The following is a 57,333-nucleotide window of genomic DNA, read 5'->3' as shown; positions in this document are numbered from 1 at the left end:
GCTCGCGACGGGGTCTCGTCGCCCAGCTCGACGCCACCCTGCGCGAGCTCGGCACCGACTACCTGGACATGTGGCAGGTCGCCACGTGGGATCCGTTCACGCCGGTCGACGAGGTCGCCGCCACACTCGATTTCGCGGTGGCGAGCGGCCGGGTCCGGTATGTCGGGGCGCGGGGTTACCTCGGGTGGCAGCTGGCCACCGCGGCAGGCGCGTCCCGCGGCACCACGCTCGTCGCCACCCAGGTGGAGTACTCGCTGCTCGCCCGGGGAGTCGAGGAAGAACTCGTTCCGGCCGCGGTGCATCACGGGATCGGTGTGTTCGCTGCCGTGCCGCTCGCCCGCGGGGTCCTGACCGGCAAATACCGCAACGGCATCCCCGTCGATTCACGCGGTGCCGACGACGCGCACGCGCAGGACGTCCAGAGTTACCTGACCGACTCCTCCGTCCGGGTGGTCGACGCGGTCGTGACCGCGGCCGACGGGCTCGGCACCTCCCCGCTGGCCGTCGCGCTCGCGTGGGCGCGCGACCGTCCGGGTGTCGCGAGCGCGGTCGTCGGGGCCAGAGACATTGCACAGCTGACCGGTGTGCTCGTTGCCGAGGAACTGGAGTTGCCCGCCGCGATCGCGGCGGCGCTCGACGACGTCAGCGCCTAGCGTGTACAGGAGCCGGCAGACGTGCACCTGCAGTTCACGTGCAGGGCAGGCTAACCTGGTGCTCACCGGCCGACGCCCGTAGATCTGCAGGAGAGTCCATGACCACGCTGAACGAGGCCGACGCGGCCGATCGCCGAACCGTCGGCTTCGCCGAGCGCATCAAGGCCGGGACGGACGCCGCTCACCGGGAGACCGAGCAGTCCCGGTTCGTCGGGGCCCTCCTCGCCGGTGAACTCACCTCGGACGGCTACGCCGAACTGCTCGCGCAGACCTACCTCGTCTACCGCGAACTCGAGGACGCCGGGCGCACCCACACCGGCAACCCCGTCGCGTCGCCGTTTCTGCACGACGAACTGCTGCGGGTTCCGTCGCTGGAAGCGGATCTCGAATTCCTGCGCGGGCCGTCGTGGCGCGAGACGGTGTCCGCGCTGCCCGCCACCACCCGCTACGTGGAGCGGCTCCGCGAGGTGGCGTACGAGTGGCCCGCCGGTTTCGTTGCGCACCACTACATCCGGTACATGGGAGACCTGTCGGGTGGGCAGATCATCCGGCGCATGCTCGAACGCGCCTACGGGTACACCACCGACGGCCTGCAGTTCTACATCTTCGGCGAGATCCCGAAACCGAAGGTGTTCAAGGACACCTACCGCGCGAAACTCGACGCCGCGCCCCTGACTCCGGAGGACCAGCAACGGGTGATCGACGAGGTCAACCTTGCCTACCGTCTCAACGGCGACCTGTTCGCCGCCCTCGAAGCGGACATCGACCGGTACCTCGCACGATGAGATCGGTGTTCCGGACCCGCACGGACAGGTCGCTGTTCGCCGTCCTCGTCCTGCTTCTCGTGTCCGCGGTGGGGGTGTCGGCCTGCGCTTCCGGCGCCGGTGACAGCGCCGGCGGCACCGGCGGTGCGCGCACGGCGGTCCTCGACGACCTGAATCCCGAACCTCTCGCGTCCCCCGCCACGCCGGTGCTGCCCGTCACGGTCCGCAGTTTCGACGGGGTGGACGTGACGATCACGGACGCGAGCCGGATCGTGACCGCGGACCGCTACGGAACGCTCACCGAGACGGTCTTCGCGCTCGGACTCGGCGACAACGTGGTGGGCCGGGACATCGCCTCCGAGTTCCCGGCCGCACAGGACGTGCCGGTGGTGACCCCGGGCGGGCAGTCCCTCAACGCCGAGGCCATCCTCGACCTGGCTCCGACGGTGATCCTCACCGACACCAGCATCGGACCGCAGGCCGTGCAGGATCAGCTGCGGGCCGCCGGTGTTCCGGTCGTCTTCTTCGATCCGACGCGGACCCTCGAGGGTGTGCCCGGCCAGATCACGGCGGTGGCGAATGCGCTCGGTGTGCCCGAGCAGGGCCGCGAACTCGCGGCCCGCACCGAGAGTGAGATCGCGGCCGCCCGGAGTCGCGCCCCGCAGGGCGACGAGCCGCTGAAGATCGCGTTCCTCTATCTGCGCGGCACCGCGATCACCATGATCGGCGGTCCGGGGTCGGGCGCCGACTCGCTGATCGACGCGCTCGGCGCCGTCGACGCGGGCACCGCATCGGGCATCACGCAGCAGTTCGCGCCGATCACCAGCGAGGCCCTGATCGCCGCCGCCCCCGACGTCCTCCTGATGATGACGGGCGGGCTCGAATCGATCGGCGGCATCGAGGGACTCGAGAAGATCCCCGGCGTGGCGCAGACTCCGGCGGGCAAGAACCGGCGCGTCGTGGACATGCAGGACGGGGTGCTGCTCAGCTTCGGCCCCAACACGGGCCGTGTTCTCGGCGCGTTGGCCGACGCCGTCTACCCGACCACCAATCCATGACCGTCGAAGACCTCCGCGCTCCGGGTAAGCCTTCCTCACGTACTCGAACCGGTGCCGTCCTCGGCGGCCTGCTGATCGCCCTCGTTGTCGCCGCCGTTTTCTCGGCCTGCATCGGACAGGTGCCGACCGGACCCGGAGAGGTTCTCGGCAGCATCCTGCACCGCATCGGCCTGGATCTCGGACCGATGCCCGCGCACCCCAGCGGTGAGGTGACGCTGTGGGAGGTCCGGTTCCCGCGGGTGGTCCTCGCCATCCTGGTCGGGGCGGCGCTCGGATGCGCGGGTGCGCTGCTGCAGGGTGTGTTCGCCAACCCGCTCGCCGAACCGGGTGTCATCGGGGTGTCGGCCGGCGCCGCGGTCGGCGCCAGCGCCGCCATCGTGGTCGGCGGCGCGTTCGCGGCCGGGTGGACGGTGGCCGCGGCCGCCTTCGTCGCCGGACTGATCACCACCGTCGCCGTCTACGTCCTCGCCCGGCACGAGGGCCGCACCGAGGTGGTCACCCTCGTCCTCACCGGTGTGGCGGTCAACGCGTTCGCCGGCGGCCTCATCGCCTTCTTCACGTTCGTCGCGTCCCCTGCGGCGCGCGATCAGATCGTCTTCTGGCAACTCGGCAGCCTCAACGGGGCCACCTGGAACGCGGTCGCGGTGGTGGCGCCGATGACTGTCGCCGGGATCGCCGCCACGATGATGATCGCCGGGAAACTCGACCTGCTGTCCCTCGGCGAGAGCGCGGCCCGGCACCTCGGCCTCGACGTCGAGCGGCTGCGTCAGATCGCCGTGCTGATCGTCGCCCTGCTCGTCTCGTCCAGCGTCGCCTTCACCGGCATCATCCTGTTCGTCGGACTGGTGGTCCCGCACCTGATGCGCATCGCCGTCGGGCCCGGCCACCGGGCCCTGATTCCGGCGAGCGCGCTGTGCGGCTCGCTCGTGCTGCTCCTCGCCGACCTGGGCGCCCGATCGCTCGTGGCGAACGCGGACCTCCCGCTCGGCATGCTGACAGCCCTCGTCGGCGGGCCGTTCTTCTTCTGGTTGCTGCGCCGCACCCGGGCCAGCCAGGGCGGGTGGGCATGAGTCCGGCATCCCGCCCTCTCCGCACCCGCATCGGCGAAGCCATCGAGCAGAGCCTGTTCCGACGGACCGACCCGATGCCCCCGCCGCGCTCCTCGGGGGCCGTGACGCTGCGGGCGGACGGCATCGCGGTCACCCGCGGGGGCAGGCCCGTGCTCGAGGACGTCTCCGTGGACGTGCGGATCGGGGAGGTCCTCGTTCTCGTCGGCCCCAACGGGGCGGGCAAGTCGACGCTCCTCGCGGCGCTGTCGGGCGATCAGGACGTGCATTCGGGAACCGTGCACCTCGACGACCGGACCCTCGGCGACTGGACGACGCTCGAGATGGCTCAGCGCCGGGCGGTCCTCCCCCAGCAGAACACGGTCGGATTCTCGTTCACCGCCCGTCAGGTGATCACGATGGGCCGCTCACCGTGGGCACGCACACCCCGCTCCGACGACGACGCCGCCGCGATCGCCGAGGCCATGCGGATCTGCGACGTCGTGGCGTTCGCCGACCGGCCGTTCACGGCGTTGTCGGGTGGCGAACGTGCGCGGGTGGCACTGGCGCGGGTGCTGGCGCAGCGCACCGAGACGATCCTGCTCGACGAGCCCACTGCCGCCCTCGACCTCGGCCACCAGGAAACCGTGATGCGTCTCGCCCGGTCCCGTGCGGAGCAGGGCACCGCGGTGGTGGTCGTCCTCCACGACCTCGCGCTCGCCGCCGCGTACGCGGACCGGATCGTGGTCCTCGAGCAGGGACGTGTCGCCGCCGACGGGCCTCCCGCCGACGTCCTGTCCGAGGACCTGCTGACCCGGGTGTACGGGCACCCCGTCGAGGTCATCGAGCACCCGGTGACCGGTGCGACCCTCGTCCTCCCCCGCCGCGATCAGCGCTAGACCGCGGGATTCACAGCCCGTCGATGACCGCCCCGAGACGGCTGAGCACCGCACGCACGGTGATCCCGTCCTCCGGCCCTGCCACGTGCGAATCGGGATCGGACACGGCATCTCTCACGACGGCGACGATGCTGCGTTCATCGGTCAGGTCGATCTCCCGGACCGAGCGCCGCGCCGACGCCACGATGTCGTCCGGAGCCGGAACCTCTGTTTCGACGTCGGCGCGGTAGACCTCGACGTGCATCGTGCTCTTGCGCACCCGGAATGCGTAGGAGTTACCTTCTGCGGTCCGGCCGAAGCCGTGTGCGTGCGGTCCTACCGAGATGTCTTCGACGGTGAACGTCGGTGTTTCGGGTATTTCCACGGTCTTCTCCTCGATGACCTGGGCCGGCGATCGGGAAACCGCCGGGCGCGGGGTCGATGTTTCTCACGGTATCGCCTCGGCACCCGCTCGGCACCGACCGCGTTCGTGGGCGTTTCGCGGATCAGGGATGCTTGTGGGCAGTTGTGCAGGTGTAGGTCGATGAGAGAACCCCGAGGAGCAGCACATGGGTAGACCGGGAGCGCGCGTCGTCGCCTCGTGTATCGGAGTGGCATTTCTACTGGTCACGGGTTGTTCGTCGAACTCCGACGAGGATCAGGCGATCACGATCGCGCCCGCGAGTGCCGCACAGTCCCCGGCCCAGAACACCACGCCCGCCGGTGTCGTCCACCCGGTCGGCCTGCCGATCGAATCCACCACATTCGACACCGAGACCCGCACGACCGTCGTCCTGGGCGGCGAAGGCAACCAGATCCTGCTGTTCCCGGCCGGCGATTTCACGGCGCCTCCACGGGTGATTCCGCTGGACGACACCGTCGCCCAGGTCTCCCTCGCCCCCGGTGGTGTGGCGTTACTCGCCATGAACACGCAGGTAGGACGCCTGGACCTGCGCACGGGCGAGCTGACGTTCGTCCCGGCCGACGGCGACGTCCGGTCGGTCGCCCAACTGCCCGACGGGCGGCTGGCGATGGGCCTGGGAAATGGCGAGATTCACATCGTGAACACCGAGACGAACGAGTCACAGGTGATCGGCGGCCTCACATCCGTCGACGGGCTTGCCGTCGTCGGCGACTCGCTCACCGCGCTCGACCGTGGTCAGACGTCCGTCACCGCCATCGACGTCCCCGCTGCCGCGCTCGGTGTCGCGCTGCGCGCCGGGGAAGGCGCGACGCAGCTCACGACCGATCACTACGGACGGATCCTCGTCACCGACACCACCGGCGACGAACTGCTCGCCTACACCACCGACACACTGATGCTCCGCCAGCGGTTCCCCGCCGGGCTCGCGCCGTACGCCGTCGCTTACGACGACACCGCCGACCGGGCGTGGGTCACGCTGACCGAGACCAACGAAGTGGTGGGATTCGACCTGTCGAGCGGTGTCGGCGTGGAAACGGCACGGTATCCCACCGTCCGGCAGCCGAACTCTGTCACTGTGGATACCGTGAACGGTGACCTCCTGATCGGTTCCGCGACGGGAGACGGCCTGCAGCAGATCCCGACGAGGAGTTCGTAGATGGCATCGCATTCACGTCGACTCCCCTCCGGGTGGGAGATCGAATCCGAGGACTTCGAGTACGTGCCGCTCCGGCTGCCACCCGATGTCACCCGTATCAGCGCTTCGATGAGGTTGGCCATCCAGGCGGAGTTCGGTGGCTGGGAGCTGTCCCGAGTCCGCCTGTACTCCGACGGAAGCCGCCGTGTGCTGCTCAAACGAAGGAAGACCGCTCATCATGTCCCCGACCCCGCAATCTAGGGAGACCTCCTTGTACCACCTGCTCTTACGGGTGATGTTCCGCGTTCCTCCGGAGCGGATTCATCACCTGGCCTTCGCTGCGATGCGCCTGGTCACGCGGTTCTCACCGCTGCGTCAGCTCGTCGGCAAGGTTCTCGTCGTGGACGATCCGGTACTGCGGAACACCGTGTTCGGACTCGACTTCCCGGCACCGCTCGGACTGGCCGCCGGGTTCGACAAGGATGCGACCGGCGTCGACGCGTGGGGTCCCCTCGGCTTCGGGTTCGCCGAGGTGGGCACCGTCACCGCCCAGGCCCAGCCCGGCAACCCGGCTCCCCGCCTGTTCCGGCTGCCCGCGGACCGCGCCCTGATCAACCGGATGGGTTTCAACAACCACGGCGCAGGCAATGCCGCCAACCACCTCCGTCAGCGCCGGGCCGGTGTCCCGATCGGCGCGAACATCGGCAAGACCAAGATCGTCGACGCCGCGGACGCTCCGGCCGATTACACGGCGAGCGCGCAACTTCTGGGCCCGCTGGCCGATTTCATGGTGGTCAACGTCAGCTCACCGAACACCCCGGGACTGCGGGACCTGCAGGCCGTCGAATCTCTCCGGCCTCTCCTGCGTGCCGTTCTCGACTGCGTGACCGTCCCGGTTCTGGTGAAGATCGCCCCCGACCTGTCCGACGACGACGTCGACGCGGTCGCGGATCTCGCGCTCGAACTCGGCCTGGCCGGCATCGTCGCGACCAACACCACCATCCGCCGAGACGGGCTGAACACCCCGGACGACGAGGTGTCCGCGATCGGCGCGGGCGGGTTGTCGGGACCTCCGGTCGCCGAACGATCCCTCGAGGTCCTCCGCCGCCTGCACGCGCGGGTAGGTAATCGCCAGGTGTTGATCTCCGTCGGCGGCATCGAGACGGTCGACCAGGCGTGGGAACGGATCCTGGCCGGGGCGTCTCTCGTGCAGGGTTACACCGGCTTCATCTACGGCGGGCCGTTCTGGGCTCGCCGCATCCACAAGGGGCTGGCCCGGAAGGTGCGCGAGGCCGGCTACTCCTCCGTCGCCGATGCGGTCGGCGCCGGCGCCGTGCGCTGACACGGACCGTACACAGACCGGTGGCCGGCGAATCCCGAGGATTCGCCGGCCACCCGTGTCTTCCTTCAGCTACCGAGCTACTGCTCGTACGTCCCCTGGATCTTCGCGCGAGCGATCGCATGCGAGAACAGGTTGAAACCCAGGAACGCCGGCGTCGAGTCGGCCGTGACCCCGTCGAGAGTCTCCACGTCGAGCGCGTGGACCACGAAGATGTAGCGGTGCGGTCCGTGCCCTTCCGGCGGGGCCGCGCCGAGGAAACGACGCAATCCGGCGTCGTTCTTCAGCGTGATCGCACCGCTCGGGAGCCCGGTTCCGTCGTCGTCGCCTGCGCCGCTCACCAGCGTGGTCGTGTCGGCCGGAATGTTGGCGACCGCCCAGTGCCAGAATCCGGACGCCGTCGGCGCGTCGGGGTCGTACACCGTCACCGCGAAGCTCTTGGTCTCGGCGGGGAACCCCGACCACGACAGCTGCGGTGAGTTGTCGTAGCCGCCGGCGCCGAAGATTCCGCTGACCTGTTCCTTGTTCAGCGGCTGTCCGTCGGTGACGTCGGTGGAGGTCAGCTCGAAACTCGGCAGGTCGGGAAGTGCCTCGTACGGGTCGTGTGACATGCGGTTCCTCTCTTGTCGCGTATCGGTTCTCGGATCAGCTGTGGAGCAGAAAATGTTCCAGCACGCGTGTACCGAACAGTAGTGCGTCGACCGGCACCCGTTCGTCGACACCGTGGAACAGCGCGCTGAAATCCAGGTCGGCGGGCAGCTGCAGCGGAGCGAACCCGAAGCACCGGATGCCGAGCTTCGCGAACGCCTTGGCGTCGGTGCCACCCGACAGCATGTAGGGCACGGTCCGGGCACCGGGATCGTGCGCGAGGATCGCGTCGTTCATGGCGTCCACGAGGTGCCCGTCGAACGTGGTCTCGTAGGAGTCGAGCTTCGTGATCCATTCGCGCTGGACGTCCGGCCCGATGAGCTCGTCGACCGCCGCCTCGAACTCCGCCTGCCTGCCGGGCAGGATCCGGCAGTCGACGACGGCCTCGGCGGTCTGCGGGATGACGTTGGCCTTGTAGCCGGCCGAGAGCATGGTCGGGTTCGCGGTGTCGCGGAGGGTGGCGCCGATGATGTTGGCGATGGTGCCGAGTTTCGCGAGGGTGCCGTCGAGGTCGGGCGACTTCGGGTCGAAGTCGAGTCCGGTCTCCTCACCCGCCGCTTCGAGGAATTCGGCCACCGAATCGGAGATGACCAACGGGAACGTGTGCGCGCCCAGCCGGGCGACCGCCTGCGCCAGGATGGTGACGGCGTTGTCGGTGTGCAGGAACGAGCCGTGCCCGGCGCGGCCCTTGGCCGTCAGCCGCATCCATCCGAGACCCTTCTCGGCGGTCTCGACGAGATAGAGCCTGCGGTCGGTGCCGTCCGGTCGCGGAACGGTCAGGGAGAAACCGCCGACCTCACCGACCGCCTCCGTGACACCCTCGAACAGATCGGGCCGATTCTCGACGAGCCACTGACAGCCGTACTTGCCACCGGCCTCCTCGTCGGCGACGAAGGCGAACACGAGGTCGCGGGGAGGAACGATCCCCTCGGCCTTGAACTGGCGGGCGACCGCCAGGATCATCCCGACCATGTCCTTCATGTCGACGGCGCCGCGACCCCACACGTAACCGTCCTCGACGGCTCCGGAGAACGGGTGCACGCGCCAGTCGGCGGGCTCGGCGGGAACGACGTCGAGGTGGCCGTGCAGCATGAGGGCGCCGCGGTCGGGGTTCGAGCCCTTCAGCCGGGCGAACACGTTGCCGCGGCCCGGTGCACCCGACTCCACGTACTCGGTCTCGTAGCCCACTTCCTGCAGCTGGGCCGCTACCCACTCCGCACACTCGCGTTCGCCCTTCGTCGTGGCGAGCTCTCCGGTGTTGGACGTGTCGAAGCGGATCAGTGAACTGACGAGATCCACGACTTCGGCTTCGGCGCGACCCTGGCCTGGGGTTTCCTGTGTAGTTGGCACTCCACTTTCCTACCACCGGAACAGCGGAAACGCTCAGGTGAGAGGGGCGATTTGGGCCGTGGCGGTTCATCGGTTAATCTTTTGCAGCACCCAGGAAATGGGGGCAAGCAAGTCCGAGTGGCGGAATGGCAGACGCGCTAGCTTGAGGTGCTAGTGTCCTATTAACGGACGTGGGGGTTCAAGTCCCCCCTCGGACACTCTGAGTTGAGACAGACGAAAAGGCCCCGGTTCATCGAACCGGGGCCTTCTTCGTGAGAGGGCGAAGTTCGATGGGTGAAACAACGACGACGATCGATCCGGCGGATCTCGAGATCTGCCTGAAGGTTCTCGATCAGGCGGCGGAACTCGACGATGCGGATCCCGACTCCGTCACGGTCCAGCGCGCCGTCGGTCACCTCTTCAAGAAGTTGAAGAAACGCAGGCGGCTCGCGGCCCGCGACGCCGTCTCCGAGGCCGACCGTCAGGTCGTCGCCGCCACCGCGACAGGTTCCCCCGATCGGATCGACGACGAGACCGCGGGCATCCCGCTCACGTCGAACGCCGAGGGCGCATCCGCGGGCACCCTCATCCGGCCCCGCCCGTGCTACATCTGCAAGCAGCGCTACACCCGGGTCGACGCCTTCTACCACCAGCTGTGCCCCGACTGCGCGGCCAGGAGCCGCGCCAAGCGGGACGCGCGCGCCGACCTCACCGGCCGCCGGGCGCTGCTGACCGGCGGTCGCGCCAAGATCGGCATGTACATCGCCCTGCGTTTGCTCCGCGACGGAGCCCACACGACGATCACGACACGTTTCCCCAACGACGCCATCCGCCGGTTCAAGGCGATGGAGGACAGCAGCGAGTGGATCCACCGGCTGCGCGTCGTCGGTATCGATCTGCGCGACCCGGCGCAAGTCGTCGCGCTGGCCGACTCCGTTGCCGCGCAGGGCCCGCTGGACATCCTGATCAACAACGCCGCGCAGACGGTGCGGCGCTCCCCCGGCGCCTACAGCGCGCTGGCGGATGCCGAGTCCGGGGCCCTTCCCTCCGGCGACCTGCCCGACGTCCTGACGTTCGGCAAGACGAGCGACGCCCACCCGGCGGCACTCGCCGGTTCGCTGTCCGACGTGTCCGCGATGGCAGGTGCCGCATTGTCCCCCGACGCGGTGAGCTCGCTCGCACTGGTCGCGAAGTCGGCATCCCCCGATCGCATCGACCAGGGTCTCGCGATCGACGCCGGCGGACTCCTGCCCGACCTCGCGCACACGAACAGCTGGGTCCAGACGGTCGAGGAAGTCGACCCGATCGAGCTGCTCGAGGTGCAGTTGTGCAACTCGGTCGCCCCGTTCATCCTCGTGTCCCGACTGCGGCCCGCGATGGCGGCGGCAGGCGCCCGCCGCAAGTACGTGGTGAACGTCTCCGCGATGGAGGGCCAGTTCAGCCGCGCCTACAAGGGTCCGGGGCATCCGCACACCAACATGGCGAAGGCCGCGCTGAACATGCTCACCCGCACCAGCGCCAAGGAGATGCTCGAGGACGGCATCCTCATGACCGCGGTGGACACCGGGTGGATCACCGACGAGCGGCCGCATTACACCAAGATGCGGCTGGCCGACGAGGGCTTCCACGCCCCTCTCGACCTGGTCGACGGCGCTGCCCGTGTCTACGACCCCATCGTCCAGGGCGAGCAGGGCGTCGATCTGCACGGCTGCTTCCTGAAGGACTACGAGCCCTCACCCTGGTGATCGAGCACCGCTCGGATCCACCTACGAGAGCATCGACACAGCCGGAGCACACTCCGACACGGGGATAATAGGGGTCGTACCGATACCTGCAAATGGAGGCGCTTCATGGCGATAGCCGTTGTCCACCGAGACAGCCCGGAAGGCCGGGCGGCCATCGTCCACGCCGCCCGCGAGGCTGTGCAACGACGGGAACAGCTGCTCGTCCTCCACGTCCTCGACGACGACCCCGGGCAGGACGCCGAGTCCGACCGGTCCGCCCTGCGCGCCGAGATTCAGGCCACGCTCGAGAGTGGCGGGGTCGGCGAGTCGTCGTGGGAGCTGCGCACCAACGAGCACGACGGTGATCAGGTGAGCGCACTGCGCGCACTGGTCGACAGTAGCGGTGCGGATCTGCTCGTCGTGGGGACCCGGCGCATGTCCCCGATCGGCAAGTTCCTCCTGGAACGATGGCTGCAGCGCCTCCTCCTCGAGGTCGACATTCCGATCCTGGTGGTCAAGGAAGACGTGCGCGGCACCGCCTGAGCCCGTTACCCGGCGGACCCGGCCGGGCGACGCCTACGATGGCGTATGGGGGAAATTCGGATGTCAGGGGTGCATCGATGGGGAGCGTCTTCTACGAGGTCGTCGCCGACGCCACTGCCGTCGCACACCTGATCTTCATCCTCTACGTCGTCTGCGGCGGGTTTCTCGCCTGGCGCTGGCCGCGCACCATCGCCCTCCACCTCGCTGCGGTCGCCTGGGGGTTCACCGGCCTCCTCGTCGGCATCGACTGCCCGCTGACCCACCTGGAGAGCTGGGCCCGGGTCCGCGCCGGGCAGGACCCACTCCCCTCGTCCGGGTTCATCTCCCACTACCTCACCGGGGTCGTCTACCCGGAATCCGCCGCGGGAGCGATCCAAACTCTCGTCGCGCTCGGCGTCGTCACCTCGTGGGTCGGCTACGTCGTCCTGCGGCTCCGCACCCGGATACCCCTCACACCCACCCACCCCGGCGGTACCGGCGTCTGATCTCGCGCTTCCCTACCGACGAGTAGGGTCGTGTCATGACAGACAGCGCACGTGAATTGGATCTCGTCGTCTACGGGGCCACCGGCTTCGTCGGCACACTTCTCGCCGACTATCTCGCACAGCACGCCCCGGACGGCGTGCGGATCGCGCTCGCGGGGCGGACAGCCGCAAAACTCGAAGCGGTGCGGTCCTCGCTCGGTCCGCGCGCGGCGCAATGGCCCCTCATCGTCGCGAACTCCGACGACGCCGCGTCGCTCGCAGCCCTGGCGGGACGCACCCGGGTGGTCGCGACGACGGTCGGGCCGTACGCCAAGTACGGACACGCCCTCGCGTCGGCGTGCGCCGAGGCGGGCACCGACTACGTCGACCTCACCGGAGAGGTGCTGTTCGCCCGCGAGAGCATCGACGCCAACCACGATCGGGCCCGCGAGACCGGCGCCCGGATCGTCCACTCCTGCGGGTTCGACTCCATTCCGTCCGACCTCGGGGTGCACGTCCTGCACGAGAAGGTCCGGGAGGACGGCGCCGGCGAACTCACCGACACCACCCTGGTGGTCACGTCCGTGCGCGGCGGCGTCAGCGGCGGCACGATCGATTCGCTGCGCACACAGGTGGACGTGTCGAAGAAGAATCCGGCGTCGCGGCATCTCGCGGCGTCGCCGTACTCGCTGAGCCCCGACCGATCGAAGGAACCGGACCTCGGCAAGCAGTCCGACATGAGCGTGGTCAACGGCGAGGACATCGCACCCGGCCTGAAGGGGTGGAAGGCCCCCTTCTTCATGGGTCCCTACAACACCCGGGTCGTGCGGCGCAGCAACGCGCTCCGTGACTGGGCCTACGGTCGGGAGTTCAAGTACCGCGAGGTCATGAACGTCGGAAGCTCCCCGATCACACCGGTGATCGCGGGTGCGGTGGCGGCCGGCCTCGGCGGGTTGATCGTCGGAATGGCCCTCCCGCCCACCCGGTACGTCCTCGACCGCGTTCTGCCCTCACCGGGCGACGGCCCCAGCGAAGAGGCGCAGCGCAAGGGCCACTTCACCATCGACGTGTACACGACCACCACCACGGGCGCGCGCTACACGTCGCGAGTGAAGGCGAAGGGCGATCCCGGATACAGCGCCACCGCGGTGATGCTCGGCGAATCCGCGCTGAGCCTCGTCCTCGGCAGCGATGCACTGCCGGATTCGGCCGGCGTCCTCACCCCCGCGACGGCACTCGGCGACGTCCTGGTGACACGGCTGCGCGACGCGGGCTTCGAGATCTCTGCGCGAAAACTGTGAGCGGTTGGGCGCGTGTGAAGATGACACGCGCCCACCCCTCCCGCTAGTGTCGAACCTTGTGCGCGGACGGCCGCGCACGCGATGAGAGATGTGGGAGTTCGAGTGAACGGCACGAGCGCGCAGGCAGGCCCCGCGGCCTCGCTCGCCCTCATGCCCTTCTGGCCCTCCCGCCGAGGCCACGCCTTCGACCAGGGATGTTGCTGACCAGCCTGCTCGCTGGTCTTTGCTGCCCTGACGGTTCGCTCTCTCGGTCGGAGTCTCGATGTTCAAGCTCTTGATTTTCACGCTGGTCGGCGTGGGTGCCCAGCTGGTCGACGGCGCTCTCGGCATGGCCTTCGGCGTGACTGCGACCACCCTGCTCGTGTTCAGCGGCGTCGGACCGGCACACGCCAGCGCAGCAGTGCATTTCGCCGAGGTCGGTACGACGCTCGCCTCCGGTGCGTCGCACTGGCGGTTCCGCAATATCGACTGGGCCCTCGTCCTGCGCCTGGGCGTCCCCGGCGCCATCGGCGCGTTCCTCGGTGCGACGGTGCTGTCCCAGTTGTCGACGGTCGCCGCCGTCCCCGTGACGTCGACGATCCTGCTGGCGATCGGTGTCTACGTCCTGCTCCGCTTCTCGATCCGCCCTCCCGCCGTCAACGACGCCCGGACGTCGCCGCACACGGCGAAGTTCCTGTCACCGCTCGGACTGTTCGGTGGATTCATCGACGCGAGCGGCGGCGGCGGCTGGGGGCCGATCACCACCAGCACGCTGCTCTCGCGCGGCAAGACCGCACCGCGCACCGTCATCGGTTCGGTCAGCGCGTCGGAGTTCCTGGTGTCCGCCGCGGCCAGCATCGGGTTCATCTTCGGTCTCGGCAGCGACTTCTTCGACAACATCCCCATCATCGCTGGGCTGGCTCTCGGCGGCATCATCGCCGCACCGCTCGCCGCCTGGCTCGTCAGCCGGGTGCCCGCGACCCTCCTGGGAACCGGTGTCGGCGGCATCATCATCATCACCAACGCGCAGAAGCTGTTCAAGACGTTCGACGTCACCGGCGTCGCCGCCACCCTCGGGTACCTCGCTCTCGTTGCGGTGTGGGCCGGACTGCTGGTCGTCGCCTGGCGTCGCTCGCGTCTCAGCGCGGCAGAGGCCGCAGGCGATCTGCACCGGATCGACGCCGAGAACGACACGCCCGTCGAGTCGGAAGCCCCGTCCCTCGAGCCGTCCACCGGCGAGAAGGCCTGACCTCACCTCCCAATCTCACCTCGGGGCGAACCTCCGCAGGACATCCGACCACACCGCATCCTTACCAGCGGGTAACATTGGGTGCGGTTCATGGCACCCGTCCGGTGCTCCAAGTGCGGAACAGTGAGGCATTTCATGACTGAGCGTGTTGAGGTCGGCGGTCTGCAGGTCGCGAAGGTGCTCTACGACTTCGTGAACGAGGAGGCGCTGCCGGGGACCGGGGTGGACGTCGACGGGTTCTGGTCGGGTGCGGCGAAGGTGATCGACGATCTGGCGCCGAAGAACAAGGCGCTGCTGTCCACCCGCGACGACCTGCAGGCCCGGATCGACGCCTGGCACCAGGGCCGGGCCGGCACCGTGATCGACCCGGCCGAGTACAAGGCGTTCCTGACCGGGATCGGGTATCTGGTGCCCGAACCGGCCCCGTTCGAGGTGTCCACCGCGAACGTGGACACCGAGATCACCGCGACCGCCGGCCCGCAGCTGGTGGTCCCGGTCCTCAACGCCCGCTTCGCGCTGAACGCCTCCAACGCGAGGTGGGGGTCGTTGTACGACGCCCTGTACGGCACCAACGCCATCCCCGACGACGGCGGCGCCGAGGCCGGTAGCTCCTACAACAAGGTCCGCGGCGACCGGGTCATCGCCTGGGCCCGCACCTTCCTCGACACCGCCGCCCCCCTCCAGTCCGGTTCGCACGCCGACGCCGCCCGCTACACCGTCGACGGCACCGCCCTGACCGTGCAGCTCGCCGACGGCACGATCACCGGCCTGGCCGAGCCGGGCAAGTTCGTCGGCTACCTCGGCGACCCGGGCGCCCCGACCAGTGTGCTGCTGCGCAATCACGGGTTGCACGCGGAAATCCAGATCGACCCCGCCTCCCCGATCGGCCGGACCGACGCGGCCGGCGTCAAGGATGTGGTGCTCGAGTCCGCGGTCACCACCATCATGGACTTCGAGGACTCCGTCGCCGCCGTCGACGCCGACGACAAGGTGATCGGCTACCGCAACTGGCTGGGCCTGAACCGCGGGGACCTGACCGAGGAGATGACCAAGGGCGGCACGGCGTTCACCCGCCGACTGAACCCGGACCGCACCTACACCGCCCCGGACGGGTCCGAGCTCACCCTGCACGGGCGGTCGCTGCTGTTCGTCCGCAACGTCGGCCATCTGATGACCACCCCGGCGATCCTGCACGGCGACGGCACCGAAATCCCCGAGGGCATCCTCGACGCCCTGATCACCTCCCTGTGCGCGGTCCACGGGCTGTCCCGGTCCGAGCAGACCGGGCCGTTGGACAACTCCCGCACCGGGTCGATCTACATCGTCAAACCCAAGCAGCACGGCCCCGACGAGGTCGCGTTCACCACCGAACTGTTCGGCCGCGTCGAGCAGGTCCTCGGGCTGCCCGCCAACACCCTCAAGGTCGGCATCATGGACGAGGAACGCCGCACCACCGTCAACCTCGCCGCCTGCATCAACGAAGCCAGCGAGCGGGTGGTGTTCATCAACACCGGGTTCCTCGACCGCACCGGCGACGAGATCCACACCTCGATGGAGGCCGGGCCGATGATCCGCAAGGCCGAGATGAAGAAGCAGACCTGGATCACCGCCTACGAGGACTGGAACGTCGATGTCGGACTCGCCGCCGGGTTGCAGGGGCGGGCGCAGATCGGCAAGGGCATGTGGGCGATGACCGAGCTGATGGCCGAGATGCTCGAGCAGAAGATCGGGCACCCCAAGGCCGGCGCGAACACCGCGTGGGTGCCGTCCCCGACCGGGGCCACCCTGCACGCCACCCACTACCACCAGGTCGACGTCGTCGCCGTCCAGGACCGGCTGAAGGGCACCCGGCGGGCCACCCTCGACGAGATCCTCACCATCCCCCTCGCCCCGCACACCGACTGGTCCGAGGCGGAGAAGCAGGAAGAACTCGACAACAACTGCCAGTCCATCCTCGGCTACGTGGTCCGGTGGATCGACGCCGGCGTCGGCTGCTCCAAGGTCCCCGACATCCACGACGTCGCCCTGATGGAGGACCGCGCCACCCTCCGCATCTCGTCGCAGTTGCTGGCGAACTGGATCCGGCACGGTGTGGTCACCGCCGACCAGGTGGTGCAGTCACTGCAGCGGATGGCCCCGGTGGTGGACCGGCAGAACCAGGGCGATCCCACCTACCGGCCGCTGGCCCCGGACTTCGACACCAACATCGCGTTCCAGGCCGCGAAGGAACTCATCCTCGACGGCACCCGCCAGCCGTCGGGCTACACCGAACCGATCCTGCACCGCCGCCGCCGCGAATACAAAGCAGCCAACGCCTGACCCGGTCGCCCCCACGTGAGTGGCGAAGCGTGCTCGCGCACGCTTCGCCACTCACGTGTCAGGCCGGGGTGATCCTGCGCATCACTACACTGCGAGGGTCAACGTCGAACTCGTCGGACAGGGGCTGGAAAGCACGTGGGGCAGCATCGCGGCGAATCGCGCGCCAGGGGTATCAGTAGGGGGCCTTTGATCGTGCTCGGTCTCGTCGTCGTGCTCGTGCTGGGCGTGGTGGGCTGGTTCCAGTTGCGTGACCGGATCAACGATCAGGGAGTAGCTGCCGCGGGCGCCTGCGTCGAAGGCGAATCCGGACTCGCGGTCGCGGCGGATCCCGATATCGCACCCCAGCTGCAGACTCTTGCCGACCATTTCATGGAGACGGCGCCGGTGATACGCGACCAGTGTGTGTCGGTGACGGTCACTGCCGTCGCGTCCGACACCGTGCGCGACGCCTTGTCCGCGGGGCCGGACGGCCCGTGGGACGCAGCCGCACTCGGTCCTCGGCCCGCTCTGTGGATTCCGTCGAGCTCGCATTCCGTCAAGCAGGTGTCGGCAACCGGCGTCATCAGCGGCGAAGCGCGTCCCGTGGCGACCAGCCCGGTGGTGCTCGCGGTCCGGACGGCGTTCGCGAATGCGCCGGGCACGCCGGCGATCGACTGGAAGGACTTGCCGTCGCTGCAGACCGGCCGCGATTCCCTCGCGGCTCTCGGTCTGCCGGGCTGGGGCAGTCTGGGCATGGCGCTCCCCGTCGGCCCCGGCGCCGAGAGTACGGAGATGGCAGTCGAGGCGGTCGCGGCCGCGGTGACGGGAAGCAGCACGGGTCCGGTGACGGAGGAGCAGGCTCGTTCCGCTCCGGTCACGTCGGCACTCACCGGTCTGGCGCTCGGCTACGAGGCGGCGTCGTCGGGGCCGAAGCCCGCGACGACGCGGGAGGCACTCACCGCGCTGGCCGAGCAGGGCGATCCTGCGACCTCCGACATCCACGCGGTCGCGGCTACCGAACAGCAGGTCTACCAGGCCCTGCGCGACGCACCCGGAGCCGACATCACCACATCGATGCCGAAAGGCCCGACACCCGTGGCGGATCATCCGGCGGCTGTCCTGGCCGGCCCATCCGTCGACGAGACGCAGAGCCGCGCCGCCGCGCAGTTCGCCGAGTTCGTCCGTCGACCCGAACAGGCGCAGGTCCTGGCCGACGCCGGATTCCGGGTCGAGGGACTTGCCCGCCCCGACGACACCACGCTGGCCTTTCCCGGTTTCCAATCCACCCTGGTTCCCGCGGATGCGCCGGCTGCGGCCGAGCTGATGCACGTGATCCGGAATCCGATCACGCCCCGCACCTCCACCGTCCTGCTCGATGTTTCCAGCTCGATGGGTGAGCGCGAGGGAACGGCGACGCGCCTGGCGAACACGACGGCAGCGCTCGCAGCCCACGTCGACCGTGCTCCGGACTCGTCGAACCTCGGACTGTGGGAGTACAGCACGACGCTCGACGGGTCACGGCCGTACACGACCGTGGTCGCGACCGGTCCGCTCTCGGCGGGCGGTTTCACCGAGGGCACCCGCAGGCAGGCCCTCGACGCCCGGCTCGCCAAGGCAACACCCGCCACCGGAACCTCGACGTACACCTCGCTCGAAGCTGCCTACAAGAGTGCGGTCGACGGATACACGCCGGGCCTCACCAATTCGGTGCTGCTCGTCACCGACGGCGCCAACGACGACTCCGTCGCGCGCGCGGATCTGCTGGCGGCCATCGCCGCGGCTTCGAGCACGTCGAAGCCGGTGCGCATCGACGTGGTGACGATCGGCGAGAATTCCGACCTCAACACGTTGCAGGCGTTGGCCGATCGCACCGGCGGGTCGCTGGAGAAGGTCGCGTCCTCGGACGGAGCGGCCTTGCCGACCGCGATCAGCAAGCTGCTGTCGTGACGAGGCTCCTGGTCTTCGCGGTCTTCCTCGCACTCGTCAGCTGGTGGCTCCACCGGCGACTCGTCCGAGCCACCGGGCTGGGCCGTCCCTGGTCGGTGGTCGTCGACGTGACCCTCGTGGTCCTGTGGGTTCTCGCGGTCGTCGGCGTCGGCAGCGGCGAAGCCTTCGACCCGGGATGGGCGCGTCCCCCGGGGTGGGTGGGCTGGGTGTGGCTCGGCGCGATGTTCTATCTGGTGCTGGGACTTCTCCTGGTCGCACTGGTGTCACTGCTGACGCGGCTGTTCGCCCGCCTGCGCGGTACCGGGAACGACGAACAGGTCGATCTGTCGCGGCGGCGCGGCCTGCGCATCGCCACCGCCGTCGTCGTGGTGGGTGCCGTCGGCGCCGCCGGTTACGGGGTGTCGGAGGCCGCGCGGCCGCGGATCGTGCGGGTTCGGGTGCCGCTGAAACGTCTCCCCGCCGAGTTCGACGGTGTGCGTGTGGCGCTCGTGTCCGACCTCCACGTCGGCCCGGCGCGAGGAGTGGATTTCACCCGGCGTGTCGTCGACCTGGTGAACGCGGAGCAGCCGGATCTCGTCGCGATCGCGGGCGATCTGGTCGACGGGACCGTCGCGAAGGTATCGCCCGATCTGCAACCACTCGGCGACCTCGAGGCCCCGCTCGGGGTGTTCGGTGTCAGCGGCAATCACGAGTTCTACGCCGACGACGGTGGCCGATGGCTGGACGTGTGGGACCGACTGGGCATCCGGACGCTACGCAACGAGCGCGCGACGATCACCCGAGGCGGCGTCGCCATCGACATCGCGGGCATCCACGACTACTCCTCGCCGGCCCCGTACGAACCCGATCTTCCTGCCGCGCTCGCCGGACGCGATCCGTCGACGTTCGTCGTGCTGCTCGCGCACGAACCGCGGCAGGCACTGGAAGCGTCAGACCTCGGTGTCGACCTGCAACTGTCGGGGCACACGCACGGCGGGCAGATGTGGCCGCTGCGGTATCTGGTGCCGCTGCAGCAGCCGTCGGCGATGGGGCTGGACCGCATCGGGAACGCCGCCCTGTACACCACTCGCGGTGTGGGCACGTGGGGTCCGCCCGTGCGCGTGGCCGCCCCGCCGGAGATCACGGTCCTCGAGCTGGTGCGCGAGGACTGAGCGAGCGATGCCCGCCCCGCGTGAGCGGGACGGGCATCGTCGGTGTCAGGCGCCTTCGAACGCGGAGATCGGCGGGCAGGAGCACACGAGGTTGCGGTCGCCGTGCGCGCCGTCGATGCGCCGGACCGCCGGCCACACCTTCGGCCGTGCCTTGCCGCGGGGGAACACCGCCGTCTCACGGGTGTAGGGGTGGTTCCATTCCGCTACCAGGCAACCGGCCGTGTGCGGGGCACCGCGCAACGGGTTGTCGTCCACCGGCCACTCCCCCGCACCCACGCGGTCGATCTCGGCGCGGATCGCGATCATCGCCTCGCAGAAGGCGTCGATCTCTTCGAGGTTCTCGCTCTCGGTGGGCTCCACCATCAGGGTGCCCGCCACCGGGAAGCTCATCGTCGGTGCGTGGAAACCGTAGTCGGCGAGGCGCTTTGCTACGTCGTCCACGGTCACACCGGTGTCCTTGGTGATCGGCCGGAGGTCGAGGATGCACTCGTGGGCCACCATTCCGCCCTCGCCGGTGTAGAGGACGGGGAAGTACTCGTCCAGGCGGCGCGCGATGTAATTGGCCGAGGCGATGGCGGTCAGGCTTGCGCGACGCAGCCCGACGGCACCCATCATCCGGATGTACGCCCAGGTGATCGGCAGGATCGACGCACTGCCGTAAGGGGCCGCCGAGATCGGTCCGGCGGTGCCGAGTTCGGGTGCGAGCGGATGTCCGGGCAGGAACGGCGTGAGGTGGGACCGCACACCGATCGGACCGACACCGGGGCCACCGCCGCCGTGCGGGATGCAGAACGTCTTGTGCAGGTTGAGGTGGCTCACGTCGCCGCCGAACCGGCCGGGGCGGGCCAGGCCGACCAGGGCGTTGAGGTTGGCGCCGTCGACGTACACCTGTCCGCCGGCGTCGTGGACGGCGGCGCAGATGTCGGCGATCTCGTGCTCGTACACACCGTGTGTGGACGGGTAGGTGATCATGATCGCCGCGAGGCGCTCGGCATGGTCGGCGATCTTCGCCCGCAGGTCGTCCAGGTCCACGTCACCGTTCGGGCGGCACGCGACGACCTCGACGCGCATCCCGGCCATGACCGCGGATGCGGCGTTGGTGCCGTGGGCGCTCGACGGGATGAGGCAGGTGTCGCGGTGGTCGTCTCCGCGGCTGAGGTGGTAGTTGCGGATCGCGAGCAGCCCTGCGTACTCGCCCTGGCTACCGGCATTCGGCTGCAGGCTGACCGCGTCGTAGCCGGTGACGGCGACGAGCCAGTTCTCGAGGTCCTTGATGATGCGGAGGATTCCCGGGGTGTCCCCGGTCGGCGCGAACGGGTGCAGTCCGGCGAACGCGGGCCAGGTGATCGCTTCCATCTCGGCGGTGGCATTGAGCTTCATCGTGCAGGAACCGAGCGGGATCATGCTGCGGTCGAGTGCGATGTCCTTGTCGGACAACGCCCGCAGGTAGCGCAGCATCGCCGTCTCGGTGCGGTACCGGGTGAACGCCTCGTGCTGCAGGTAGTCGGATCCGCGGAGCTGCGAGTCGGGGACGGACGTGCCCGCTTCCTCGGTCACGGCGCCTTCGCCGCCGAACGCCGCGAGCACGTGGGCGACGTCGTCGTCGGTGGTGGCTTCGTCGCACGCGATGGCGACGTGATCGGCGTCGACGAGCCGCAGGTTGATGCCGGCGTCCTTCGCCTTCGCCACCACGTCCGCTGCCCGGCCGTCGACTCGCACGAGAATCGTGTCGAAGAAGTGCTCGTGGACGACGACCGCCCCGGTCTTGCGGAGCGCGGCAGCCAGGGAGTGCGCCGTGTTCGCGACGCGCAGGGCGATCGCCTTCAGGCCCTCGGCGCCATGGTAGCTGGCGTACATGGCCGCCAGAATCGCCAGCAGCACCTGTGCGGTGCAGATGTTCGACGTCGCCTTCTCGCGGCGAATGTGCTGCTCCCGGGTCTGCAGCGCCAGCCGGTACGCCTTGTCACCGTCGGCGTCGACGGAGACGCCCACCAGACGGCCGGGGAGTTGACGTGCGTGCTTGGTGTGCACGGCGAGGTAGCCGGCGTGCGGGCCACCGAAGCCCATGGGGACACCGAACCGCTGGGTGGTGCCGAAGCAGGCGTCGGCCCCGATCTCGCCGGGCGGGGTGAGGAGGGTGAGCGCCAGCAGATCCGCCCCGACCGCGACCAGTGCGCCGCGCTCGTGGGCGGCGGCGATCACGTCGGTGTAGTCGACGATGCGGCCGGACCCGCCGGGCATCTGCGCGAGGACGCCGAAGAAGTCACCGTCCGGCAGGCCGGCGGACAGGTCGGCCACCACGATCTCGATTCCGAGCGGCTCGGCCCGGGTCTCGACGACGGCCAGCGTCTGCGGGAACAGGTCGGCGTCGACGACGAACCGCGGGGACTTGGTCTTGCTCGCCCGGCGCAGCAGTGTCATCGCCTCGGCGGCGGCGGTGGCCTCGTCGAGCATCGACGAGTTGGCGACCTCCATGCCGGTCAGGTCGGCGACCATCGTCTGGAAGTTGAGGAGGGCTTCGAGTCGGCCCTGGCTGATCTCGGGCTGGTACGGGGTGTAGGCCGTGTACCAGGCCGGGTTCTCGATGATGTTCCGGATCAGGACCGGCGGGGTGAGGGTGTCGTAGTAGCCGAGACCGATCATGGACGTCGCCACGGTGTTCTGCGCGGCGAGTGCGGACAGTTCGGCGAGGGCTTCGTGCTCGGACACCGGTGCGGGCAGTGAGTCGAGGCCGTCGGCGATGCCGGCCGTGACCCCGTCCAGGATGACGGCGGGGACGGCCTTCGACGCGAGGTCGTCGAGCGAATCGGCTCCGACCAGCTCGAGGATGTGCGCGAGTTCCGCAGCGTTCGGGCCGACATGACGATCGGCGAATGTACGGCTTCCAGCGTCGATCACGACAACTCCCAAGCAGTTCGGAGGATCAGGACACGCCCCGCGTAGCGGAACGTCCCTCCCCCTCTGTCGCCTGCTCGAGTCGAGCGCCTGAGAGATTCGGTACCGTCGTTCACGTGTGAAGACGGCCCTTTCCCCGTGGGCGGGTGGGTGCTCCCACCGCTTTCCAGAGACGTCGGAGCCCGCACGGTCCTGTCTGCCTGAGAGATTGACGGGGAGGTGTTGCTCCTTCGGCGCCCGAACTCCCGCACACACGATGTTTCTGTGTTTGCAGTGCCCGGAACTCTCCCGCACGGCGTCGACGCACCGCCAGTCTATGTCACGGCTGCAGATGGCGGCGCAGGCAGCGCCGCGCTCCGATGGATGCGGGCTAGCCCGTCTTGCGGCTCGCGCGGTTCTTGCGCCGCGACGCCAGTTCGTCTTCGGGGCTCTGCTCGCTCGCGCCGCCGTCGGCGCGCTCGGCCGGGAAATCGGCGATGGTGCCGGTCAGTTCGCGCATTGCACCGCTCACCGCGATGCCGAAGACGCCCTGCCCGCCCTGGAGCAGATCGACGACCTCTTCGGGCGACGTGCACTCGTAGACCGTGGTCCCGTCCGAGAAAAGTGTGATCTTGGCCAAGTCCCGCACTCCGCGCTTACGGAGGTGGTCGACGGCCACGCGGATGTTCTGCAAGGATATTCCGGTGTCGAGCAGACGCTTGACGATCTTGAGGACGAGGATGTCTTTGAACGAGTACAGCCGTTGGCTGCCCGAACCTGCTGCGCCACGAATGGACGGCACGACGAGGGATGTGCGAGCCCAGTAATCGAGCTGGCGGTAGGTGATTCCCGCGATCTGGCAGGCGATGGGGACGCGGTATCCGACGAGGTCGTCGGGCACGGAATCGTCCGGGAAGAGGCCCGGTTGGATCTCCTCGGAGCTGAATTCGGACTCGGCAACGTTGTCGCCGGGCGCAAGATTCAGCGCATTCTCCTGCGGCCGATCTCCCACTGACTACTCCCTCTCGCATGTTGCACTGAACCCGACGATCAGTGCGCCTGTGACGCGCGTCGCCAGTGTCCGCGGCACAGCCGCAGCACATCGAGCGGCGCAAGCGCCACCAGTGACATCGAGCAAGTCCGTACCCTGAACCTACTCAGCGTACGCCCGATACAATCTGCAGGGCAGAAAATCACTGCACCGAACGCTATGACTCCGAAGAGACGGGGTCAACGCAACGCGCCGCAAGAACCTCAACCGTTACTCCGCGCCCGAGGCTCTTCCGCAGGTGCAATTTAGCCGTCAGTGGCCTTGAAATCGTCCGGCGACACGGACTCGAGGAATTCTTTGAACTTCTCGACCTCGTCCTCACGCTCGTCGGGCATGACCAGACCGGCCTCCGTGAGTACCGCTTCCTCGGCGAAGATCGGCACCCCGATCCGCAGTGCGATGGCGATGGAGTCGGACGGGCGGGCCGAGACGCGGGTGTTCTGGTCGAACACGAGGTCGGCGTAGAACGTGCCCTCGCGCAGGTCCACGATGCGAACTTCCTTCAGGGTGCGACCGAAGGCTTCGATCAGGTTCTTGATCAGGTCGTGGGTCAACGGACGCGCCGGCTCGACACCCTGCTGTTCGAGTGCGATCGCGGTGGCCTCGGTCTGGCCGATCCAGATGGGCAAGTACCGCTCGCCATCGGTTTCACGCAACAGCAGAACAGGTTGATTTTGGGGCTGGTCGACACGAACTCCGATCACGTGCATTTCGCTCATCGCGTCTGCCTCCACCCTGCAATGGTCCGTCCGCGGCACACAATGCCGTACCAGGATTCTATTCGATTCGTGTCTGCTCTTCGACCGTACAGCCGTTCGAGCGCAGCGTCGTTGGGAAGTTGAAACGGTCGGCGAGCTCACCTCACCGATCGAGCGCACCCCGGACTGCCGACTTCACCAGGCAGGTGTGCAACGTCAGAGACAGGGCGGCCAGTTCGCGCACCATCTCCTCCGCGCGATCACGCGCGCCGGCGTCACGGCCCTTGGCGACGGGTCCGGCGATCTGCGCGACCAACCCGGCTTCGCGGTCGGCTGCCAGTTTGAACGCCCTCAGGTGCCGCACCTCGAGTCCGAATTCGGACATCGCCCTCGCGGTGCGCGCCAGTGTCACCGCGTCCTCGTCGAAGAACCCCGCCGGCCCGGGAACGACCAGACCTCCGCGGGTCAGTTCGCCGAGGAACTTCTCGTCGATTCCCGCCCGGGAGATCAGGTCGTCGCGACTGATCCGCACCTCGCGGTCGGTGAGGAACTCCTCCGGGGACACCTCGCCCGGGGCCACGGTGAGCGCACGCGGCCGGCGCGGCGAAGAATCGCCTGCGCCGACCGTGGCCACACCTCTGTCGATGGCCTCGAGCTGCTCCTTGATGACCTTCAGCGGCAGATACTGATCGCGCTGCGCAGTGAGAACGTAGCGCAGTCGTTCACAGTCGGCGATCGAGAATCGCCGATACCCCGAGGGTGTGCGCTGGGGGCTGATGAGACCCTCGGCTTCGAGGAATCGGATCTTCGAGATCGTCACATCAGGAAAATCGGGGCGCAGTCGATCCAGCACGGAGCCGATCGACATCCCTGATTGCGCCTGCTGCTGCCGCACCGCGGTCATTGGCTACCCGCACCAGCTGACGTCTCACCGATCTGCGAGCCACCGGCAGTGGTCCGGGGTCCGGTCAGGAAGACCAGTCGGAACTTGCCGATCTGGACCTCGTCACCGTTCGCCAGCACAGCCGAGTCGACCGGCTCGCGGTTGACGTAGGTGCCGTTGAGGCTGCCGACGTCGACCACCTGGAACTCGTCGTCCTCCTGGCGGAACTCCGCATGACGACGGCTGACGGTCACGTCGTCGAGGAAGATGTCGCTGTCGGGGTGTCGTCCCGCGGACGTCGTCGGCTGGTCGAGCAGGAAGCGCGACCCTGCGTTCGGTCCACGCTTGACGACGAGCAGAGCAGAGCCCGCGGGCAGTCCCTCCACACCCGACACCGGGGCTTCCGGAGCCTGGGTTGCCGAGGAGCTGTCGAGCTCATTGAGAAAGTCCGCGCGGAAGACCGACGTGGTTTCCGCCGGCGTCTCCCCATAGACCGCGTCGTTGCCGTTCTCGCTCACCGTTTCTCCTCCTAGTTCGATCATCCAGCAAGATTCGCTGGACTACGCAATGCCACTCGGTACTACATAATTCGGTTCCCGTGCACATTAACTTCTGTGCAAACTCCCACGATCACATTCAAACTACGGACCTGCGCCCCGACACGGCACATGCGTTCAACATCGACCGTACCCTGCGCACGCCGGTGCGTGTAGTGAGACAGGCCGCCAGCACATTACGAACCGGTATTCCGAGAGCGGATTTCTCCGGCAACCCCGTTTTCCGGGCTGTCGGCATCTTCCGAAACTATCCGATTACCGCTTCGCGTGTTGTCGGGAAATTATCCTGCCGTGATGTCTGCATAGCCGGCGGCGTCCAGCATTTCGGCCAGTGCCGCGTCGAGGGCTGCCTCGTCGTCGACGCCGAGGTCCACCAGCCACCCCTGCCCGTAGGGCGCGGAGTTCACGAGTTCCGGGTTGCCGTCCAGATCAGCGTTGGCGGCAACGACTTTCGCCGTCAGCGGGGCGAAGATGTCGGAGACGCTCTTGGTGGATTCCACCTCGCCGAACGATTCGCCCGCCGTCACGGCCTCGTCGACCGCCGGAAGCTGGACGAACACGACGTCGCCGAGCTGGGACTGCGCGAAATCGGTGATGCCGACGCGTACCGTCGTGGGCCCCGTCCGCTCGACCCACTCGTGTTCGGCGGTGTACCGACGATCGGCGGGGATTTCGAGCTCACTCACAGTGGCTTCCTTTCGATGGCAATCCGCGGGCGGATGCGAAGATCAATTTCCGGGCTGAGCGTATTGGCGAGGTTTCGCCTCTCGCAAGGCGGAGATCGTGACCTGCTGCGATTGTTCGATCGTCAGCTGTCCGCCGCTGCGCGCGACCGTGTCGACCACCCCGCCGGGAATGTTCAGGGCCGCCGCCAGAGTCGGCGGATCGCCGATGGCGACCACCCCGTAGGGGGCGTTCACCTTCCGGCCGTCCACCGACACACCGCCGGCCGAACCGGATACCCAGGAGTCGACGCCGATCCGGACGGGCGGACCGTCCGCCCCCTGGATCTGGACGGCTTCGGCACCCGCGGCACGCAATTCCTGCACGAGGTCGAGCAGAACCTCGGAGCCGACCCCCTTGTTGGGGTCGGTGATGCGCATCGTCACCCCGGGGCCGGTGGCGGGTGCGCTGCCGACCTGGATCGACAGCGCCGTCAAGCGGGCCTGCGCCTCGTCGAGCGCCGCCCCGGAGCTGCCGCTCTGTTGCAACGTTGCCAAGGTCTGTTCCAGCGATGCGATCTCCTGCCGCAGGGCCGCCTCCCGTTGGTTCAGCGTGTCCAGGACGACCAGCAGATCCGCCGGGCTCGCCGAGTCGAGAGTGTCGCCGGACCCGGTGTTCTTCACCTGCGTCACGATCGCGATTCCCAGCCCACCGAGCAGAAGCGCGGCGAGCAGCGCGAAGACGACGTGCGATCGCTGCGACGTCGCCGGTTCGTTCCCGTGCAGTTCGTGTCTGCCCTCGTGCCCGCTCACGTCGCGATCACGCCCCGAACAGACGTCGCCGGAGCGCGGCCGCGTTGCCGAAGATGCGGATACCCAGTACGACGACGATCGCGGTGGACAGCTGGGTTCCGACACCGAGTTGGTCACCGAGCCACACGATCAGGGCCGCCACCAGGACGTTGAACACGAACGAGACGACGAACACCTTCGAGTCGAAGATCTCGTCGAGGTACGCGCGCAGTCCGCCGAACACCGCGTCGAGCGCGGCGACGACGGCGATGGGCAGGTAGGGCTGCACGGCGTCGGGCACTTGCGGGCTGAACACCACGCCCAGCACGATGCCCACGATCAGGGCGAGCACCCCGTAGATCGCGGATCCGCCCTTCACTGCTGCCTTCATTCGTGTGACGCCTCCATTCGACTCCGCCGTTGTCATCGTGTTCCCACTTCCCGGGCTGCCCGCACTTCCCGCGCCGGGGCGGCAGGCAAGTGGAGATCGTCGGACTCCGCCACCGCGAAGCCGATGCCGTACAACTGCGCCACGCTGGACATCCTGAGATAGGCGTCGCTCACCACGAATCCGGTCTGCATCGGCCCCTGCGGGCCGATCGCCGAGACCACGTACGGCGAGAACACCGGCTGATTGTCCACGAGCATCGCGCCACCCGCCTGGCGGATCGTCACCGACGGGCCGATCCGCACGTCGCCGACCGCGATGGCCTCGGCGCCGCTCGCCCACAGCGAATTGACCACCGACTGGAGGTCGCGGTCGAGCACCACAGCCTTCCCCCCGACACTGCGCTGGGACGAGTCGGACAGGTTGGGCTTGGCCGCGGGGTCCGTCAACGTCACGGTCAGGCCGGGACCGTGCACAGCCTCGATTCCGGCATCTCCCTCGAGTCCGCGAAGCTGGTCGAGCAGTGCCGCACCCCGGGCGTCGCCGGCCAGCGCGGTGGCGCGCGCGTCGTCGGTCTGTGTCGACAGCGTGTCCCGGGTGGCGGCGAGGGCGCCCGCCCGATCCTCGGCGTCTTGCACCTTGCTCAGGAGTTCGGACCGCACCTGCTCGGTGCCGGGGATGCGTTCGGTGGCCTGCCGGTAGGCGACCGACAGCACAAGCCCCACGAGCAGCGCGCCGATCGCGATCCACACCTGCTGACCGACCCGCGTCTGTCGTGAATGTCCCTGCTCGCGATCCTCGGCCGCACCCTCGTACCCGGGGTCCAGATGATCGTTCATCAGAGACCGCAGCAGGGACGGGACCGGATTCCTGCGAATGCCGGAATCTGTCGGTTTCATCAATGGACCTCGCGTTCCTCGCCGCCCGGTCGTCGCACGGGAACGGTGCGCGCGACGGTCAGCGCGTTCACGGTGTAGAGCAGCCCGGTCCACACGTACAGCACCGTGCCCCAGATCAGGAGCGCAGCGCCGAGCGGCTGCGCCACGGTCGCGATGCTCCAGTCACCGTGCGCCGCGAGGGTCATCGGCAGCGCGAACATCAGCAGGAACGTGGCGCCCTTGCCGAGGTACATCACGTCGGGGGGTGGCAGACCGCGCCGTCGGTAGATCAACAGCGTGAGCGCGAGAACGACGTCGCGGCCGATCAGGACGGCCGCCACCCACCACGGGATGAATCCGCGCAGGACGAACGTCACCAGCGTCGTGACGACGTAGAGGCGATCGACGAAGGGGTCGAGCAGCGCGCCCAGCTTCGACGACTGGTCGAGGATCCGCGCCAGCTTGCCGTCGAGCCAGTCGGTGAAGCCGCTGATCATGAGGATCGCGAGCGCCCACCCGTCGGAGTGGGTGACGAGCAGAAGGTATACGAACAGCGGCACGCCGAGGAGTCGAACCACGCTCAGGAGGTTCGGGACGGTCACGATCCGGTCCGACCGCGCTGTGTCCCGGTCCACCGAATTCACCAAAATCTCCCCAGCGTCGAGTGCGGACCTGTCTTCGGGCGCTCGTCGCACCGCTCTCGCCACTCTTCCACAAGCGGGATCGTGTTCAGTCGATCGTCCGTCCGTCCGGCCGTGTCACTCGCCCGGCACGAGCCCAGGTCCGGGTGGGGCCGGTACGCGCGCGACGGCGTCCGAGGTCAGACTTCCCAGGTACAGCCACCCGTCGTGCTCCCGCACACCTGTGACGGGGGAATAGCTGCCCTTGCCTCCGCGCAGGCTGTGCACGATCTCGCCGCGGTGATCGAGGGCGATCACCCAGCCGGCGTGCTCCGGATTCGGTTGCACCGCCTCTGGCAGGTTCGCCGCGACGATGCGCAGCGTGGGGTAGGGCGCGAGCAGGTCGAGCAACCGCATCCGCGGACTGTAGAGCGCCACCCAGAACAGGCCGTCCCGTGTCTGGGACGTCATATTGTCCGGTATGCCGGGCAGATTCGCGGCCCATACCGACGTCCTGCCCTGCGACGGGCCGGTCAGGTCGACGCGGGAGACCTGATACGAGCCGGTCTCGGCGACGAGGACGAACGATTCGTCCGAGGCCAGTCCCACGCCGTTGGCGAACTGCAGTCCGTCGGCGAGGAGGTCGGTCTCCCCCGTCCGCGGGTCCAGACGCAGCAGTCGGCCGGTCCCGCGGTGCTCGAGAAGGTCGTAGCGGTGGTCGGCGATCGTGAAGTGCGCCGAGGAGTCGGTGAAGTACACGATGCCGTCCCGGCCGACCGCCGAGTTGTTGCACGCCATGAGCGGGCGCCCGGCCGCGGCGCCGGCGAGCACGTCGACGCGTCCCTTTTCGTCGACACGCAGCACACCGCGCTCGGCATCGCAGATCAGGAACCGGCCGTCGTCGAGTATCTCGACCCCGAGGGGCCGCCCGTGAGTGTTCGCGAGTTCGGTGGCGTGTCCGCGGCTGTCGAACCGCCAGATCCGGCCGTCGTTGCCTCCGGTGACCACCCGGCCGTCGTGATCGACTGCAACGTCCTCCGGGCCTTCCCCGGTGGGAAGCGTCCAGCGATGCGCGTCGTCGAGCATCCCGTTGGGCGCGAGCACTCCCGTCTGTGGTGGTGGCGGCGGGGCGTGCCAGACGACGGGGTCGACACCGGTGCGGTCGAGCTTGCGGGCGAGAGACTCGAAGAAGGTCACGAACTGTGAGATTAGTCGTGCCCGCCGGTCGATATGGTCTCGCTAACGCCAGGCGAAGACCGGCTGGTCGAAACCGTCGATCCGGGTGTGCCTGCCGTGCAGCGCGACCTCCCGGAACTGGTACACGACCGCGCCTGTCGGGGCGTGCACGAGGTGACGCCGGAACGGCCATTGGATCACCGGTTTCGACGATTCGGGGATCTCGACGAACCGCGGCTCCGCGTCGATCTCGGGAACGCCCACCGAGAACACTTCCGCCACTTCCTCCCGATTGGGGACGAGCGACGTGATCGGCTGGTCCGACCACACGACGAACGGTGTGATGACGTACCCGGAGCGGGTGACGTAGTCGTCGAGCCTGCCGAGCACCGCGGACGGCTCGACGTCGAGGCCGAGTTCCTCGTGCAGCTCACGCCGGGCGGCGTCCTCCCCGGTCTCCCCCGGATCCACTCCGCCGCCGGGCAACGCGAACTGCCCCGGATGCGCACGCATCTTGCTCGGGCGCATGGTCAGCGGAACTGCCTGACCGTCGGCGCCGTCGTTCATCACGGCGATCACGACCGCCGCGGACCGCCGATTCGTCGGGTCCACGATCCGTGGTTCGAAGCGTGCCAGCGCGTCGGCGAGCCGTTCCCTGCTCAGTGCGTGCCCATTCACCATCACCCGACAGTATCGCCAGTCGCGGCGAAACCCACGCTCCGATCCCCCGCGTTTCCAACCCCGCGCCGGCCGTCAGCCGAGCAGCTGCTGCCTGATCTCGTTCTTGAGGACCTTCCCCAGTTTGGAACGGGGCAGATCGGGCCAGACCAGGATGTCCTTCGGGGTCTTCACGCTGCCGATGCGCGCTTTCACGAACGCCGTGAGTGCGTCGGTCTCGATCGGTGTTCCGGCTCGGGACTGGACGACGGCGACGACACGTTCGCCCCATTTCTCGTCAGGGAGCCCGATCACCCCGCAGTCCTGGATTCCGGGGTACGCCATGAGCGCCTGTTCCACTTCGACGGAATAGACGTTGAATCCGCCGGTGATGATCATGTCCTTGGCCCGGTCGACGATGTACAGGAAGTTGTCGTCGTCGAGGTACCCGACGTCGCCCGTGTGATGCCAGCCGTGCGCCGACGCCTCCTGCGTAGCAACGGGATTCTTGTAGTACCCCGTCATGACGAGCGAACTGCGCACGACCACTTCGCCTCGCTCACCGGAAGGCAGCAGCGTCCCCTGCCCGTCCATGATCGCGACGGTGACCAGCGGGGAGGGCCTGCCCGCGGAGCTCAGCCGGGCGGTCGCGACCGAGCCGTCCGCACGGAAATGGTCTTTCGGCGCCATCGTCGCGATCATCATCGGCGCCTCGCTCTGCCCGAACAGCTGGGCCATCACCGGCCCGATGCGGGTCAGCGCTTCTTCGAGCCGGGTCGGCGAGATCGGCGCCGCGCCGTACCAGAAGCATTGCAGCGAACTCAGGTCCGTCGTCTCCAGGTCTGCGTGCTCCAGCAGCATGTAGATCAGGGTCGGCGGAAGGAAGGTGTGGGTGACCCGGTCCCGGTCGATGTGCGCGAGGAACTGCCCCAGGTCGGGCGCGGGCATGATGACCACCCGCCCGCCGAGGGTGAGGATCGGGAAACACAGGACACCGGCCGCGTGCGTCAACGGCGCGAGGGCGAGGTAGACCGGTCTGCCGTCGAACGGGTAGCTCATCAGGGTCAGCGCAGACATCGTCTCGATGTTCCGGCCGGTGAGCATCACCCCCTTCGGCTTCCCCGTCGTCCCGCCGGTGCCGACGATCAGCGCGAGGTCGTCGACGGGCTCGGCGTCGAGACGTTCGGTACCCAGCCAGTCGTCGAACGGGTGGGCGTACTCCTCGTCGCCGTCGAGACACACGAGGGTCGTCAGCAGCGGCAACTGCTGCCGGATCCGATCGACCAAGGGCGCGAACGCCTCCTGGAAGATCAGGCAGCGACAGTCGAAGAGGTCGAGCAGGTCCCGATTCTCCGCCGCCTCGTTCCGCGGGTTGATCGGGCACCACACCGCACCCGCCCGGCTGATCCCGAACACGCAGGAGAACGCCGTGGGGTCGTTGCCGGACAGGACGGCCACCTTGTCGCCCGCGGCGATCCCCGACCGTGCCAGCGCGGCCGCGACGCGCCGGCTCAGGTCCTGGACATCGGCGTACGTCAGTGTCCGGTCGCCCATCGTCAGGCACGGCGACGACGGTCCGAGCGAGGCACCCTTGTCGAGGTAGTCGGTCAATCGCATGGTGCGGTCCTCCTCGAAGTCGCGGCCGGGACGGTCAGCTCTGCACGGTGAGAACCGGCTCCATCACGAGACCGAAGCTGCGCAGGATTCCCAGGAGTTCGCGGTGCCCGAACGCCTGGCACGCCGACGCGAGACCGGTTCGCTTCGGGGGTTGCTGCAACAGGGAGTACGCGGCGTACGCCTGCAGGAGCCCCGTCTGCTTGTAGTTGCAGTTTCCGTGGATGACGCAGTGCGCCCGACCCAGCGGGCCCGACGCGTACACGGAGTCGAGCGACGTGTTGACGCGCGGGTTCTCCCTCGGCGGCATGCCCGCCTGCACGGAGCCGGCGATCTCCGCGAGCGCCGCGTCCTGCTCGTCCGCGGGAAGGGTCTTGATCTGCTCCTCGACCATCTTCTGCGTCGCGACGACACCCTCCATCACGGAACGGTCGAACACGCCGCCTGCTGCCTTTACGTTCGCGACCCGCGGATCGTCCTTGAACCACACGGGATGACAGGTGCCGCCCCACGGCAGCGCGAGGGCCATCTGGTGCTGTCCCGGCACCACGACCTCGAATGTGGTACCGGGGTCCCACTTCTCGTACCGGTTCTGTTCGAGGTAGTACCAGTCGGCCTTGAGGATCGTGAAGATCGTCTGCGTCGAGGCGTAGGTGGGAAAACCCTTCCACAACACCAGGATGTCGAGAGTGTCCAACCCCGGCGTCTCCAGCGCGATGTTCGCGGCGATCTCACCGGTGGTGTACATCTGCGCGACGCCCGGAGACAGCAGCAGCCCCTTCTCCGCGAACTTGTCGCCGAACTTCGCCTGCACGTCCAGAACCCAGTCCTGCTCACCGGTCGTGTCGGTGTAGTGACAACCCGCGGCGAGAGCCGCCTCGACGACGACGGCGCCGTGCTTGATGAACGGGCCGACCATATTGCTGACAACCCGTGCGCCGCTGAACAGTTCGGTCAGAGCCGGGACGGTGTGCTCCACCTCGACCACCTCGTGGTCGACGGTGTCCAGCCCGGGAATGCGGTCGAGCACTTCCTGGATCCGCTTCTTGTCCCGCCCCGCAGCGATGAACGGAATGTTGAACTCGCGCAGGTATTCACACACGAGCCGCCCGGTGTAACCGGAGACTCCGTAGACGATGACGGGCTTCTTGTCGGTCATGACGTGCCTTTCAGAATGGGAGAAAAGTCCGGGGGATCGGTTACATGCCCATGCCACCGTCGACCGGCAGGCCGATTCCGGTGACGAAACGAGCGGCGTCGGAGGCCAGGAAGACGACGGTGTCGGCGATGTCCGCGACCTCGCCGAGTCGCCCGAGCGGCGTCAGGCCGATCACGTCGGCGACCGCGGCGTCGGCGCTGGGCCACAGTCCGAGCCTCTCCATGTCGGCGGCCAGCCCGAGTCCCATCTCCGTGGCGACCAGCCCGGGGTACACGCAGTTCACGCGGACGCCGTACCCGAGCTTGCCTGCCTCCTGGGCCGCGACCCGGGTCAGCCGGTCGACAGCCGACTTGGTGGCGGAGTACCCGGCGATGCCCGGGAACGGGATCGTCGCGGCCACCGAGGAGACGTTGACGATCGCCCCGCCCGCCCCCGCCGCGCCTCCGGGACGCATGGCGCGCAGACCGTGTTTCAGACCGAGCGCGACACCGAGAATGTTGACGTCGCACATCCGGCGGATGTCGGCGGGATCGATGTCGACCACGAGTGACGAGATCTCGATGCCCGCGTTGTTGACGAGGAGGTCGAATCCGCCGAGTTGCTCCACCGTGGCAGCGACGGCGCGCTCCCAGTTGCCGTCGTCGGTGACGTCGAGTTTCACGAATCCGGTGGTGACACCAGACTTCCCGACGGAGTCGGCAGTCGCGCGCCCTTCCTCCTCGAGGACGTCGCCGATCACGACCGCCGCACCGGCGTCGGCGAGGGCGGCAGCCATACCGGCACCCAACCCCTTCGCACCACCGGTGACCAGCGCTTTCCGTCCTGCAAGATCACTCACGCTCATTCCGACCTGCCTTCGTACGAGACGATTCGCGGAAACCACGTCACGAGATCGAGTCCGCAATGTGGTGTGGATCACAGAGTATTCGACTTTGGACGACTGTCAAGAATTCTCTTGACGACTGTCAAGTTTTTGTTACACAGTCGTCAAGGAATGCGGGCTAGACTGATGCACACCGTGCTGGATCATGTGAGCCGAACAGGAAGAATGCCGTGACACCCGTCGCCGAGAAGAACGCCGACCGGGTCTCGCGCCGCCAGGTCGACAAGTTCGCCGAGCGCCGGGATCAGCTCGCCGAGGCCGCGTTGCAGACTCTCTCGGAACTCGGCTACGCCCGCACCAGCCTCCGGGAGATCGCCCAGAACTCCGAGTTCTCCCACGGCGTCCTGCACTACTACTTCAGCGACAAGGTCGATCTGATCACGCACTGCGTGCGGCACTACAAGGCCCGGTGCGTCACGCGATACGACGGCGTGGTCGCCACAGCGCAGACTCCCGAGGAGTTGAAGGCGGGATTCGGCCGGGTGCTGGTGGATTCGCTCCGCGACGAGGCCACCATGCATCGCCTCTGGTACGACCTCCGCTCGCAGTCGCTGTTCGAGGAGTCGTTCCGAGCAGACGTCGCCGCGATCGACAAGAGTCTCGAAAACATGATCTGGCGCATCGTGTCCCGGTACGCGGAATTGGCGGGGCGCACGATCACCATCGCCCCGGCCACCATGTACGCGGTCTTCGACGGACTGTTCCAGCAGAGCCTCGCACGGTATCTGTCGGGCGACGACACCGCGGCGGACAGCCTCGCGGACAACGTCGATCAGGTGCTGGCGCTCGTCATTCCGGCACCGTAGGGCCGGTCACTTCTCCGCGGCGGCCTTGATCCGCTGCGCGAAATCGGGTGCGTCCTTCCGGGCCGCCCGAAGGGCGAGAGGTGCGATCAGCTTTCCGATTCCGTGACCCTCCAGCACGTTGAAGATCGTCACCTTGGTGCCTGCACCCGAGGGTTCGAGGTCGTAACCACCGTCTTTCGCGGTGATGGAATTCTTCGAACGCTCCGCCCAGCGAATCTTCCGTGGCACCTCGAATTCGGTGATCTCGAACTCCCGTTTCGTGGTCATCCCGGCGTCCTTGACGGTACTGACGAAGATGGTGCCGACGCCCGGCGGACCGTCCGTCTTCTTCACGATCTCCTGCACCCGGGGACTGAAGTCCCGGTCGTTGACCCCGGCGGCGAGGTACTCGAACACTTCCTCGATGGGGCGATTGACCACAACAGTGCCTTCGAACCGTCCAGCCATGCCAGCCTCCCGTTTCCGTGACCTGCCGGGTTCCGACAGTACTCGCGACGCAGTCGCGGCGCGGTCACATCGCCACCGGGCCGACGGTCATAGAAGTGACGGCGCGCAACGCGGCGTCTCCCCGCAAGGACCAGGAAGGCTTCGACATGGACATCTCGGTCAGCGACACCTCCCGGGCCGGGCGATCGACCCCGGCACGCCCGTTTCTCTCCACCGCCCGCGGCACACTCACGCTGACGCTGTTGTGCGCCGTGGCATTTCTCGACTTCGTCGACGCATCCATCGTCAACATCGCCCTGCCCGACATGCGCAGCGACCTGGACATCTCGGTTCAGGAACTGCAATGGGTACCGAGCGCGTACCTCCTCACCTACGGCGGATTCATGCTGCTCGGCGGCCGCCTGGCCGACCTGCTCGGTCGCCGTCGCGTGCTCGTCACCGGCACCGTCGTGATCGGGTTGTCGTCGCTGATCGGCGGGTTCGCCGGAAGCGCGGAAGTCCTGATCGGGGCGCGACTCGCGCAGGGTGTCGGTGCGGCACTGATGCTTCCGGCCGCGCTGTCGATTCTGACGACGACGTTCGAGGAGGGCCCCGAGCGGCATACCGCGCTCGGCGTCTGGGCCGGGGTGGGCGGTCTCGCTTCCGCCGTCGGTGTTTTTCTCGGCGGCGTGCTCACCGAGGGGCCGGGCTGGCGATGGGTGCTGTTCGTCAACCCGGTCGCGTGCGCGCTCGTGCTTCCGGCGGTCTTCGCGCTCATTCCCGGCGACCGGCGCCGCGCCCGGTTCGCGAACTTCGACGTCGCGGGCAGTGTGCTCGGCACCGGCGGGATGCTGTTGCTCGTCTACGCCCTGGTGACGGCACCCGACCAGGGCTGGGGCAGCGCCCGCACGATCGCCGGGTTCGCCGGTGCATTCGTGCTGATCGTGGCGTTCGTGATCAACGAGCAGCGCAGCCCGCACCCCCTGCTGCCGCTGTCGATCTTCCGCGTCAAGGGTCTGGCAGCCGCGAATGTCACGGGGCTGATCGCCTTTGCGGGTCTCATCGCGATGTTCTTCTTCCTGACTCTCTACATGCAGACCGTTCTCGGCTACTCCCCCATCCAGACCGGTGCGGCCTACCTCCCGCTCTGCCTGGGCGTCGGTGTCGCCGCCGGGATTTCGTCCCAGGTGCTCACCCGGACCGGAACCCGTCCCGTCGTCGTCGCGGGAGCGCTGGTGGCCTCGGCCGGCCTCTACCTGCTGTCCCGGATCCCCGTCGACGGCTCCTATCTCAGCGATCTGCTGCCCGGACTGATGATCGTGTCGTTCGGTCTCGGCGCCGTCTTCGTCGGCGTCACGACCGCAGCCAACGCCGGTGTGCCTGCCGGCGAGGCAGGGCTCGCGGCAGCGTTGCTGAACGCCTCACAGCAAGTCGGCAGCGCACTCGGTCTCGCGATCTTCGCCGCGATCGCCACGTCACATTCACAGCATCTGCTCGCAGCGAATTCGCCTGTGCCCGAGGCACTCACCCTCGGCTTCCAGCGGGCGCTGCTGACCGGCAGCATCTTCCTCGTCGCCGCGGCCCTGATCGGCCTGCGCACCGGCAACGCACACGGAGACGCCGAGCACCGCACGAACTGACCCCGGTGGGCTCGTCAGTCGAGGTTCTCGACGACGAGCCCGGCGAGGCGCTCGCGGTCGGCGAGGATGTCGATCTCGACGATCTTCCCGCGCCGGATCGTGACGCCCATGACCGACAGCAGCTGCCCGTCGGAGATCGCGACCACTCCGGCGGCACCGTTGACGAGCGCCGGATGCGCGAACCGAGCCAGCCGGGCGAACCCGAGGACCCGGCCCGCGACCGTCTCCGAGCCGCGCACCATCGTGGAGGCTCCCGTCGGCAACGCTCCGGTATCGGCGCGGAGCACGACATCCGGATCGAGCACGGCCACGAGCGCGTCGAAGTCGCCGCTCCTCGCGGCCGCCAGGAACGCGTCGACGACCGCACGCTGGCGGACCGGATCGGTGTCGGGAACGGGGGCTCCCTGCAGACGCCGGCGTGCGCGGCTGGCCAGTTGCCGGGCGGCCGCCGGGGTTCGCTCCACGATCGGAGCGATGTCCTCGAAGGGCACCGCGAACATGTCGTGCAGCACGAATGCCAGTCGCTCCGCAGGAGTGAGCGTGCCGAGGACCACGAGCAGCGCGAGACCGACCGAATCGGCGAGCACCGCCTCATGTTCGGGGTCACTGCTGTCCGCCCGGGTCACGATCGGGTCGGGCACTGCCGCATCCAGGGGATCTTCCCGCCGTGACCTGCGGGACTGCAGCATGTTCAGGCACACCCGTGCCACTACCGTCGTCAGCCAGCCGCCCAGGTTCTCGACGGTGCCGGCGTCGGTGCGGCTCAGTCGCAGCCAGGATTCCTGCACGGCGTCCTCGGCCTCGCCGATCGAGCCGAGCATCCGGTAGGCCACCGCCCGCAGGTGTGTGCGATGCGCCTCGAACTGCTGCGCCAGCATGTCGTTGTCGTTCATCGGTCACGTCCTTCCGTCGCGGTCTGTCAACTGTGTGACCGGCGAAACGCGGCCGATGTGACGGCGGATGCCTCGTCCGTGGCCCGTGATGCGCGTAATGCATCCAGTTTCCCTGGTTCCGCTGTCCGATATCGCCGTGGTTAACTGAAATGACGCTCACAGTCTCTGAAGGGCTGGACGGCATGTGGAAAGCACAGCAGGTCGGACGTCTGTTTCTCGTCTCGGTGCTCGCGGCTCTGGCCGTGTGCGGAGTGAGCGCCACCGCGTCGGCGCATTCCCCGGCAGTCACCGGGAAGGTCGTGGCGCCGACACTCTCCCCCGCGAGCGGGCAGGTCGTCGGCATCGCGCATCCTGTCGTCGTCCGGTTCGCGTCACCGGTGTCCGATCGCGCGCTCGCCGAGCGTGGTGTCCAGATCACCCCCTCGAAACCCGTGCCCGGCCAGTTCTCCTGGATCGACGACCGCACCGTGCAGTGGACCCCGGACCACTTCTGGCCGGCCGACACCCGGGTGACCGTCGAGGCGGCGGGCGCGAGGTCGCAGTTCCAGGTGGGTGACGCACTCGTCGCCGTCGCGAACACGACGACCCACCAGTTCACCGTCAGCATCAACGACCAGGTCGTGCAGACCATGCCGGCGTCGATGGGCAAACCCGGATACGAGACACCGCTCGGGACGTTCCCCGTCATCGAGCAGTTCCGCGACATGATCATGGATTCGTCGACGTACGGCGTCCCGATCGATGACGAGGAGGGCTACCGTCTCTACGTCGAGTACGCCACCCGCATCACCTGGGGCGGGATCTTCGTGCACGCCGCACCGTGGTCGGTGAACTCGCAGGGCTTCGAGAACGTCAGCCACGGCTGCATCAATCTCAGCACCGAGAACGCACGGTGGTTCTACGACAACGCCAAGATCGGCGACCCGGTCATCGTCACGGATTGAGTCCCGCATGGTGTCGGAGACCCGGAATGCGCGGGGCCGGAGACACAGAAAAGGCGGTTTCCCGTTTCCGGGAAACCGCCTTCGCTGATCATCTGGTCGGGCTGACAGGATTTGAACCTGCGACCACTTGACCCCCAGTCAAGTGCGCTACCAAGCTGCGCCACAGCCCGTCCACACCCTCGTTCAGGTGCTCGATGAGATTACATCAGGGGCAGTCCGTAACGCTAATCGCCTGGTCAGAGCGCATTCTGTCGGATCAACGATTTCGCCGCTCACGCTTTTCCCGCACCCGCACCGAGATGCGGACTGGGCTGCCGTCGAAATTGAACTCCTCGCGCAGACGCCGCTCCAGGAACCGGCGGTAGCCCGCCTCCAGGAACCCCGTCGTGAACAGCACGAACGTCGGCGGACGTGTTCCGGCCTGCGTGGCGAACATCACGCGAGGCAGCCGGCCACCGCGCATCGGCGGCGGCGTCGCGGCGACGACTTCCTTGAGCCAGGTGTTGAGCCGGCCCGTGGGAATCCGCTTGTCCCAGGACTCCAGTGCGGTGTCCAGGGCGGGGACGAGCTTCTGCACCGCGCGCCCCGTCTGCGCCGAGATGTTGACGCGCTGCGCCCACGGCACCCGCACCAGGTCCCGATCGACTTCCCGGTCGAGCTGGAGGCGCCGGTCCTCGTCGACGAGATCCCACTTGTTGAACGCGATGACGAGGGCCCGGCCGGCGTCGGCCACCATGCTCAGCACGCGCAGGTCCTGCTCCGAGATCGGCTCGGATGCGTCGATCAGCAGAATCGCGACCTCGGCGGCCTCGATGGCGCTCTTCGTCCGCAGCGACGCGTAGAACTCGGCGCCGCTGGCGTGGCTGACCCGCTTGCGCAGACCGGCGGTGTCGACGAAACGCCACGGCCTGCCGCCGAGCTCCACGATCGAGTCGACCGGATCGACGGTGGTGCCCGCGACGTTGTGGACCACCGAACGCTCGTCGCCCGACAGCTTGTTCAGCAGGCTCGACTTCCCGACGTTCGGCTTCCCGACCAGAGCCACGCGTCGCGGCCCGCCGCCGGGGATGCCTTCACGCGGGGTCTCCGGGAGGGCGGCGAGCACCTCGTCGAGGAGATCGCCGGTGCCGCGGCCGTGCGTGGCGCTCACCGAGTGCGGCTGTCCGAGACCGAGCGACCACAGTGCGGCCACCTCGGATTCGGTGCGGCCGTCGTCCACCTTGTTGGCGACCAGCAGAACCGGGGTCTTGGACCGGCGCAGCACCTTGGCCACGGCCTCGTCCGTTGCGGTGGCGCCGACGACGGCGTCGACGACGAGGAGGATCGCGTCCGCGGTCTGCATCGCCAGTTCCGCCTGCCGGGCCACCGATTGCTGCAGACCCTTGGCGTCGGGTTCCCAGCCGCCGGTGTCCTGCACCATGAAGCGGCGGCCGCTCCAGTTCGCCTCGTAGGAGACGCGGTCACGGGTCACACCGGGAATGTCCTCGACCACGGCTTCGCGGCGGCCGATGATCCGGTTGACGAGCGTCGACTTGCCGACGTTCGGGCGCCCGACCACTGCGAGGGTGGGAACCGGGACGTGGGACTCTCCGTCGCCGCCGTCTTCGAGGTCCAGGACCTCCCAGTCGGATTCCTCACTCCAGGTGCCGTCGCCTGCAAACTCGGTGGTGAATTGTTCGGTCACTGCCCTGCTCCAGTTCTTTCGCTTACCACCAGCAGCAACCTGCCGATCACGTCGTCGATTCCGAGTTCGCTGGTGTCGACCAGCACGGAATCGTCGGCCGGCCGCAGCGGCGACACGGCGCGCGTGGAGTCGAGGTGGTCACGACGCTGCACGTCGGCCAGCACGGCCGCGTAGTCGTCGCCTCGTCCTTCCGCGAGATTCTGCGCATTCCTGCGCTGTGCCCGGGCTTCCGCCGAGGCGGTGAGGTAGATCTTCACGTCGGCGTCCGGGATCACGACGGTGCCGATGTCCCGACCCTCGACGACGATCCGTTCGGCCTCGCCCGCGAGACGACGCTGCGCCGCGACGAGCAGTTCACGCACGGCGGGAACGGCGGAGACCGCCGAGACGGCCTTGGTCACCGCGTCGCCGCGGATCTCCTCCCCCACGTCCTCCCCGTCGAGCAAAACCTGCTCGCCCGACGGGTCGGTGCCGATCGACCACGGCAGACCCGCGGTCGCGTCGGCGATCGCTGCGGGATCGGTGAGGTCCACGCCCTTGCGCAGCGCATGCAGCGTCGCGATCCGGTACATGGCGCCGGTGTCGAGGTATCGGGCATCGAGCCGCTGCGCGAGCATCCGCGAGACGCTCGACTTCCCGGTTCCGGACGGGCCGTCCATCGCGACGACCAGCGACGACGTACTCACAGGCCCACCGCCCCGTAGAGACCGCCGACCTCGCCTCGACCGAGTACGCGGAGCGTGCCGGGACGCTGGTCGCCGAGAGCGACCGCGCCGATGTCCGTCCGGACGAGCCGGATGACGGGGTGTCCCACGGCCTCGAACAGGCGGCGCACGATGTGCTTGCGGCCTTCGTGCAGGGTGACGCGGACGAGCGACTTGCCCTCGTTGATGTCGAGGAGCGTGAACGTGTCGACCTTCGCCGGTCCGTCGTCCAGCTCGACACCCTCCTTGAGCTTCTTTCCGACGCCGCGTTCGAGGGCACCCGACACGGTCGCCAGGTACGTCTTCGACACCTCGAAGGACGGGTGCATCAGCCGGTGCGCCAGGTCACCGTCGTTGGTGAGCAGCAGCAGTCCCTCGGTGTCGGCGTCCAGTCGACCGACGTGGAACAACCGCTGACCTGCGGCGACCCGCTCGGAGACGATGTCGCCGACGCACGGGCGCCCGAGGTCGTCCGACATCGTCGACTGCCAGCCGCGGGGCTTGTTCAGCGCGAGGTGAACCAGGTCCTTCTGCACGACGACGCGGACGCCGTCCACACGCACGACCGCGTTCTCGGGGTCGATGCGCAGTCCCTGTTCGATGACGATGCGGCCGTCGACCTCGACGCGACCCTGCGAGATCAGTTCCTCGGCCGCACGGCGCGACGCGACGCCGGCCTGGGCGAGAACCTTCTGCAGTCGCATGCCGTCGCCCTGCGGCGGGCCGGCGGGCCGATCGGCGGCGTCGGCGTACTGGTGCCGGGCAGGCTTGGCGTTGCTGATCTTGGGCGCCTGGGCCTGGGCGCGCTGCGGCTTGGCCGACTTGGGCTTGCCGCGTTTGTTCTTCGCGGCCGCGGCGTCGGGCCTGCCCGACTTGCCCTTGACGGAGTCCGACCTGGTCGGACGCCGATCGGTCTCGGAGCGGCTCGGTCGCCCTCCGGCTTCCGACCTGTCCGAGCGACCCCCGGTCTCCGACCTGGTGGGGCGCTGCTTCTTGTTGTTGTTGTTGCGATCCGGTGTGCCATCTCGGCGAGCGGGTTTCTTCACTTTTGTACTATCCCTGTCAGTCTTCGGTGTCCAGCCCGGTGTCCAACTCTTCTGTGGAAGCCGTAGCTTTATTCATTCTCGCAAATCGTGGGTCAGATTCCAGACTGTCACTGATGTCATCTATCAGATCCACGTCCGGCAACAGCGGGGCCAAGGCGGGAAGATCGGCGAGAGACGCCAAGCCGAGCCGTTCCAGGAAGAGCTCCGTCGTCGAATACTGCGTGGCGTTGGTATCGGGATCGACGCCGGCTTCGGCGATCAATCCGCGAGCGAGAAGTGTGCGCACCACACCATCCACGTTGACGCCGCGCACCGCACTGATCCGTGCGCGGGTCAACGGTTGACGGTATGCCACCACGGCCAGAGTTTCCAACGCCGCCCTCGTCAGTTTGGACCGGGCACCGTCGAGCAGGAGTCGTTCCACGTAGGGCGCGTACGCGGTGCGCGTGTAGAGACGCCAACCGTCACCGGCATATCGGAGGTCCATCCCGCTCCCACGGGCGGTGAGCTCGGCGGACATGCGGTTCAGCACGTCCGTGATGCGATTCACAGAAGCGCCGGTCGCGGAGGAGAGCTGTTCGGCACCGGCGGGAGAGTCGACGATCAGCAGCAGCGACTCGAGGACAGCTTCGAGTTCGGTGTCCGACAGCTCGGGTTCTGCGTCGACGGCGCCCTGGTCGTCCGACTCGTCGAACGGGGCCGAACTCATCCGTAATCCTCCTCGGTCACCGGGGCGTGTGTGCCCTCCCCGGTCCAGCTCACCAGCAATTCCCCGAGCGGCTCGGGCTGTTCGAACAACACCGACTGCTCGCGATACAGCTCGAGCAGCGCGAGGAATCTTGCCACGATCAGGGCCGTCACCTCGCACTCCGAGACCAGGTCGCCGAAGGTCGCCCACTCCCCGGCCCCTCGTTCGCGGAGCAGTTCCAGCATCCTCGCCGCCTGTTCCGGCACCGACACCGCGTGCATGTCGTGCAGATGGTCCAGTCCCACGGTGGGCTTCGGGCGGGGTGTGAACACGGTTGCGGCGATCTCCGCGAACCGCTGCGGGTCGACACCGAGCAACACTTCCGGCAGCAACTGGGTGAACTGGTCCTCCAGTGCCGCCGACCGCGGGTACCGGCGCAGCGCGGCCGCCTCGAGCTCACCGAACAGTTGCGCCACCTGCTTGTACGCGCGGTACTGCAGCAGCCGGGCGAACAGCAGGTCGCGCGCCTCGAGGAGCGCGAGATCCTCGGCGTCCTCCACCTGCCCCGCGGGGAGCAGACGGGCCGCCTTCAGATCGAGCAGTGTCGCCGCGACCACCAGGAATTCGGTGGTCTGATCGAGACCCATCTCCGCGCCCAGCGTGCGGGTGTAGGCGATGAAGTCGTCCGTCACCTGGTGAAGCGCGACTTCCGTGACGTCCAGCTGTCGCTGGTTGATCAGGGTGAGGAGCAGGTCGAACGGCCCCTCGAAATTCCGCAGCGTCACCCGGAAGCCGGGCTTGACCACGGGCGCCTGCTGATCCTCGGCCTGCGATACCGGGGTCAGCGAGCCCTCGGTCTGCGGTGGAGCCGAAATGTCTTGCGTATTCACCACTTACCGGCCGGACCGGTGAATGACCTCGCGTGCCAGAGCACGGTACGCCTCGGCGCCGGTCGATTTCGGCGCCCAGGTGGTGATCGGCTCCCCGGCGACCGAGGTCTCGGGGAAGCGGACGGTGCGGTTGATCACGGTGTCGTAGACGAGATCCCCGAACACCTCCACCACACGGGCCATCACCTCACGCGCGTGCAGGGTCCGCGAGTCGAACATCGTCACGACGATGCCGGCGAGTTCGAGCCGCGGGTTGAGCCGGTCGTGAACCTTCTCGACCGTGTCGTTGAGCAGCGCCAGGCCGCGCAGGCTGAAGTACTCGCACTCCATCGGGATGATCACCGAGTCCGCGCAGGCCAGCGCGTTCACCGTGAGCAGACCGAGGGAAGGCTGGCAGTCGATCAGTACGTAGTCGTACCGGTCGAGCACCGGGTGCAGCACACGTCCGAGCGTCTGTTCCCGCCCGACCTCGGTGACGAGCTGGATCTCCGCCGCCGACAGGTCGATGTTGCTCGGCAGGAGGTCGAGGCCCTCGACGCGTGTCCGCATCAGGACATCGTCGATCGCGACACGGGGTTCGACGAGCAGATTGTGGACGGTCAGGTCGAGGTCGTGATGCGCGACGCCGAGCCCCGCGGACAGCGCCCCCTGGGGATCGAGGTCGACGAGCAGGACACGTCGGCCGAATTCGGCCAGCGACGCTCCCAGGTTGATCGTCGACGTCGTCTTGCCGACGCCACCCTTCTGGTTGCACATCGCGATGATCCTGGCCGGGCCGTGCGAGGGCAACGGGGCCGGTTCCGGCACCTCGCGCGTCGGCCGCCCCGTGGGGCCGAGCTCTTCCTCCACGACCACGGCAGCGTCCTCGAACAAGGCTGCGGGTTCGGTCTGCCGCACGTCGAACATGTCGCCCTCCTGTTGCGAGTGCTCTGACTCCGCCGCTGGCGGCTGCGGTGTCACCACGGTCCGATGATCCCCTGTTCTCTCGATGATCGCTGCCGATCCCACATCGTTATACGAACGCTACCGCCTCGTACCGTGAATTTTCCCCTCGACACGCTTTCCGTCACCTTGCCCGGGGGTGCGCTCCGGCCCACACCTCGCGCAGCGCACCCACTGTCACCAGCGTATATATCTGGGTGGTCGTCACCGAGGTATGTCCCAGCAGCTCCTGGACGACCCTGACGTCGGCGCCGCCGTCGAGCAGGTGGGTCGCGAACGAGTGACGGAGTGTGTGCGGCGACACCGCCGACGAGATGCCCGCCGCGTCCGCCGCGGTCTGCAGCACCTTCCACGCGCTCTGGCGGGACAGCCGTCCGCCGCGGACATTGAGGAACAGCGCGGGTGTTCCGCGTGAAGCCAGTGCCGGCCGGCCCCGGATCAGGTAGGCGTCGAGGGATTCGACGGCGGGCCGGCCCACCGGGACCACCCGCTGCTTGCCCCCCTTGCCCCGCAGCAGCACCGACCGGGTCTCGGTGTCGACGTCGTCGACATCCAGGCCGACGGCTTCGGAGATGCGGGCGCCCGTCGAATACAGCAGCTCGAGCAGCGCGCGGTCGCGGACCGCCCGCGGTCCGTCTGCGGGTCCGCTGCCTCCGACCGCCTCCAGCAGCGCCAGCACCTCGTTGACCGGCAGCGATTTGGGGAGCCGTTTCGCCGGCGACGGCGGCCGCACGTCCCGGGCGACGTCGACGGCGGTCATCCCCTCGGCCGCGGCGAACCGGTGGAATCCGCGCACCGCGATCAGGGCGCGGGCCGCCGAGCTCGCGGCCAGCGGCGGCAGTTCGCGAGCCTGGTCGCCGGCTCGCAGAGCGATCACGAAGTCACTGACATCCTGTTCGCGGATGCGCCCGATGTCGGTGACCTCCCGGTCGGCGAGGAACTTTGTGTACCGCTCGAGGTCGCGGCGGTACGAACCGAGGGTGTTGCGGGCAGCTCCGCGCTCGACGGCCAGGTGGTCGAGGTACGAATCCACCTGCCGCGCAATCACCATGTCATGCCCGCGCGGCCTCGTCCCCGGCGGCGCGCGAGCGTTTTCTCTCGCTGAACCTGTCGGGGCGATCGACCCAGGGCGCGGTCACGTCGCGGAGTTCGCCGAGACCGCCCGGCCGGGACCGGGCAGCGGCGAGGGCCATCACACCGGCTACGGCCGTGGCGTTCACGATTGTCCCGTTCAGCACCATCGACACGACCTCGTCGAGTGGAATCCGCTCGATCTCGAGGTCGGCTTCCTCGTCCTCCGGATCGGGCCGGTCCACGTCGTACAGGTCCTCGGCGAGGAACACGCGCACCGACTCGTCCGTGAACCCGGGCGAGAGAACGACGTCCACGAGAACGGACCAGCGACGGGCTCCGAGTCCGGTCTCCTCCGCCAGCTCGCGCCCGGCGGCGTCGACGGGGTCCTCCCCCGGCTCGTCCAGCAGGCCCGCTGGTATCTCCCACAACCGGCGCCCCACCGGGTGCCGGTACTGGTGGATCAGGACGACCCGGTCCTCGTCGTCGAGCACCACGACGGCGACGGCGCCGTGGTGCTCGACCACCTCACGTTCGGCGGTCCGGCCGTCCGGCATCGCGACGTGATCCACCCGCAGGGCGAGGATCGCGCCGCTGTAGACGGCGCGCGAGTCGAGAGTCTCGAATTCGTGCCGGCCGGTGTCCGTCATGGTCGGTCTCGCCCTATCCCGCGCTGTCGACGGACGCGACCTCGTCGCGGTCGGCGGAGTCGGCGAGTTCGTCATCGGTGGCGACGGCGGCGGCCCGCTCCTCGCCGTGCACGTCGACGGGAAGCCGCTCTTCGAGCTTGTGCTTCAGCGCCGCGTCGACGAACGCCGCGAACAGCGGGTGCGGACGCGTCGGACGGCTCTTCAGTTCGGGGTGCGCCTGCGTCGCGACGAAGAACGGGTGCTGGTCGGCCGGGTATTCGACGAACTCGACGAGGTGACCGTCGGGCGAGGTTCCGCTGAACCGGAGTCCGCTCTTCGCGATCCGGTCGCGGTACGCGTTGTTGACCTCGTAGCGGTGACGGTGGCGCTCCGACACCTCTTCGCTGCCGTACGCGCGGGCGACGACGGACCCTTTCGTCAGGACGGCGGGGTACGCGCCGAGGCGCATCGTGCCGCCGAGGTCCGCCTCGCCGGCGATGACGTCTTCCTGGTCGGCCATCGTGGAGATCACGGGGTGCGTGGTCTCGGGCTCGAACTCGGCGGAGTTGGCGTCGTCGAGACCCACGCTGCGCGCGGCCTCGATCACGACGCACTGCAGGCCGAGACACAGTCCGAGCAGCGGGATCTTCCGGTGGCGCGCGTACCGGATCGCGCCGAGCTTGCCCTCGATACCGCGGATTCCGAAGCCACCGGGAATCAGCACGCCGTCGACGTCGCCCAGGGCGGCCTGCGCGCCCGCCTCCGTCTCACACGCGTCGGACGGCACCCAGGAGATTTCCACCTTCGAGCGGTTCGCGAACCCACCGGCACGCAGCGCCTCGGTGACAGACAGGTAGGCGTCCGGCAGGTCGACGTACTTTCCGACCAGGGCGATCCGCACGGTTTCGCGCGGCTGGTGGACGCGCTCGAGCAGGTTGCCCCACACCGTCCAGTCCACGTCACGGAACGGCAGACCCAACTGACGCACCACGTACGCGTCGAGGCCCTCGCTGTGCAGCACCTTCGGGATGTCGTAGATCGAGGGCGCGTCGGGGGTCGAGATGCAGCCGTCGACGTCGACGTCGCACATGAGCGCGATCTTGTTCTTCAGCGCCGGGGGAACCTCGCGGTCGCAGCGCAGGATCAGCGCGTCGGGCTGGATACCGATGTTCCGCAGGGCCGCGACCGAGTGCTGGGTGGGCTTCGTCTTGAGCTCACCCGACGGCGCCAGGTACGGCACCAGAGAGACGTGGAGGAAGAAGACGTTGTCCCGACCGACGTCGTGGCGCACCTGACGGGCGGCCTCGAGGAACGGCTGCGACTCGATGTCACCGACGGTGCCACCGATCTCCGTGATGACGACGTCGGGCTGGTGTCCCTGGAGGTCCGGTCCGCTCATGGCGAGGATCCGGCTCTTGATCTCGTCCGTGATGTGCGGGATGACCTGGACGGTGTCGCCGAGGTATTCGCCGCGCCGCTCCTTGGCGATGACCGTCGAATACACCTGGCCGGTGGTCACATTCGCCTGACCGGACAGGTCGCGGTCGAGGAAGCGCTCGTAGTGACCGACGTCGAGGTCGGTCTCGGCGCCGTCCTCGGTGACGAAGACCTCACCGTGCTGGAAGGGGTTCATCGTGCCCGGATCGACGTTGAGATACGGATCCAGTTTCTGCATGGTCACGCGCATTCCCCGCGCGGTGAGCAATTGCCCGAGGCTCGAGGCTGTGAGGCCCTTGCCGAGTGAGGAGGCGACGCCGCCGCTCACGAAGATGTGCTTGGTAGCGGTACGCGAATGAGTGCGTGACTGTGGCAAAGGGGCTCCCGTGACGACTGTGCAGGGCTTGGTCTGTTCGAGCAATGCTGGGGCCTGCCGACCCACGGGACTTCACGGTAACACCTTGTCGTACGTCCCGGAAACAACGCGCCGCGATTGCCCGCCCCGATGTGACGCGCGCTACGCCGGGGTGGCCCCCACGGTGACTCCGGTGGTGCCGGGCCCGGTGCCGTACCGGCCGGCGCTGCCGTTCAGTTGCTCCTGCAGTGCGAGCGGAACGGTGATCTTGCCCGCTTCCCGGTCGATGTTGTCGATCGTGGTCAGCGTCGCGGAGAGGGCAGCGTCGGCCCGCGCCACGGCGACCGCACCGTTGCCCTGCGCCGAGGCCGGGCGCCCGGCGAGAACCGCCCCGGCACCGCGCGAATCCAGCGCACCCGCGAACCGGGCCACCACCGCACCGCGGTTGCCGCTGACACCGTCCTCCACGTCGCGATCTCCGGTCAGTACCACCGCGACCTGTGCCGGTTGGACCGCACCGTCGTTGTAGCTGACGAATCCCGCCCCGCGGAGGGTCTCGAGGGCGAGCGCCATCTCCTGCGCGGAACTCTGCGGCTGGCCCGTCTCCTTGCCGAGCATGAGGACCGAGCCCAGCAGGTCGCCGGCGAGACTGCCCTGGTCGACGGCCCCGGTCTTCAACGTGACACCCGCAGGGATCACGTTGTTGACCACTGTCCGCAGCCGGTCACCGCCCGTGGCGTCCACGAACGAATCGGTCAACGACACCCGGCCGGTCACCGACCCACCGGCCTGCGCGATCATGCGGTTGACCCCGTCGAGGTCGGCGGGGTCGGCATCCGGGGTCGTCACGACCATCACGGTGCGTTGCGCGAGAGAGTCGGCCACCACGCGGCCGCCGACCGCGGAATCGAAGCCGTCCGCCGAGTTCAACTGCTCGGTCAGCTGGTTGTTGCGTTCGTTCGCCTTCTCCACGTCGGTCTGCAGGTCGGCCTTGTCGTCGCGCAGCCCCGAGACGAGACCGCTCGACAACAGGCCGGAACCCATCACCACGCCGATTGCCAGAGCCAGGAAGATCGCTGCTATGGAAATGGCATGTTGACGCAGAGAAATCACTTGAAGAACCCCTGGACCCACAACGCGAAGCTGTTCCATGTCGCGACGGCCCAGTCCAGTGCCTCACCACCGATGTTCGACACCACCAGGGCCACGATCACCGCGACCAGTGCGGCCAGTACGAGCAGCGCGATCGCACCGCCCGACACCCGGCTCCGGTACAGGGTCGCCACAGCCTTCGCGTCCACCAGTTTCGGCCCGACCTTCAGGCGGGTCATGAATGCCGACGGGTTGCTGTCGCGGCGGCCGCGGTCGAAGAATTCGTCGAGGGAGACGGTGCTCCCGACCGTGACGATCAGCGACGCACCGTGATGATCGGCCAGCAGCAGCGCCAGGTCGGACGGGGATCCGGAGGCGGGGAACGTCATCGCTCCGATGCCGAGGTCCTGGATCCGTGACAGACCGGGTGCGTGACCGTCCTGGTCGGCGGGAAGAACCACCTCGGCGCCCGACTTGAGCGTCGCGCTCGTGATGTCCTCGGGGTCGCCGACGATGAGATCCGGGCGGTAGCCCGCCGACTTCAGGACGTCGGCGCCTGCCCCGACGCCGATGAGGATCGGCGAGTACTCCTTGATGAACGGCTTGAGGTTCTTCAGATCGGAGGCGTGGTCCGGGCCGTCGGACACGATCACGACGTGCCGTTCCTTCATGTCGACGTCGACGTCTGGGACTCCGACGCCGTCGATCAGCAGCGGACTCTCGGTGCGGATGAACTCGATGGTGTTGCCGGAGAACGCCTCGAGGTGGTCGACCAGACCGGTCTTCGCCTCGATCATCCGGTCGGAGATCTCCGCCTCGGTCTGTTCGTCGCCCTTGGCGATGCGCCGTTCCCCGGAGTAGACACCTCCCCCGTTCACCCGGACCTTGCTGCCGTCCTTGATGCTCTTGAAGATCTCGGCGCCGGCCGAATCCACCAGGAGGATCCCGTTGGCGACGATCACCTCCGGACCGAGGTTGGGATAGCGCCCCGAGATCGACGGCGACGCGTTGATCACTGCGAGAACGCCTGCCTTCACCAGGGCGTCCGCGGTCCCGCGATCGAGGTCGAGCTCGTCGAGAACGACGATGTCACCGGGTCCGACGCGTCGCAGCAACTTGGCCGTGTTGCGATCCACCCTGGCGATGCCGCTGACCCCAGGCAAAGTTTCGGTGTTACGTGACAGCAGTGCCGGCATCTTCATGAGTTCGATGATGGACCGGAAGCAGGACCGACCTGTGGAGGCGCGCCGAACCGTTTACCACATCAGTCACACCATTACCACGGGTGCGGCCGATGGTCCGCCGACGGGTCAGACGGAACGCTCGGCGTTGGCGGTGGCCAACAGTTCCTCCGCGTGGGCCCGACCGGTCTCCGTGTCGTCGAGTCCGGCGAGCATGCGCGCCAGTTCCACCACCCGTTCGTCGTCGGTGAGTGTGTGCACACCACTGCTGACGACCCCGTCCGTGTCGTCGACCTTGTCGACCACCAGGTGGGTGTCCGCGAACGCCGCGACCTGCGGCAGGTGCGTCACGACGATGACCTGGTGTGTCCGGGCGAGCCGGGCCAGTCGCCGGCCGATCTCGACCGCGGCCCGACCGCCGACGCCGGCGTCGACCTCGTCGAACACCATCGTCGCGCCCGAATCGGACCCGGCGAGCACCACCTCGAGGGCCAGCATCACGCGCGAGAGTTCACCACCCGACGCACTCTTGCTGATGGGCAGCGACTGAGCGCCGCTGTGCGCCGACAGCCGGAATTCCACTTCGTCGACGCCGGACGATCCCGCGTGCAGTTCCGTCCCGTCGACGGTGAGCGGGGCGGTGTCCTGCGGTCCGGCGATCCGGGGCCGGACCGACACCTCGAGAGCGGCCCGGCCCATCGCCAGACCTGCGAGTTCGGAACTGACGGCCTTGGCGAGCTTGGCCGCCGCCTTGACGCGGGCCGCGGTCAGTTTCGACGCGGCCTCCGCGGTGGACGTCGCCGACTCCTCGACCTGCTTCGTCAACGCCGCCAAGGCATCGGAGGACACGTCGATCTTCTCGAGCCTCGCACGGGCGTTGTCTGCCCATTCCAGTACGCCGTCGACGTCGGCGGCGTACTTGCGGGTGAGGTTCTTCAGTTCCGCCTGCCGCGACAGCAAGGAGTCCAGCGCCCCCGGATCCGCGGGAAGCCCGGCGAGATACGTGGTCAGGTCGGCGGAGACGTCGGTGACCACCGCGATCGCGTCGGCGAGACGCGGTCCGAGCCCGTCGAGTTCGGGGTCGGTGGCCGATTCGATCCGGGCCCGCGCCTCGGACAACAGATCCAGCGCGGGTGCGCCCACACCGTCGCCGTCCATGTCGTCGCCGCCGGCGAGCGCGGCGTGCGCTTCCTCGGCCGCCGAGCGCAGCGAGTCGAGTTCACTGAGCCTGCGCACCTCCGACACGATCGACTCGTCCTCGCCCGGGGTGGGCGCGATGCCGTCGATCTCGTTGAGGGCGAACGTCAGTTGGTCGGCTTCCTGCGCGAGTTCCCGGGTACGCCCGGTGCGTTCGATCAGTTCGGACCGTGCGGTCACCCATTCGTCGCGGTGCTTGCGGTACCGCGCCAGCAGCGGGCCGACCGTCTTGTCCGCGAACCTGTCCAGGGCGGCGCACTGCTGGTCGGGCCGGAGGAGCCGCAGCTGATCGTTCTGCCCGTGAACGGTGAGCAGTGGATCGGTGAACTCGGACAGCACGCCCGCCGGAACGCTGCGCCCACCCAGGTGGGCGCGGGACCGTCCGTCGCTGCCGACGGTCCGCACCGCGATGATGGTGCCGTCCTCGTCCCGCTCGGCGCCGGTCGATTCGAGCAGCCGGGACACGGCACGTTCGACGTGCTCCGAGCCGTCGTCCGTCATGAACCGGCCCTCGACCACGGCACGGGGCGCGCCGAGACGCACCCGGCCCGCGTCCGCTCGCGCACCGCTGAGCAGGTGCAGGCTCGTCACCACCATCGTCTTGCCCGCACCGGTCTCACCGGTGAGCACGGTCAAACCTTCATGGAATTGCGCCGACGCCTCGGAGATCACACCGAGGTTGTCGATCCTGATCTCTGCCAGCACGTCTAGGGCTTCCTTCCTCGCCACCCGGTGACGGGCAGCTCGAACTTTCGCACCATCCGGTCCGCGAACGGCGCCGAATCCAGTCGTATCCAACGAACGGGTTCCTTGCCACGCACCACTTCGACGCGGGCGCCCGCGGGCAGCTCGAGGGTCCGGCGACCGTCGCAGAACACCAGGCCGTCGTGGCTGCCTGCCACCGTCTCGACCGCGATCAGCGAATTCGGGCTCGTCACGAGGGGGCGCGCGAACAGCGCGTGCGCATTGCTCGGGACCACCAGCAGGGCCTCCAGTTCCGGCCACACCACGGGACCGCCTGCCGAGAACGCGTATGCCGTCGACCCGGTCGGGGTGGAGATGAGGACGCCGTCGCAGCCGAAGGCCGACACGGGGCGGCCGTCCACCTCGAGCACTACCTCGAGGACACCGAGCCGGGACCGGTTCTCGATGCTCGCCTCGTTGAGCGCCCAGCCGCGTTCGATGATCTCGTCGTCCACACGGACCAGCACGTCCAGCGTCATACGGTGTTCGATGCGGTATTCACGACGCACCACCTGGGCGAGCGCCTCGTCGAGGTGCTCGGCCTCCGTTTCCGCGAGGAACCCGATGCGGCCCAGGTTGATACCCAGTACCGGAATGGACGCGGCCTGGGCGAGTTCCGCTGCCCGGAGGAACGTCCCGTCTCCGCCGAGGACGAGCACCATCTCGCAACCGAGGGCGGCGTCGGGGCCGGCCTGCACGATGGTGACTTCCAGCCCGGGAACCAGGAATTCGTCGGCCGCCATGCCGTCCATCGGTTCGATGCGGGTGCTGTCGACCTCGTCGACGAGGACGCGCAGTCCGATCCCGGCCCGCTCGAAGATCTTGCCGACGCGCCGCGCGGTCTCCGTGATCTCGGCGCGGCCCGGGTGCGCGACGAGCAGGATCTCCCGCTCGCGTTGCTGGGCGCCGCTGCTTCCCCCGCTCACTGTGGTCCCTCCTGCACCGCGGTGCGGATCAACTCTTCAACCGACTCGACCGGTACATCATCCGTCCCGGGTGTGACATCCGCGCGGAGCCACAGGAAGTACTCGACGTTCCCCGACGGTCCCGGCAGCGGACTGGCCACTGCACCGACGGTACGCAGTCCCAGCGATGCTGCCGTCTTCGCGACATCCAGTACCGCGGCGACGCGCAGCTCCGGGTCACGCACCACACCACCGGAGCCCACGTGGTCCTTGCCGACCTCGAACTGCGGCTTCACCATCGGAATCAGATCTGCGCCGTCGGCCACGCAGGCGACGAACGCCGGGAGGACGAGCTTCAGGGAGATGAACGAGAGGTCCGCGACCACCAGATCGACCGGGCCGCCGATCTGCTCGGCGTCGATGGATCGCACGTTGGTCCGGTCGACGACGTGGACGCGGTCGTCGGACTGCAGCCGCCACACCAGCTGGCCGTATCCGACGTCCACCGCCACGACCTCTCGCGCGCCGTGGTGAAGCAGCACGTCGGTGAAGCCGCCGGTGGACGCGCCGGCGTCCAGGCAGCGCTTGGCCTCGACCTCGAGTCCGCGGGGGCCGAACGCCTCGAGCGCACCGAGGAGTTTGTGCGCCCCGCGCGATGCCCAGGACACTTCGTTGTCGAGCTCGACCACCCGCAGCGGAGTTCCCGCTTCGATTGCGGTGGCCGGTTTGGTCGCTGCCGCTCCCGAGATCAGTACTCGGCCGGAGGCGATGAGTTCTTGCGCGTGCTCTCGGGACCGGGCCAGTCCCCTCCGAACGAGTTCGGCATCCACCCGTGCTCGACGGGCCACGTCAGATCTTGTCCACGGTGGCCAGCGCCTCCACCAGCACGTCGTGCGCCTTCTCGAGAAGATGGGCTTTGCGTGGGATGACCCCGACGCCGTGCTCGTCGTCAGGATCAGGTTCGACGGCTCCGAGCCGCGACAACAATCCGTCGACCTCCGTGTGGATCTTCTCGGGGTCGACACTCTGAGGAGGCCCAGGTAGATGGGCTCCCGGGCGCGGTATTGGCGTGCTCATCGGGCACAACGCTAGTCCATCGCGTTCCGATACGCATACAGCGAATCGCGTGACGGACAACGCGGGTCTGCCGGGTTTCAGGCACCCCAGCCGGAGACGACCGCACTCACCGCGGGCGTCGTCGACGTGATCCGCGAGAAGTCGGGGAACTTCCAGGCGCCGGCGGTCACGGCCCGCAGCAGCGCAGCCGAATCCACCGGCGCGGCGGAATCGCTTGTCGGTTCGATCACCAGGTCGCTGCCGTCGAACTCGACGGACCACCGGTTGTCCTCACCGATGAGGGATTCCTCGGCGGGCCGGTTGAGCGCGTCCAGTTCGGACGCCAGGTAGGTGGGCCGTTGCTCCGGAGCGGCGCGCAGCACGTCGACCGCGGTGCTCACGCCGGTGAGCACCAGCAGGGAATCGAGGCCGACGTTGTTGGCGCCTTCGATGTCGGTGTCCAGCCTGTCGCCCACGACGAGCGGGCGCACACACTTGCTGCGGCGCATCGCGTCTTCCATCAGCGGCGCGGCCGGTTTACCCGCCACGAGTGGTTCGCGGGACGTCGCCGTGCGGAGCGCTGCGACCATCGATCCGTTGCCGAGGACGAGTCCGCGTTCGGTGGGGAGGGTCGAGTCCAGGTTCGCCGCCACCCAGACCGCGCCTGCCCGGATCGCGAGGGTCGCCTCGGCGAGTATCGCCCATCCCGTCGTCGGCGAATGTCCTTGGACGACAGCCGCGGGCGCGTCCTCGAACGACCGCACCGGACGCAGTCCGACGTTCCGGACTTCGTCGGCGAGCGCTTCGGTGCCCACGATGAGCACCGGCGAATCGGGGGCGACGTTCTCCGCGAGCAGCCTGGCCGCGGTCTGTGAACTCGTCACCACCGTCGACTCGTCGGCATCGAAACCGAGTTCCGTCAGGTGTTCCGCGACCTCACCCGGCCGGCGACTGGCGTTGTTGGTCACGTAATAGCAGGACTGCTGCCCGGCCGCCAAAGCCTCTCGCGCACCGGGGATTTCCTGCGGCCCTTGGTACAGGGTGCCGTCGAGGTCGAGCAGCAGTGCGTCGTAACCGTCGCGCAGAGCCGTCACTGATCGTCTCCGGTCAGCTCGGCCACACGCTCCTCCGCGTCGGTGTCACCCTCGAGATCCGCCGCGGCGGAATTGAGGAACCACTTGAGTCCGTCTTCGATGCGACCGGCGGCCACCAAGGCATCGGCGTACGCGTAGAACAGGCGAGCGGCACCGGGACCGGTCCGGGAGGCGTCGAGATCGGGGGTCTGCAGCGTGACCACGGCCTGGTCGAACTGACCGAGGTCCATGCGCGCTCCGGCGACCACCATGCGCAGTTCGGCTGCCTCGTCACCGGACAGCGCAGCAGCTTCCTCGCTCCGCCCGAGTTCGATTGCCCGTTCCGGGCGGCCCAGACCGCGTTCGCAGTCAGCCATCACCGCGAGCAGTCCGGGACCACCGGCCATGCGACGAGCGGCGCGCAACTCCGACAGCGCCTCCGCCCATTCGCCGGCGTGGTACGCGGTGATACCCGCGGCCTCACGGACGATGGCGATTCGGCCCGCACGCTGGCGCGCGGCGCGAGCATGCGCGAGCGCAAGTCGCGGATCGTCGTCGACGAGCTTGCCGGCCATCACCAGGTGACGCGCAACCGTGTTCGCATTCGTCTTGTCCAGGCTCAGCAGGTCGCGGCGTACCGCGGGATCGAGCTCGCCGGCCTCGACGTTCTCGGGCAGATCCGGTTCGTCCGGACGGGCCTGCTGCCGCTGCGGACGGTCACCTTCACGTCCGCGAGGCGCGAAGCCGCCCTCGCCACCACGACGGGGTCCGCCACCGCGACGATCGCCACCGGCACCGCCACGGTTGTCGCGCGAATCGCGACGGGGACCACCGGTCGAGCCACCACGACCCGAACCGCCGGCGCCGCCACGATCGCCGCTGGACGCACCGCCACGATTGCTGTTGGAGGCGCTGCCACGATCGCTGTTGGAGGCGCCGCCTCCGCGGAAGGACCGACGTCCGTCGTCACTCTCCGACACAGTCATTCCTTTCACACAAACCACGAAAGGGGACCCAGTATATTGGGTCCCCTTTCGGTAACGGATGTTCGGCGGTGTCCTACTCTCCCACACCCTGTCGGGTGCAGTACCATCGGCGCTGGAGGGCT

General features: G+C 68.2%; 55 protein-coding genes, 2 tRNA genes, 1 pseudogene and 1 riboswitch (1 of these 59 only partly in view). Of the genes and pseudogenes, 20 read left to right on the top strand and 38 right to left on the bottom strand.

Translation table 11 applies throughout. The annotated features are described in order from the left end of the window. From CJ177_RS29665 to CJ177_RS29645, 5 genes are all read left to right on the top strand, one after another. On the top strand, positions 1–653 hold the 3' portion of the coding sequence (locus CJ177_RS29665; RefSeq protein WP_025432822.1) for an aldo/keto reductase. It extends 277 nt beyond the left edge of the window; the window shows 653 of its 930 coding nt (coding positions 278–930); the start codon falls outside the window, past its left edge; the stop codon is at positions 651–653. Positions 654–751: 98 nt separating this feature from the next. After that, positions 752–1,438 (top strand): heme oxygenase (biliverdin-producing), encoded by a 687-nt coding sequence (locus CJ177_RS29660; protein WP_025432823.1) that lies wholly within the window; start codon positions 752–754, stop codon positions 1,436–1,438. Beyond that, entirely contained in the window at positions 1,435–2,475 is a 1,041-nt protein-coding gene (locus CJ177_RS29655) for a hemin ABC transporter substrate-binding protein (RefSeq protein WP_095869265.1), read from the top strand. Before CJ177_RS29660 ends, CJ177_RS29655 begins: the two co-directional genes overlap by 4 nt. Continuing rightward, the gene (locus CJ177_RS29650; protein WP_005256362.1) at positions 2,472–3,545 is read left to right on the top strand and encodes an iron ABC transporter permease; all 1,074 of its coding nucleotides are present in this window, start codon (positions 2,472–2,474) and stop codon (positions 3,543–3,545) included. Before CJ177_RS29655 ends, CJ177_RS29650 begins: the two co-directional genes overlap by 4 nt. Beyond that, positions 3,542–4,420 (top strand): heme ABC transporter ATP-binding protein, encoded by an 879-nt coding sequence (locus CJ177_RS29645; RefSeq protein WP_005243084.1) that lies wholly within the window; start codon positions 3,542–3,544, stop codon positions 4,418–4,420. Before CJ177_RS29650 ends, CJ177_RS29645 begins: the two co-directional genes overlap by 4 nt. A 10-nt stretch (positions 4,421–4,430) precedes the next feature. Here CJ177_RS29645 and CJ177_RS29640 read toward each other — a convergent pair whose 3' ends face one another. Next, positions 4,431–4,784 carry a hypothetical protein gene (locus CJ177_RS29640; RefSeq protein WP_005243085.1) on the bottom strand — a complete coding sequence of 118 codons (354 nt, stop codon included), beginning with the start codon at positions 4,782–4,784 and terminating at the stop codon, positions 4,431–4,433. A 184-nt stretch (positions 4,785–4,968) separates the two neighbouring features. Here CJ177_RS29640 and CJ177_RS29635 point away from each other — a divergent pair, with 184 nt between their 5' ends. The 3 genes from CJ177_RS29635 to CJ177_RS29625 are packed head-to-tail and all read left to right on the top strand — an operon-like array spanning position 4,969 to position 7,300. Then, positions 4,969–5,979, top strand: a complete 1,011-nt coding sequence (locus CJ177_RS29635; RefSeq protein WP_005243086.1) for a YncE family protein — start codon at positions 4,969–4,971, stop codon at positions 5,977–5,979. Continuing rightward, positions 5,980–6,219 (top strand): DUF5703 family protein, encoded by a 240-nt coding sequence (locus CJ177_RS29630; RefSeq protein ID WP_005243088.1) that lies wholly within the window; start codon positions 5,980–5,982, stop codon positions 6,217–6,219. It abuts the gene before it with no gap. Between the two features lie 10 nt (positions 6,220–6,229). Further along, on the top strand, positions 6,230–7,300 hold the full coding sequence (locus CJ177_RS29625) for a quinone-dependent dihydroorotate dehydrogenase (RefSeq protein ID WP_095869264.1): 1,071 nt from the start codon (positions 6,230–6,232) through the stop codon (positions 7,298–7,300). Between the two features lie 77 nt (positions 7,301–7,377). Here CJ177_RS29625 and CJ177_RS29620 read toward each other — a convergent pair whose 3' ends face one another. Beyond that, positions 7,378–7,908: a YbhB/YbcL family Raf kinase inhibitor-like protein gene (locus CJ177_RS29620; protein ID WP_005243092.1), complete on the bottom strand. Its 531-nt coding sequence runs from the start codon at positions 7,906–7,908 to the stop codon at positions 7,378–7,380. A 34-nt stretch (positions 7,909–7,942) separates the two neighbouring features. Next, entirely contained in the window at positions 7,943–9,295 is a 1,353-nt protein-coding gene (locus tag CJ177_RS29615) for a M20/M25/M40 family metallo-hydrolase (RefSeq protein WP_005243094.1), read from the bottom strand. 111 nt (positions 9,296–9,406) lie between these two features. On the opposite strand from CJ177_RS29615, the gene CJ177_RS29610 reads away from it, so the two are divergent. The 9 genes from CJ177_RS29610 (at position 9,407) to CJ177_RS29570 (ending at position 19,930) form a co-directional block, all read left to right on the top strand. Further along, positions 9,407–9,492, top strand: a tRNA-Leu gene (locus tag CJ177_RS29610). A gap of 72 nt (positions 9,493–9,564) precedes the next feature. Next, positions 9,565–11,019, top strand: a complete 1,455-nt coding sequence (locus tag CJ177_RS29605; RefSeq protein ID WP_025432824.1) for an SDR family oxidoreductase — start codon at positions 9,565–9,567, stop codon at positions 11,017–11,019. Between the two features lie 105 nt (positions 11,020–11,124). Then, positions 11,125–11,541, top strand: a complete 417-nt coding sequence (locus CJ177_RS29600) for a universal stress protein (RefSeq protein WP_005243098.1) — start codon at positions 11,125–11,127, stop codon at positions 11,539–11,541. Positions 11,542–11,618: 77 nt separating this feature from the next. Further along, on the top strand, positions 11,619–12,026 hold the full coding sequence (locus tag CJ177_RS29595) for a DUF2784 domain-containing protein (protein ID WP_061701491.1): 408 nt from the start codon (positions 11,619–11,621) through the stop codon (positions 12,024–12,026). Between the two features lie 35 nt (positions 12,027–12,061). Beyond that, positions 12,062–13,306: a trans-acting enoyl reductase family protein gene (locus tag CJ177_RS29590; RefSeq protein ID WP_095869263.1), complete on the top strand. Its 1,245-nt coding sequence runs from the start codon at positions 12,062–12,064 to the stop codon at positions 13,304–13,306. A 262-nt stretch (positions 13,307–13,568) separates the two neighbouring features. After that, entirely contained in the window at positions 13,569–14,534 is a 966-nt protein-coding gene (locus tag CJ177_RS29585; protein ID WP_095869262.1) for a sulfite exporter TauE/SafE family protein, read from the top strand. Between the two features lie 135 nt (positions 14,535–14,669). Further along, the gene (locus tag CJ177_RS29580; RefSeq protein WP_095869261.1) at positions 14,670–16,853 is read left to right on the top strand and encodes a malate synthase G; all 2,184 of its coding nucleotides are present in this window, start codon (positions 14,670–14,672) and stop codon (positions 16,851–16,853) included. Between the two features lie 192 nt (positions 16,854–17,045). Beyond that, positions 17,046–18,779, top strand: coding sequence for a substrate-binding and VWA domain-containing protein (locus CJ177_RS29575; RefSeq protein ID WP_257014786.1), 1,734 nt, complete (start codon positions 17,046–17,048; stop codon positions 18,777–18,779). Next, positions 18,776–19,930, top strand: a complete 1,155-nt coding sequence (locus CJ177_RS29570) for a metallophosphoesterase (RefSeq protein WP_095869259.1) — start codon at positions 18,776–18,778, stop codon at positions 19,928–19,930. Before CJ177_RS29575 ends, CJ177_RS29570 begins: the two co-directional genes overlap by 4 nt. Positions 19,931–19,975: 45 nt before the next feature. Here the strand turns inward: CJ177_RS29570 and gcvP are convergent, their stop codons facing one another. The 15 genes from gcvP to CJ177_RS29495 all read right to left on the bottom strand — a co-directional run bounded on the left by gcvP (position 19,976) and on the right by CJ177_RS29495 (position 34,783). Beyond that, complete coding sequence (gene gcvP / locus CJ177_RS29565) at positions 19,976–22,828, bottom strand: aminomethyl-transferring glycine dehydrogenase (protein ID WP_095869258.1); 2,853 nt, start codon at positions 22,826–22,828, stop codon at positions 19,976–19,978. A 174-nt stretch (positions 22,829–23,002) separates the two neighbouring features. Further along, positions 23,003–23,126: riboswitch (glycine riboswitch) on the bottom strand. Positions 23,127–23,195: 69 nt separating this feature from the next. Further along, a complete protein-coding gene (locus CJ177_RS29560; protein WP_005243116.1) occupies positions 23,196–23,816 on the bottom strand; it encodes a MerR family transcriptional regulator in 621 nt (206 codons plus the stop codon). A gap of 284 nt (positions 23,817–24,100) precedes the next feature. Then, positions 24,101–24,574, bottom strand: coding sequence for a bifunctional nuclease family protein (locus CJ177_RS29555; protein ID WP_005243119.1), 474 nt, complete (start codon positions 24,572–24,574; stop codon positions 24,101–24,103). Between the two features lie 142 nt (positions 24,575–24,716). Then, entirely contained in the window at positions 24,717–25,457 is a 741-nt protein-coding gene (locus tag CJ177_RS29550) for a MerR family transcriptional regulator (RefSeq protein ID WP_005243120.1), read from the bottom strand. Continuing rightward, entirely contained in the window at positions 25,454–25,978 is a 525-nt protein-coding gene (locus CJ177_RS29545) for an FHA domain-containing protein (RefSeq protein WP_206032940.1), read from the bottom strand. The genes CJ177_RS29550 and CJ177_RS29545 overlap by 4 nt, the downstream gene beginning before the upstream one ends. Positions 25,979–26,274: 296 nt before the next feature. Continuing rightward, positions 26,275–26,679: a glycine cleavage system protein GcvH gene (gene gcvH / locus CJ177_RS29540; protein WP_005243124.1), complete on the bottom strand. Its 405-nt coding sequence runs from the start codon at positions 26,677–26,679 to the stop codon at positions 26,275–26,277. A 42-nt stretch (positions 26,680–26,721) separates the two neighbouring features. Next, positions 26,722–27,468 (bottom strand): DUF881 domain-containing protein, encoded by a 747-nt coding sequence (locus tag CJ177_RS29535; RefSeq protein WP_005243126.1) that lies wholly within the window; start codon positions 27,466–27,468, stop codon positions 26,722–26,724. 7 nt (positions 27,469–27,475) lie between these two features. Further along, entirely contained in the window at positions 27,476–27,838 is a 363-nt protein-coding gene (locus CJ177_RS29530) for a small basic family protein (protein WP_037179674.1), read from the bottom strand. A gap of 32 nt (positions 27,839–27,870) precedes the next feature. Continuing rightward, positions 27,871–28,734 (bottom strand): DUF881 domain-containing protein, encoded by an 864-nt coding sequence (locus CJ177_RS29525; RefSeq protein WP_005243130.1) that lies wholly within the window; start codon positions 28,732–28,734, stop codon positions 27,871–27,873. Next, positions 28,734–29,357, bottom strand: coding sequence for a CDP-alcohol phosphatidyltransferase family protein (locus CJ177_RS29520; protein WP_025432827.1), 624 nt, complete (start codon positions 29,355–29,357; stop codon positions 28,734–28,736). The genes CJ177_RS29525 and CJ177_RS29520 overlap by 1 nt, the downstream gene beginning before the upstream one ends. A gap of 114 nt (positions 29,358–29,471) precedes the next feature. After that, positions 29,472–30,530 (bottom strand): SMP-30/gluconolactonase/LRE family protein, encoded by a 1,059-nt coding sequence (locus tag CJ177_RS29515; RefSeq protein ID WP_005243134.1) that lies wholly within the window; start codon positions 30,528–30,530, stop codon positions 29,472–29,474. Between the two features lie 42 nt (positions 30,531–30,572). Further along, complete coding sequence (locus CJ177_RS29510; protein WP_025432828.1) at positions 30,573–31,190, bottom strand: CoA pyrophosphatase; 618 nt, start codon at positions 31,188–31,190, stop codon at positions 30,573–30,575. 72 nt (positions 31,191–31,262) lie between these two features. After that, positions 31,263–32,783, bottom strand: coding sequence for a long-chain fatty acid--CoA ligase (locus CJ177_RS29505; protein ID WP_005243139.1), 1,521 nt, complete (start codon positions 32,781–32,783; stop codon positions 31,263–31,265). A 34-nt stretch (positions 32,784–32,817) separates the two neighbouring features. Then, complete coding sequence (locus CJ177_RS29500) at positions 32,818–33,939, bottom strand: DUF5938 domain-containing protein (protein ID WP_095869257.1); 1,122 nt, start codon at positions 33,937–33,939, stop codon at positions 32,818–32,820. Positions 33,940–33,979: 40 nt separating this feature from the next. Beyond that, a complete protein-coding gene (locus CJ177_RS29495) occupies positions 33,980–34,783 on the bottom strand; it encodes an SDR family NAD(P)-dependent oxidoreductase (protein ID WP_005243144.1) in 804 nt (267 codons plus the stop codon). 209 nt (positions 34,784–34,992) lie between these two features. On the opposite strand from CJ177_RS29495, the gene CJ177_RS29490 reads away from it, so the two are divergent. After that, complete coding sequence (locus tag CJ177_RS29490; protein ID WP_005243146.1) at positions 34,993–35,628, top strand: TetR/AcrR family transcriptional regulator; 636 nt, start codon at positions 34,993–34,995, stop codon at positions 35,626–35,628. A 6-nt stretch (positions 35,629–35,634) separates the two neighbouring features. Here CJ177_RS29490 and CJ177_RS29485 read toward each other — a convergent pair whose 3' ends face one another. Then, on the bottom strand, positions 35,635–36,075 hold the full coding sequence (locus CJ177_RS29485; RefSeq protein ID WP_095869256.1) for an SRPBCC family protein: 441 nt from the start codon (positions 36,073–36,075) through the stop codon (positions 35,635–35,637). A gap of 146 nt (positions 36,076–36,221) precedes the next feature. Between CJ177_RS29485 and CJ177_RS29480 the strand changes: the two are divergent. Beyond that, positions 36,222–37,490: pseudogene (locus CJ177_RS29480) on the top strand (MFS transporter); the annotation flags it as partial. A 218-nt stretch (positions 37,491–37,708) separates the two neighbouring features. Here CJ177_RS29480 and CJ177_RS29475 read toward each other — a convergent pair. Beyond that, positions 37,709–38,587 carry a sigma-70 family RNA polymerase sigma factor gene (locus CJ177_RS29475; protein ID WP_095869255.1) on the bottom strand — a complete coding sequence of 293 codons (879 nt, stop codon included), beginning with the start codon at positions 38,585–38,587 and terminating at the stop codon, positions 37,709–37,711. A gap of 149 nt (positions 38,588–38,736) precedes the next feature. On the opposite strand from CJ177_RS29475, the gene CJ177_RS29470 reads away from it, so the two are divergent. Then, a complete protein-coding gene (locus CJ177_RS29470) occupies positions 38,737–39,531 on the top strand; it encodes a L,D-transpeptidase family protein (RefSeq protein WP_005243155.1) in 795 nt (264 codons plus the stop codon). Between the two features lie 93 nt (positions 39,532–39,624). On the opposite strand, the gene CJ177_RS29465 is transcribed toward CJ177_RS29470, so the two are convergent. From CJ177_RS29465 to CJ177_RS29385, 18 genes are all read right to left on the bottom strand, one after another. Then, positions 39,625–39,701: transfer RNA gene (locus CJ177_RS29465), tRNA-Pro, on the bottom strand. An 86-nt stretch (positions 39,702–39,787) separates the two neighbouring features. Then, positions 39,788–41,215, bottom strand: a complete 1,428-nt coding sequence (gene der / locus CJ177_RS29460; RefSeq protein ID WP_005243157.1) for a ribosome biogenesis GTPase Der — start codon at positions 41,213–41,215, stop codon at positions 39,788–39,790. After that, entirely contained in the window at positions 41,212–41,901 is a 690-nt protein-coding gene (cmk, locus tag CJ177_RS29455) for a (d)CMP kinase (protein WP_005562874.1), read from the bottom strand. Before cmk ends, der begins: the two co-directional genes overlap by 4 nt. After that, positions 41,898–42,965 carry a pseudouridine synthase gene (locus CJ177_RS29450; RefSeq protein WP_005243158.1) on the bottom strand — a complete coding sequence of 356 codons (1,068 nt, stop codon included), beginning with the start codon at positions 42,963–42,965 and terminating at the stop codon, positions 41,898–41,900. Before CJ177_RS29450 ends, cmk begins: the two co-directional genes overlap by 4 nt. Before the next feature lie 16 nt (positions 42,966–42,981). Further along, positions 42,982–43,674: an SMC-Scp complex subunit ScpB gene (scpB, locus tag CJ177_RS29445; protein ID WP_005243162.1), complete on the bottom strand. Its 693-nt coding sequence runs from the start codon at positions 43,672–43,674 to the stop codon at positions 42,982–42,984. Next, on the bottom strand, positions 43,671–44,546 hold the full coding sequence (locus CJ177_RS29440) for a ScpA family protein (RefSeq protein ID WP_005243169.1): 876 nt from the start codon (positions 44,544–44,546) through the stop codon (positions 43,671–43,673). Before CJ177_RS29440 ends, scpB begins: the two co-directional genes overlap by 4 nt. Next, positions 44,547–45,551 (bottom strand): ParA family protein, encoded by a 1,005-nt coding sequence (locus tag CJ177_RS29435; protein ID WP_005243170.1) that lies wholly within the window; start codon positions 45,549–45,551, stop codon positions 44,547–44,549. 58 nt (positions 45,552–45,609) lie between these two features. Then, positions 45,610–46,536, bottom strand: a complete 927-nt coding sequence (gene xerD, locus CJ177_RS29430) for a site-specific tyrosine recombinase XerD (protein WP_095869254.1) — start codon at positions 46,534–46,536, stop codon at positions 45,610–45,612. A gap of 1 nt (position 46,537) precedes the next feature. Further along, entirely contained in the window at positions 46,538–47,206 is a 669-nt protein-coding gene (locus CJ177_RS29425) for an NUDIX hydrolase (protein WP_005243172.1), read from the bottom strand. Between the two features lie 13 nt (positions 47,207–47,219). After that, entirely contained in the window at positions 47,220–48,998 is a 1,779-nt protein-coding gene (locus CJ177_RS29420) for a CTP synthase (RefSeq protein ID WP_025432832.1), read from the bottom strand. A 141-nt stretch (positions 48,999–49,139) separates the two neighbouring features. Then, complete coding sequence (locus CJ177_RS29415; protein ID WP_095869253.1) at positions 49,140–50,090, bottom strand: copper transporter; 951 nt, start codon at positions 50,088–50,090, stop codon at positions 49,140–49,142. Next, complete coding sequence (steA, locus tag CJ177_RS29410) at positions 50,087–51,271, bottom strand: putative cytokinetic ring protein SteA (RefSeq protein ID WP_005243185.1); 1,185 nt, start codon at positions 51,269–51,271, stop codon at positions 50,087–50,089. Before steA ends, CJ177_RS29415 begins: the two co-directional genes overlap by 4 nt. Before the next feature lie 108 nt (positions 51,272–51,379). Further along, positions 51,380–53,152, bottom strand: coding sequence for a DNA repair protein RecN (gene recN / locus CJ177_RS29405; RefSeq protein ID WP_005243187.1), 1,773 nt, complete (start codon positions 53,150–53,152; stop codon positions 51,380–51,382). 2 nt (positions 53,153–53,154) lie between these two features. Then, complete coding sequence (locus CJ177_RS29400; RefSeq protein ID WP_005243189.1) at positions 53,155–54,117, bottom strand: NAD kinase; 963 nt, start codon at positions 54,115–54,117, stop codon at positions 53,155–53,157. Continuing rightward, complete coding sequence (locus CJ177_RS29395; protein WP_025432834.1) at positions 54,114–54,944, bottom strand: TlyA family RNA methyltransferase; 831 nt, start codon at positions 54,942–54,944, stop codon at positions 54,114–54,116. The genes CJ177_RS29400 and CJ177_RS29395 overlap by 4 nt, the downstream gene beginning before the upstream one ends. Before the next feature lies 1 nt (position 54,945). Next, positions 54,946–55,173 (bottom strand): hypothetical protein, encoded by a 228-nt coding sequence (locus tag CJ177_RS46840; protein WP_043943807.1) that lies wholly within the window; start codon positions 55,171–55,173, stop codon positions 54,946–54,948. Positions 55,174–55,250: 77 nt separating this feature from the next. Next, the gene (locus CJ177_RS29390) at positions 55,251–56,246 is read right to left on the bottom strand and encodes an HAD-IIA family hydrolase (RefSeq protein WP_005243203.1); all 996 of its coding nucleotides are present in this window, start codon (positions 56,244–56,246) and stop codon (positions 55,251–55,253) included. Next, complete coding sequence (locus CJ177_RS29385; RefSeq protein ID WP_082764322.1) at positions 56,243–57,211, bottom strand: M48 family metallopeptidase; 969 nt, start codon at positions 57,209–57,211, stop codon at positions 56,243–56,245. The genes CJ177_RS29390 and CJ177_RS29385 overlap by 4 nt, the downstream gene beginning before the upstream one ends. Positions 57,212–57,333 lie beyond the last annotated feature (122 nt).

The organism is Rhodococcus sp. ACPA1, assembly GCF_002300195.1.
GTDB lineage: Bacteria > Actinomycetota > Actinomycetes > Mycobacteriales > Mycobacteriaceae > Rhodococcus_F > Rhodococcus_F opacus.
Note: the sequence above shows the minus strand (reverse complement) of the source record. Positions and strands in the feature narration are given on the sequence as shown.

Excerpts from the sequence above, each read along its gene's own strand:
- CJ177_RS29555 (WP_005243119.1), bottom strand. The coding sequence starts at position 24,574 with ATGAGCGAAATGCACGTGATCGGAGTTCGTGTCGACCAGCCCCAAAAT.
- CJ177_RS29485 (WP_095869256.1), bottom strand. The coding sequence starts at position 36,075 with ATGGCTGGACGGTTCGAAGGCACTGTTGTGGTCAATCGCCCCATCGAG.
- CJ177_RS29590 (WP_095869263.1), top strand. The coding sequence starts at position 12,062 with ATGACAGACAGCGCACGTGAATTGGATCTCGTCGTCTACGGGGCCACC.
- CJ177_RS29630 (WP_005243088.1), top strand. The coding sequence starts at position 5,980 with ATGGCATCGCATTCACGTCGACTCCCCTCCGGGTGGGAGATCGAATCC.
- CJ177_RS29585 (WP_095869262.1), top strand. The coding sequence starts at position 13,569 with ATGTTCAAGCTCTTGATTTTCACGCTGGTCGGCGTGGGTGCCCAGCTG.
- CJ177_RS29510 (WP_025432828.1), bottom strand. The coding sequence starts at position 31,190 with ATGGTGAATGGGCACGCACTGAGCAGGGAACGGCTCGCCGACGCGCTG.
- CJ177_RS29645 (WP_005243084.1), top strand. The coding sequence starts at position 3,542 with ATGAGTCCGGCATCCCGCCCTCTCCGCACCCGCATCGGCGAAGCCATC.
- CJ177_RS29470 (WP_005243155.1), top strand. The coding sequence starts at position 38,737 with ATGACGCTCACAGTCTCTGAAGGGCTGGACGGCATGTGGAAAGCACAG.
- CJ177_RS29595 (WP_061701491.1), top strand. The coding sequence starts at position 11,619 with ATGGGGAGCGTCTTCTACGAGGTCGTCGCCGACGCCACTGCCGTCGCA.
- CJ177_RS29505 (WP_005243139.1), bottom strand. The coding sequence starts at position 32,783 with ATGCGATTGACCGACTACCTCGACAAGGGTGCCTCGCTCGGACCGTCG.
- CJ177_RS29525 (WP_005243130.1), bottom strand. The coding sequence starts at position 28,734 with ATGAAACCGACAGATTCCGGCATTCGCAGGAATCCGGTCCCGTCCCTG.
- xerD (WP_095869254.1), bottom strand. The coding sequence starts at position 46,536 with ATGGTGATTGCGCGGCAGGTGGATTCGTACCTCGACCACCTGGCCGTC.
- CJ177_RS29580 (WP_095869261.1), top strand. The coding sequence starts at position 14,670 with ATGACTGAGCGTGTTGAGGTCGGCGGTCTGCAGGTCGCGAAGGTGCTC.
- steA (WP_005243185.1), bottom strand. The coding sequence starts at position 51,271 with ATGAAGATGCCGGCACTGCTGTCACGTAACACCGAAACTTTGCCTGGG.
- CJ177_RS46840 (WP_043943807.1), bottom strand. The coding sequence starts at position 55,173 with ATGAGCACGCCAATACCGCGCCCGGGAGCCCATCTACCTGGGCCTCCT.
- CJ177_RS29620 (WP_005243092.1), bottom strand. The coding sequence starts at position 7,908 with ATGTCACACGACCCGTACGAGGCACTTCCCGACCTGCCGAGTTTCGAG.
- CJ177_RS29635 (WP_005243086.1), top strand. The coding sequence starts at position 4,969 with ATGGGTAGACCGGGAGCGCGCGTCGTCGCCTCGTGTATCGGAGTGGCA.
- CJ177_RS29605 (WP_025432824.1), top strand. The coding sequence starts at position 9,565 with ATGGGTGAAACAACGACGACGATCGATCCGGCGGATCTCGAGATCTGC.
- CJ177_RS29500 (WP_095869257.1), bottom strand. The coding sequence starts at position 33,939 with ATGACCGACAAGAAGCCCGTCATCGTCTACGGAGTCTCCGGTTACACC.
- CJ177_RS29600 (WP_005243098.1), top strand. The coding sequence starts at position 11,125 with ATGGCGATAGCCGTTGTCCACCGAGACAGCCCGGAAGGCCGGGCGGCC.
- CJ177_RS29495 (WP_005243144.1), bottom strand. The coding sequence starts at position 34,783 with ATGAGCGTGAGTGATCTTGCAGGACGGAAAGCGCTGGTCACCGGTGGT.
- CJ177_RS29660 (WP_025432823.1), top strand. The coding sequence starts at position 752 with ATGACCACGCTGAACGAGGCCGACGCGGCCGATCGCCGAACCGTCGGC.
- CJ177_RS29475 (WP_095869255.1), bottom strand. The coding sequence starts at position 38,587 with ATGAACGACAACGACATGCTGGCGCAGCAGTTCGAGGCGCATCGCACA.
- scpB (WP_005243162.1), bottom strand. The coding sequence starts at position 43,674 with ATGAGTTCGGCCCCGTTCGACGAGTCGGACGACCAGGGCGCCGTCGAC.
- CJ177_RS29425 (WP_005243172.1), bottom strand. The coding sequence starts at position 47,206 with ATGACGGACACCGGCCGGCACGAATTCGAGACTCTCGACTCGCGCGCC.
- CJ177_RS29655 (WP_095869265.1), top strand. The coding sequence starts at position 1,435 with ATGAGATCGGTGTTCCGGACCCGCACGGACAGGTCGCTGTTCGCCGTC.
- CJ177_RS29530 (WP_037179674.1), bottom strand. The coding sequence starts at position 27,838 with ATGAAGGCAGCAGTGAAGGGCGGATCCGCGATCTACGGGGTGCTCGCC.
- CJ177_RS29545 (WP_206032940.1), bottom strand. The coding sequence starts at position 25,978 with ATGATCGAACTAGGAGGAGAAACGGTGAGCGAGAACGGCAACGACGCG.
- CJ177_RS29385 (WP_082764322.1), bottom strand. The coding sequence starts at position 57,211 with ATGACTGTGTCGGAGAGTGACGACGGACGTCGGTCCTTCCGCGGAGGC.
- CJ177_RS29550 (WP_005243120.1), bottom strand. The coding sequence starts at position 25,457 with ATGACCGCGGTGCGGCAGCAGCAGGCGCAATCAGGGATGTCGATCGGC.
- CJ177_RS29650 (WP_005256362.1), top strand. The coding sequence starts at position 2,472 with ATGACCGTCGAAGACCTCCGCGCTCCGGGTAAGCCTTCCTCACGTACT.